At 59.8% G+C, this 57671-nt stretch carries 51 protein-coding genes and 2 tRNA genes (2 of these 53 cut by a window edge); 32 read left to right on the top strand and 21 right to left on the bottom strand.

Annotated elements, in window-relative coordinates; genetic code table 11:
• From nusA to MPN23_RS07470, 3 genes are all read right to left on the bottom strand, one after another.
• Window positions 1–550 carry the 5' portion of a transcription termination factor NusA gene (gene nusA / locus MPN23_RS07480; RefSeq protein ID WP_243547074.1) on the bottom strand. Its footprint begins 758 nt before the window's first position, so the window shows 550 of its 1308 coding nt (coding positions 1–550); the start codon lies at window positions 548–550; its stop codon lies beyond the left edge, outside the window.
• 59 nt (window positions 551–609) lie between these two features.
• Window positions 610–1071 (bottom strand): ribosome maturation factor RimP, encoded by a 462-nt coding sequence (locus tag MPN23_RS07475; RefSeq protein WP_243547073.1) that lies wholly within the window; start codon window positions 1069–1071, stop codon window positions 610–612.
• 102 nt (window positions 1072–1173) lie between these two features.
• Window positions 1174–1249, bottom strand: a tRNA-Gly gene (locus MPN23_RS07470).
• 142 nt (window positions 1250–1391) lie between these two features.
• Here MPN23_RS07470 and flgF point away from each other — a divergent pair.
• The 11 genes from flgF to fliW all read left to right on the top strand — a co-directional run bounded on the left by flgF (window position 1392) and on the right by fliW (window position 11753).
• A complete protein-coding gene (gene flgF / locus MPN23_RS07465) occupies window positions 1392–2168 on the top strand; it encodes a flagellar basal-body rod protein FlgF (protein ID WP_243547072.1) in 777 nt (258 codons plus the stop codon).
• Window positions 2169–2185: 17 nt separating this feature from the next.
• Window positions 2186–2968 carry a flagellar basal-body rod protein FlgG gene (flgG, locus tag MPN23_RS07460; RefSeq protein WP_243547071.1) on the top strand — a complete coding sequence of 261 codons (783 nt, stop codon included), beginning with the start codon at window positions 2186–2188 and terminating at the stop codon, window positions 2966–2968.
• Between the two features lie 39 nt (window positions 2969–3007).
• A complete protein-coding gene (gene flgA / locus MPN23_RS07455; RefSeq protein WP_243547070.1) occupies window positions 3008–3997 on the top strand; it encodes a flagellar basal body P-ring formation chaperone FlgA in 990 nt (329 codons plus the stop codon).
• Window positions 3998–4014: 17 nt separating this feature from the next.
• Window positions 4015–4707, top strand: a complete 693-nt coding sequence (locus MPN23_RS07450; RefSeq protein WP_243547069.1) for a flagellar basal body L-ring protein FlgH — start codon at window positions 4015–4017, stop codon at window positions 4705–4707.
• A 42-nt stretch (window positions 4708–4749) separates the two neighbouring features.
• Entirely contained in the window at window positions 4750–5886 is a 1137-nt protein-coding gene (locus MPN23_RS07445; RefSeq protein ID WP_243547068.1) for a flagellar basal body P-ring protein FlgI, read from the top strand.
• 1 nt (window position 5887) lies between these two features.
• Window positions 5888–6601 carry a rod-binding protein gene (locus tag MPN23_RS07440; RefSeq protein WP_243547067.1) on the top strand — a complete coding sequence of 238 codons (714 nt, stop codon included), beginning with the start codon at window positions 5888–5890 and terminating at the stop codon, window positions 6599–6601.
• Between the two features lie 76 nt (window positions 6602–6677).
• Window positions 6678–7157 carry a flagellar export chaperone FlgN gene (gene flgN / locus MPN23_RS07435; RefSeq protein WP_243547066.1) on the top strand — a complete coding sequence of 160 codons (480 nt, stop codon included), beginning with the start codon at window positions 6678–6680 and terminating at the stop codon, window positions 7155–7157.
• Window positions 7158–9302 (top strand): flagellar hook-associated protein FlgK, encoded by a 2145-nt coding sequence (flgK, locus tag MPN23_RS07430; protein WP_243547065.1) that lies wholly within the window; start codon window positions 7158–7160, stop codon window positions 9300–9302.
• A 15-nt stretch (window positions 9303–9317) separates the two neighbouring features.
• Complete coding sequence (gene flgL, locus MPN23_RS07425; RefSeq protein ID WP_243547064.1) at window positions 9318–10991, top strand: flagellar hook-associated protein FlgL; 1674 nt, start codon at window positions 9318–9320, stop codon at window positions 10989–10991.
• A gap of 100 nt (window positions 10992–11091) precedes the next feature.
• Complete coding sequence (gene csrA, locus MPN23_RS07420) at window positions 11092–11334, top strand: carbon storage regulator CsrA (RefSeq protein ID WP_243547063.1); 243 nt, start codon at window positions 11092–11094, stop codon at window positions 11332–11334.
• The gene (gene fliW / locus MPN23_RS07415) at window positions 11334–11753 is read left to right on the top strand and encodes a flagellar assembly protein FliW (protein ID WP_243547062.1); all 420 of its coding nucleotides are present in this window, start codon (window positions 11334–11336) and stop codon (window positions 11751–11753) included. Before csrA ends, fliW begins: the two co-directional genes overlap by 1 nt.
• Before the next feature lie 24 nt (window positions 11754–11777).
• Here fliW and flgM read toward each other — a convergent pair whose 3' ends face one another.
• Both flgM and MPN23_RS07405 read right to left on the bottom strand, forming a co-directional pair.
• A complete protein-coding gene (flgM, locus tag MPN23_RS07410) occupies window positions 11778–12098 on the bottom strand; it encodes a flagellar biosynthesis anti-sigma factor FlgM (RefSeq protein ID WP_243547061.1) in 321 nt (106 codons plus the stop codon).
• 29 nt (window positions 12099–12127) lie between these two features.
• Window positions 12128–12541 (bottom strand): DVU0524 family FlgM-associated protein, encoded by a 414-nt coding sequence (locus MPN23_RS07405; RefSeq protein ID WP_243547060.1) that lies wholly within the window; start codon window positions 12539–12541, stop codon window positions 12128–12130.
• Between the two features lie 162 nt (window positions 12542–12703).
• Here MPN23_RS07405 and MPN23_RS07400 point away from each other — a divergent pair, with 162 nt between their 5' ends.
• The 11 genes from MPN23_RS07400 (at window position 12704) to MPN23_RS07350 (ending at window position 24981) form a co-directional block, all read left to right on the top strand.
• On the top strand, window positions 12704–13555 hold the full coding sequence (locus tag MPN23_RS07400; RefSeq protein ID WP_243547059.1) for an NAD(+)/NADH kinase: 852 nt from the start codon (window positions 12704–12706) through the stop codon (window positions 13553–13555).
• A gap of 1 nt (window position 13556) precedes the next feature.
• The gene (locus MPN23_RS07395; RefSeq protein ID WP_243547058.1) at window positions 13557–15314 is read left to right on the top strand and encodes an ARMT1-like domain-containing protein; all 1758 of its coding nucleotides are present in this window, start codon (window positions 13557–13559) and stop codon (window positions 15312–15314) included.
• A 77-nt stretch (window positions 15315–15391) separates the two neighbouring features.
• Window positions 15392–16732: an MltA domain-containing protein gene (locus MPN23_RS07390; protein WP_243547057.1), complete on the top strand. Its 1341-nt coding sequence runs from the start codon at window positions 15392–15394 to the stop codon at window positions 16730–16732.
• A complete protein-coding gene (locus MPN23_RS07385; protein WP_243547056.1) occupies window positions 16725–17369 on the top strand; it encodes a DUF4254 domain-containing protein in 645 nt (214 codons plus the stop codon). Before MPN23_RS07390 ends, MPN23_RS07385 begins: the two co-directional genes overlap by 8 nt.
• A gap of 40 nt (window positions 17370–17409) precedes the next feature.
• Window positions 17410–18843, top strand: coding sequence for an Asp-tRNA(Asn)/Glu-tRNA(Gln) amidotransferase subunit GatB (gene gatB / locus MPN23_RS07380; RefSeq protein ID WP_243547055.1), 1434 nt, complete (start codon window positions 17410–17412; stop codon window positions 18841–18843).
• A gap of 164 nt (window positions 18844–19007) precedes the next feature.
• Window positions 19008–20051, top strand: a complete 1044-nt coding sequence (gene mtnA / locus MPN23_RS07375; protein WP_243547054.1) for an S-methyl-5-thioribose-1-phosphate isomerase — start codon at window positions 19008–19010, stop codon at window positions 20049–20051.
• Window positions 20052–20205: 154 nt separating this feature from the next.
• On the top strand, window positions 20206–21690 hold the full coding sequence (gene der / locus MPN23_RS07370) for a ribosome biogenesis GTPase Der (RefSeq protein ID WP_243547053.1): 1485 nt from the start codon (window positions 20206–20208) through the stop codon (window positions 21688–21690).
• An 82-nt stretch (window positions 21691–21772) separates the two neighbouring features.
• Window positions 21773–21866: transfer RNA gene (locus tag MPN23_RS07365), tRNA-Ser, on the top strand.
• Window positions 21867–22592: 726 nt separating this feature from the next.
• Entirely contained in the window at window positions 22593–23444 is an 852-nt protein-coding gene (locus tag MPN23_RS07360) for a DUF4198 domain-containing protein (protein ID WP_243547052.1), read from the top strand.
• Between the two features lie 111 nt (window positions 23445–23555).
• Window positions 23556–23996 carry a flavodoxin gene (locus tag MPN23_RS07355; protein WP_243547051.1) on the top strand — a complete coding sequence of 147 codons (441 nt, stop codon included), beginning with the start codon at window positions 23556–23558 and terminating at the stop codon, window positions 23994–23996.
• 253 nt (window positions 23997–24249) lie between these two features.
• Window positions 24250–24981 carry a sulfite exporter TauE/SafE family protein gene (locus MPN23_RS07350; RefSeq protein ID WP_243547050.1) on the top strand — a complete coding sequence of 244 codons (732 nt, stop codon included), beginning with the start codon at window positions 24250–24252 and terminating at the stop codon, window positions 24979–24981.
• Window positions 24982–25077: 96 nt separating this feature from the next.
• Here the strand turns inward: MPN23_RS07350 and MPN23_RS17200 are convergent, their stop codons facing one another.
• The 3 genes from MPN23_RS17200 to MPN23_RS07335 form a co-directional block, all read right to left on the bottom strand.
• A complete protein-coding gene (locus MPN23_RS17200) occupies window positions 25078–25245 on the bottom strand; it encodes a hypothetical protein (protein WP_243547049.1) in 168 nt (55 codons plus the stop codon).
• Between the two features lie 153 nt (window positions 25246–25398).
• The gene (locus tag MPN23_RS07340) at window positions 25399–26292 is read right to left on the bottom strand and encodes a glycyl-radical enzyme activating protein (RefSeq protein ID WP_243547048.1); all 894 of its coding nucleotides are present in this window, start codon (window positions 26290–26292) and stop codon (window positions 25399–25401) included.
• 106 nt (window positions 26293–26398) lie between these two features.
• On the bottom strand, window positions 26399–28837 hold the full coding sequence (locus tag MPN23_RS07335; RefSeq protein ID WP_243547047.1) for a glycyl radical protein: 2439 nt from the start codon (window positions 28835–28837) through the stop codon (window positions 26399–26401).
• Window positions 28838–29143: 306 nt separating this feature from the next.
• On the opposite strand from MPN23_RS07335, the gene MPN23_RS07330 reads away from it, so the two are divergent.
• Window positions 29144–30646 carry a sigma-54 interaction domain-containing protein gene (locus MPN23_RS07330; RefSeq protein WP_243547046.1) on the top strand — a complete coding sequence of 501 codons (1503 nt, stop codon included), beginning with the start codon at window positions 29144–29146 and terminating at the stop codon, window positions 30644–30646.
• A 43-nt stretch (window positions 30647–30689) separates the two neighbouring features.
• Here the strand turns inward: MPN23_RS07330 and MPN23_RS07325 are convergent, their stop codons facing one another.
• Together MPN23_RS07325 and MPN23_RS07320 are read right to left on the bottom strand one after the other, a co-directional pair.
• Window positions 30690–31424, bottom strand: a complete 735-nt coding sequence (locus MPN23_RS07325; protein ID WP_243547045.1) for a sulfite exporter TauE/SafE family protein — start codon at window positions 31422–31424, stop codon at window positions 30690–30692.
• A 25-nt stretch (window positions 31425–31449) separates the two neighbouring features.
• On the bottom strand, window positions 31450–32004 hold the full coding sequence (locus MPN23_RS07320) for a DUF4125 family protein (protein WP_243547044.1): 555 nt from the start codon (window positions 32002–32004) through the stop codon (window positions 31450–31452).
• An 845-nt stretch (window positions 32005–32849) separates the two neighbouring features.
• On the opposite strand from MPN23_RS07320, the gene MPN23_RS07315 reads away from it, so the two are divergent.
• From MPN23_RS07315 to MPN23_RS07275, 9 genes are all read left to right on the top strand, one after another.
• On the top strand, window positions 32850–34367 hold the full coding sequence (locus MPN23_RS07315) for an APC family permease (protein WP_243547043.1): 1518 nt from the start codon (window positions 32850–32852) through the stop codon (window positions 34365–34367).
• Window positions 34368–34705: 338 nt separating this feature from the next.
• A complete protein-coding gene (locus tag MPN23_RS07310) occupies window positions 34706–36379 on the top strand; it encodes an FmdE family protein (RefSeq protein WP_243547042.1) in 1674 nt (557 codons plus the stop codon).
• Window positions 36380–36399: 20 nt separating this feature from the next.
• Window positions 36400–38985: an ATP-binding protein gene (locus MPN23_RS07305; protein ID WP_243547041.1), complete on the top strand. Its 2586-nt coding sequence runs from the start codon at window positions 36400–36402 to the stop codon at window positions 38983–38985.
• A gap of 59 nt (window positions 38986–39044) precedes the next feature.
• Window positions 39045–40454, top strand: coding sequence for a sigma-54-dependent transcriptional regulator (locus tag MPN23_RS07300; protein WP_243547040.1), 1410 nt, complete (start codon window positions 39045–39047; stop codon window positions 40452–40454).
• Window positions 40455–40660: 206 nt separating this feature from the next.
• Complete coding sequence (locus MPN23_RS07295) at window positions 40661–43099, top strand: DMSO/selenate family reductase complex A subunit (RefSeq protein ID WP_243547039.1); 2439 nt, start codon at window positions 40661–40663, stop codon at window positions 43097–43099.
• A gap of 13 nt (window positions 43100–43112) precedes the next feature.
• Window positions 43113–43733 carry a DMSO/selenate family reductase complex B subunit gene (locus MPN23_RS07290; RefSeq protein WP_243547038.1) on the top strand — a complete coding sequence of 207 codons (621 nt, stop codon included), beginning with the start codon at window positions 43113–43115 and terminating at the stop codon, window positions 43731–43733.
• 2 nt (window positions 43734–43735) lie between these two features.
• Window positions 43736–44611, top strand: coding sequence for a dimethyl sulfoxide reductase anchor subunit family protein (locus MPN23_RS07285; protein ID WP_243547037.1), 876 nt, complete (start codon window positions 43736–43738; stop codon window positions 44609–44611).
• A gap of 53 nt (window positions 44612–44664) precedes the next feature.
• Window positions 44665–45303: a TorD/DmsD family molecular chaperone gene (locus MPN23_RS07280; RefSeq protein ID WP_243547036.1), complete on the top strand. Its 639-nt coding sequence runs from the start codon at window positions 44665–44667 to the stop codon at window positions 45301–45303.
• Window positions 45304–45315: 12 nt separating this feature from the next.
• Window positions 45316–46308, top strand: a complete 993-nt coding sequence (locus MPN23_RS07275; RefSeq protein ID WP_243547035.1) for a 4Fe-4S dicluster domain-containing protein — start codon at window positions 45316–45318, stop codon at window positions 46306–46308.
• An 89-nt stretch (window positions 46309–46397) separates the two neighbouring features.
• On the opposite strand, the gene MPN23_RS07270 is transcribed toward MPN23_RS07275, so the two are convergent.
• The 11 genes from MPN23_RS07270 to MPN23_RS07220 all read right to left on the bottom strand — a co-directional run.
• Complete coding sequence (locus MPN23_RS07270) at window positions 46398–46925, bottom strand: energy transducer TonB family protein (protein WP_243547034.1); 528 nt, start codon at window positions 46923–46925, stop codon at window positions 46398–46400.
• A complete protein-coding gene (locus tag MPN23_RS07265) occupies window positions 46922–47362 on the bottom strand; it encodes an ExbD/TolR family protein (protein ID WP_243547033.1) in 441 nt (146 codons plus the stop codon). The genes MPN23_RS07270 and MPN23_RS07265 overlap by 4 nt, the downstream gene beginning before the upstream one ends.
• Complete coding sequence (locus MPN23_RS07260; RefSeq protein WP_243547032.1) at window positions 47359–47967, bottom strand: MotA/TolQ/ExbB proton channel family protein; 609 nt, start codon at window positions 47965–47967, stop codon at window positions 47359–47361. Before MPN23_RS07260 ends, MPN23_RS07265 begins: the two co-directional genes overlap by 4 nt.
• The gene (locus MPN23_RS07255) at window positions 47964–49787 is read right to left on the bottom strand and encodes a CobW family GTP-binding protein (protein WP_243547031.1); all 1824 of its coding nucleotides are present in this window, start codon (window positions 49785–49787) and stop codon (window positions 47964–47966) included. Before MPN23_RS07255 ends, MPN23_RS07260 begins: the two co-directional genes overlap by 4 nt.
• Window positions 49788–49849: 62 nt before the next feature.
• Window positions 49850–51019 carry a twin-arginine translocation signal domain-containing protein gene (locus MPN23_RS07250; protein ID WP_243547030.1) on the bottom strand — a complete coding sequence of 390 codons (1170 nt, stop codon included), beginning with the start codon at window positions 51017–51019 and terminating at the stop codon, window positions 49850–49852.
• A gap of 24 nt (window positions 51020–51043) precedes the next feature.
• Window positions 51044–52447, bottom strand: a complete 1404-nt coding sequence (locus MPN23_RS07245; protein WP_243547029.1) for a hypothetical protein — start codon at window positions 52445–52447, stop codon at window positions 51044–51046.
• Between the two features lie 35 nt (window positions 52448–52482).
• Complete coding sequence (locus MPN23_RS07240) at window positions 52483–52731, bottom strand: hypothetical protein (protein ID WP_243547028.1); 249 nt, start codon at window positions 52729–52731, stop codon at window positions 52483–52485.
• A 23-nt stretch (window positions 52732–52754) separates the two neighbouring features.
• Window positions 52755–53432, bottom strand: a complete 678-nt coding sequence (locus MPN23_RS07235) for a FadR/GntR family transcriptional regulator (RefSeq protein ID WP_243547027.1) — start codon at window positions 53430–53432, stop codon at window positions 52755–52757.
• 308 nt (window positions 53433–53740) lie between these two features.
• A complete protein-coding gene (locus MPN23_RS07230) occupies window positions 53741–55018 on the bottom strand; it encodes a PAS domain-containing protein (RefSeq protein WP_243547026.1) in 1278 nt (425 codons plus the stop codon).
• A 475-nt stretch (window positions 55019–55493) separates the two neighbouring features.
• Window positions 55494–56519 (bottom strand): molybdopterin-binding protein, encoded by a 1026-nt coding sequence (locus tag MPN23_RS07225; RefSeq protein ID WP_243547025.1) that lies wholly within the window; start codon window positions 56517–56519, stop codon window positions 55494–55496.
• Between the two features lie 28 nt (window positions 56520–56547).
• Window positions 56548–57671, bottom strand: the 3' portion of a protein-coding gene (locus MPN23_RS07220) for a BCCT family transporter (RefSeq protein ID WP_243547024.1). The gene runs 460 nt beyond the window's last position; the window shows 1124 of its 1584 coding nt (coding positions 461–1584); the start codon falls outside the window, past its right edge; its stop codon occupies window positions 56548–56550.

Genomic DNA, 57671 nt, shown 5'->3' with positions numbered 1-57671 from the left:
CGTCGATGATGTATGCCTGGACCCGATCGCCGCGCTTGTAGCGCTCGCGGGGAATCTGCTCGTCCTTGGGCAGGATGGCTTCAGTGCGGCCCAGGTTGATGATCCAGCCGGTGCGGTCGCGGCGCTGAATGATGCCGCTCGCGATTTCCCCGACGCGATCCTTGTATTCCTCGTAAATGATTTCCTGCTCGGCATCCCGCATGCGCTGGATGATGACCTGCTTGGCGGATTGCGCGGCAATGCGGCCCAGATCCTCGACCTTGAGCTTGAAGCCCATTTCGTCGTCCAGCTGGACGTTGGGGTCATGGGTCTTGGCTTCCTCGAGAGGAATCTCGCTGACCGGGTCGTGGACTTCGTCGACGACGACCTTGAACTGATAGACCTCGATTTCCCCGAGGCCTTCGTTGAAGGTGACTTCGATGTCCATGGTGTCCCCGTATTTGCGGGCCACGGCGGAACGGACCGCCTCCTCAAGGGTGTCGATCAGGAGATCACGGTCGATGCCCCTGTCCTTGCTGATCTGGTCGATGGCTTTCTTCAGTTCAGACATGGTGTAACCTCCACTTACCCCCGGCGAGCGAACTCGGCCGTGAGGCGGGTAGAATTGCGCTAGAAATTGTGAACCAGTCGGGCTTCCTTGACGTCTTCCCATTCCAGGAACATTTCGTCCCCTTCGATGTCGAGCACCGGACCTTCCGGGTCGATGCGGACAAGGCCGCCCTTGAAGTTCCGCTGGCCGTCCCGGGGATCGTGCAGCTTGACCGTGACCTCTCGGCCCACATAGTCGGCCATCTGTTCCAGCGTGAAAAACCGTCTTTCGAATCCGGGTGAGGATACTTCAAGTGTATATGCGCCGGGGACGATGTCCTCGACTTCCAGGATAAGCCCCACATGGCGGCTGACCTTGGCGCATTGGTCAATGGTAACTCCGTCCGGATTGTCGATGTAGATCCGCACGATGCGCTTCTTGCCGGCGGAAGGGGCCGTGAGTCCCCAGAAAACGTGTCCCAGGGATTCGACCTCGGGCCGGATCAGGTCGGTAAGTTGCTGTTCAAAGGAATTCAGACGCATGGCGAACCTCAAAAATAAATAACAAAAAAGGTGAGCCCTCAAGGCTCACCCTATACGGTGCGAACCTGCAATACCACACTTAAGGATGGTTTTGCATGGGGTTGGAGCGGGTGACGGGGGTCGAACCCGCGACACCAAGCTTGGGAAGCTTGTACTCTACCAGCTGAGCTACACCCGCTCGGAAACGGGTCTATTTAGACATATTGGGTGTGGTTGTCAACAGCGGCCTGCCTTTTCCGCCCCGAAAGTTCGGCTTTCCGTCTGCCTCCGCATTTGGCTCGCAAGTTGCAATATCTTGTGCGAACAGGAGGACCACGCCTATGCAGGACAGTACGTTCAGCGCTTTATTCGGCGCTTTGTCCAATGAATCCAGGATGTCGACCATCGCCAATAATTTGGCGAACGTGAATACGACCGCCTACAAGAAGGACCGTTTGGCTTTTCACGACACCTTTGTCAGGTTCGCCCATGATTATGTCGTGGATAGCAAACCCTACCTTCGGGACAAGGACATGTTCCCCAAGGCCGACATCATGGCCAGGGCCAGGCTTTCCGATCAGCAGATCGATTTCTCGCAGGGGAGTTTGCAGAAGACCGGCAACAAGCTGGACTTCGCGCTTTCCGGGCAGGGATTCTTTTCCGTGCAGACGCCCGAAGGACCGCTCTACACACGCGCCGGGAATTTCGTGACCGACGCGGTGGGAACGCTCATGACCCCGAGGGGCGACACCGTGCTTGTGGACGGCGGTCCGCTGTCCATCCCGGCCGGGTCCAGGGTCACTGTTGATCCGGGCGGCATGATCAGCGTGAACGGCGATCCTGTCGGGCAATTCGATCTGGTCGCTTTCGACGATCCCCAACTGATGGAAAAGGTGGGCAGCACCTATTACCGGCCCAGAGACGGACAAGCCCCTGCCGAACCTCAGGACCTTGAGGTGCAGCAGGGATTTCTGGAACGCGGGAATGTCGAGGTGGTCACGGAAATGGTGTCCATGATCGAGACCCAGCGCGCATTTCAGACCTACAGCAAGATGATTCAGGGCACGGATGCCATTGACAAGAAGCTTATCAACCAAGTGGGCATGACCCGCGGCTAGCGAGGAGGATAAAGGATATGATGCGTTCACTGTGGACAGCGGCCACGGGCATGGTTGCCATGCAGACCCACATCGATACGCTCTCGAACAACCTGGCCAACGTCAATACGACCGGGTTCAAGAAGAGCCGAGCCGAGTTCGAGGACCTGATGTACCAGACCCTGCAGATTGCGGGTACGCAGAATCAGGCGGGCAACCGTCTGCCCACGGGCATGCAGATCGGCATGGGTGTCCGGCCCGTGACCGTGCACAAGTTCTTTTCGCAGGGCGACTTCAAGAACACGGGCAACCCGTTGGACATCGCCATTGAGGGCGAGGGCTTCTTTCAGGTCGATATGAACGGCGATCTGGTGTACTCGCGCGCCGGCAACTTCAAGATCGACAACGAGGGCCGGATGGTCACTCCGGGCGGGCACGCCTTGCAGCCCGAGTTCACGATTCCGCCGGAAACCGTATCCGTGGTCGTGACCGAGGACGGGCACATTTCGGCGCTGGACAAGGACGGTACGGCTCTGGCCGAGTCGGATTTGCAGCTCTACCGGTTCACCAACCCGGCCGGGCTGACTGCAGCAGGCCGCAACTTCTATCGCGAGAGTGAAGCCTCGGGCGCTGCGGTTGCCGGGACTCCGGGCGATGAAAATTATGGCACTCTGGCGCAGGGATTTCTGGAAGGATCGAATGTGGAAATGGTGGACGAAATGGTCGGTCTGATCGTGGGGCAGCGTGCCTTCGAGATCAATTCCAAGGCCATCACCACGTCGGACGCCATGTTGCAGACCGCCATCAACGTGAAGCGGTAACGGATCGGGCTTGCCCCGAGCCAAGGAAGGTTTCGGACAATGACTATGAGGATCGCACGAAAGGGAATCCGGGCAATGGTTTTCGGGCTGACCATGCTGGTTCTGCTCGCGCCGGGCGGCACGGTTTCGGATGCGGCGGACGGCTGGCGGCTTCAGGTGCGCAGCGCGGCTACCGTGGCCGGTCCCGTTGTCCTGCTCGGTGAAGTTGCCGAGCCCATGGGACGCATGGACGAGCGCACCTGGGATTCCCTGTCGCGGATCAAGCTCTGGAAGGCCTCGGACAGACCCGGTCGGGTTGTCGTGGTCTCTCGTGCCAAGCTCAGGGAGATTTTCCGGTTCTACATGGGGGATCAGGCCAAGCGGCTGATTCTGCCCAGTCAGATGGCGGTGCAGACCGGAGGCAAGGCCGTGAGCGGACCGGAACTGCGAAGCCGGGTGGTCGGATTTTTGACGGCCCGGGCCACTGCCATGAACGGAGAAGCGGAAATCAGGGACGTGCAGACCCCGATGCATTTTTTTCTGGCCAGCGATTCGGACAGGCTCGAACTGTCCATGGACGATCCGCTTGAGCCCGGGCGGGTCAAGGTCCAGTTGCGCGGCATCACGCCGGACGGCCGGGTGATGAAGCGCTCGGTCGCCACTGCGTTTCTGAACATCTGGAAGACCGTGCCCAGCGCGGCCATGCCTCTGAACCGTTTGGAACGGCTCTCACGGGACAAGGTTTCCTTCACCAGAGTCAATCTGGCCTACCATCCGGACGTGTGGGACGGCACGGGCGGTCCGTGGCGCATGAAGCGTTCCCTTGGCCGCGGTCAGCCCATCACCATGCAGCATATCGAGGCCTTGCCCGCCGTGGAGCGGGGCGAGACCGTGGACCTGATCTACAAGGGCAGGCGCATTCACCTGACCATCAAGGCCGAGGCTCTGGGCGAGGCCCGGATAGGGCAGCAGGTTGCGGTGCGCAACTTGCAAAGCAAGCGGACAGTCATGGGAACCGTGGTCGGCGACGATCAGGTCATGGTTCGGTGACATACGAGGAGTCAGTCATGAAGACGTATTTTTCGATCCTGATGTGTGCGGCCATCCTGGCGGGATGCGCGCCCAGGTATCAGGAGCAGCCCATGCCCATCCTCACGCCTCCGGTGATCGAGGAGCAGAATCCGGAATCCAACCCCGGCTCCCTGTTCGACGCCAACCGGTCCGAGTTCCTTTTCGAGGACAACCGGGCCAAGCGCGTGGGCGATATCGTGCTGGTCAATGTGGACGAGGTGTCCAGCACCCGGATCAAGGCCGAGACCAAGGCCAAGAAGGACAACAAGAATTCCATGGCCGTGACCGCGTATCCCAAGCACGGCCTGCTCGGAAATCTGCCCCTGGCCAAGGAGCTGGGAGCCGAGACCGGGATGAACATCGGCGCGACCACGCTCAACGACCTCAAGTCCAATGGCGAAACCAAGAACGAATCCGAATTCACGGCCACCGTGGCCACGCGCATCGTGCGCCGTCTGCCGGGCAACATCCTTCAGGTGGAGGGCGCGCGTCGCATCCGGGTCAATCACGAAACCCAGTTTCTGGTGGTGCGCGGTCTGATCCGTCAGCGTGACATCGGCTCGGACAATTCCATCAGCTCCTCGAATCTGGCCGAAGCCCAGATCGAGGTCTACGGACAGGGTGTGCTCACGGACAAGCAGCGGCCCGGTTGGCTGTCCCGGTTGCTGGACAACATCTATCCCTTCTAGGCGTTTGACATGAGTATGCGGAGAACATGCGGAGGAACGGCCATGAATGTTCGGCCTTTCAATGAAATCAAATGGCGTGCCGCGCAGGTCTGCCTGCTGGTCGCGATCCTGACGGTTTGCGGCCTGCTGGCTCCGGTTGATGCGGATGCGGCCCGGCTCAAGGACATTGCCTCGTTCAGCGGGGTGCGGACCAACGAACTGGTCGGGTACGGCCTGGTTGTCGGTCTGGCCGGAACCGGGGACGGCACTTCATCCAAGTTCACGCTTCAGTCCATGTCCAACATGCTGGAGAAGATGGGGGTGGAGGCCAATCCCGACACGCTCAAGCCCAAGAACGTGGCCTCGGTCATGGTCACGGCCAAGATGCCCGTATCGGTCAAGCCCGGGGCGCGTATCGACGTGACCGTGTCGTCCCTCGGCGATGCCAAGAGTCTGCTCGGCGGCGTTCTGCTGCTGACGCCGCTCAAGGGATTGGACGGTCGCGTGTATGCCGTGGCGCAGGGCTCCATGACCATCGGCGGATTCGCCACTGGTGGCGAGGCTGCCGCTGCCCAGAAGAACATTCCCACCGTGGGCCGGATTCCCAATGGCGCTACCGTGGAACGCGGCGTTCCCTTTGCCTTCAATCGTCAGGACAAGCTGGTCCTGAATCTGAGCATGCGCGATTTCGGCACCACAATGCAGGTGGTCAACAAGATCAACGCGTCCATGGGCGGGGATTATGCCCGCGCTCAGGATGTTTCCACCGTGGAACTGGAACTGCCCGAACGGTTTCGGGGCAACATGGTGCCGCTCATGGCTTCGCTGGAGAATCTGGACATTTCCCCGGACGGCAAGGCCCGTGTGGTGGTGGATGAAAAGACCGGCACCGTGGTGCTGGGGCAGGACGTGCGTCTGACCAAGTGCGCCGTGGCGCATGGCAATCTTCAGATCGTGGTGGCCGAGAGCGAGCAGGTGAGCCAGCCCGGTCCGTTTTCCGACGGCCAGACCGTGGTCACGCCCCAGACCGACCTTGCCGTGCAGGAACAGAACAACAGCCTGATGCTCATGGAAGGCGCGACGCTTCAGGAACTCGTGGACGGCCTCAACGCCATAGGCGCGGCCCCGCGCGACCTGATCTCCATCATTCGCACCCTCAAGGTGGCGGGTGCGCTGCATGCCGAGCTGGAGGTGATCTAGCATGAATACCCCGGGAATCGATCCGCAGATGTTGACCAGGTCGAATGAAGCCCAGGAAATGGTCCGCTTCAAGGTGAAGATGGACTCGCTCAAGCAGCGGCTTCAGGGGGGGAACCCCAAGGAAAAGCAGCTCAAGGAGGCCGCGCAGAACTTCGAGGCCGTGTTCATCAGCAAGATATGGCAGCAGATGAAGGCCACGGTTCCCAAGGAAGGGTACATGCACAACAATCAGGAGGACATGTATCTCTCCATGTTCGACCGGGCGTTTTCTGAAAAGATGGCCAAGGCCGGCGGAATCGGGCTTGCGGACATGATTTACGGCCAGCTCAGCGAAAAGCTCAAGGAGACCAGCCGGGACGCACTGACCGGCAAGGTGGACATCAAGCCGGTCAAGTCCCAACCCATTGCCCTGAACCGGGACGGCTCGCCCATTCCCCTGCAGGATCGCAGCCGGGGCATTGTTCTGGAGCAGTGGGGCGGTGATGTGGAGGAGCCGGGCAGGGACGCGGCACCCGCCGGAAAATCCGAAGATTCGGCCATGTCCCGGGATGACATCGTGTCCGGTCTGCTGGGACGGCGTGCTTCGGGGCGGAACGGGTTGTCGGATGCGGAAGTGCAGCGCAGAATTCAGGATTTGACCCGCCGTCTTGAGGCGGAGCGGGACGGAACCGACGCAACGGCTTCGGTTGGCCGGATTATTGCAAAAAAAGGGTGAGCCGCAAGGCTGAACAAGGAATGTGTTTAGGCGTAAAGGCATTGAATCCAGTTGGTTGTAAAAAAAGAGGAAGAGCATGATCCGTTTCGTGGTGGAAAATCTTGTCCGGCAGAACAAGGCCATGCTGCTGCTTTCCGCCCTGCTTGAGGAAGAATTTTCCCGTCTGCAGAAGGGCGAACCCAGAAGCGTTTCCCAGATCGAGCTTTCCATTCAGGAACTCATGCGCCAGATCGCGGTCGAGCGTGCTTCCCTGCGTCGGCTCGTGGGCCGGGTTCATGCCGGGGCGCAACGCGTGTCCGACCTGTATCCCGCCGTGGACGAGACGGTCCGGGGCGAATTGCAGGGCCTGCTGCAGATTCTGGACGATACCGAGCAGAGGTGCGCGGTGCAGGCCGGGAAGAACAAGGGGCTGGTCACGGCTCTGTATGATCAGAGCAGGAAACTGCTCGGATTCATGCATGAGGAAGTTCGTCCCAAGCCGAAGAACGCCTATTCCGCCAAGGGGCGTTTCGTGAACAGCTACACCGGTGCCCGCCTGATTCAGGGGAGGTTCTAGATGTCCTTCGGCGCCAATTCCATCCTCGACATGGGCCGCTGGGCGCTTTTCGCGTCCCAGGTGCAGCTTCAGGTCACGGGCGAGAACATTTCCAACATCAACACCGAGGGCTACAGCCGTCGGTCCGTTGTGCTGGAAGAGGCGCCGTACATCGACTATTCCCCGGGCCAGCTCGGCACGGGCGTCAAGGCCAAGGAAGTCGTCCGCCATTTCGACAAGATGGTGGAGGAGCTGTATCTGGGACAGTCCACCATGCGCGACAAGTGGGGCACCCTGTACGAACAGCTCAGGAGCGTGGAAAGCCTGCTCAACGAGTCCACGGGCACGGGCGTGAGTGATTCCCTTTCGCAGTTCTTCAATTCCTGGAACGAGGTGAGCCAGCGGCCGGACAACTACGGCGCGCGCCAGAGCGTGATCAATAACGCGGCTACTCTGGTTTCCACGCTCAAGCAGGTGGACACGGACCTTTCCCTGATGCAGCAGCGCATCAACGTGGCCGTGGATGCGCAGGTGAGCGAGGCCAACAAGCTGATGCAGGAGATCGCGGATCTGAACAACGAGATTCAGGTTCATGACATTCCCGGGCAGAACAATGCCAACAGCCTGTATGACGAACGTGCCCGAAAGGTTCGCGAGCTTTCCGAGCTTCTGGACGTCAAGACCATTGACAACGGAGGCGGCAATTTCACGGTCATGACCAAGGCCGGGCATACGCTGGTGGACGGGGAATCCCATTTCAGCCTTGAATTCAATGCCGCCCATTCCACCAAGGATTTGCGGTCCGGTTCCCAGTTTGACGGGGAAATCTATTTCGACGGCAACGACGACTTCGAATACACCGTGGAAATCGTTGATGCCGGGAGCCCGGGGGGAGTCCGTTCCGACGCGGGCGCGGCCATGTATCGCGTGTCGCTCGACGGCGGCGTGACCTGGGTGACGAACGAGGACGGTTCGGAAAAGCATTTCTCTGCCCGACCCTACGACAACCGGGTCAACGTGGAGGGTCTCCAGATATGGTTCGGCTCGGCCACGGATTCCAAGACCTCGCCCACCCAGAATTTCTCCGAGGGCGACCGTTTCGTGATCAGTCCGCATCAGGGGCTCTACTGGGTGGAGAACACCTCCCACAAGGAGGAGATCACTCCGCAACTGCATTTCAATGGCGAGGAGAATGATCGTCGGATCACGGGTGGCAGTCTGGGCGCGCTCATCACCTTCCGCGACAATTACGTGGGCAGGTACCGGGAGAAGATGGAAGCCCTGACCGAGACCGTTGTCTGGGAAACCAACCGCAGGCACAGTCAGGGCGCAGGGTTGCAGACTTTCGTGGTCGAGGATGGCACCTATGGCGTGGATTCCGCGAGTCGGGCGCTGGGCAGCGATTCCACGGGACTTGTCTTCGGCAACAGGCTTCAGTCCGGCAGCAGCAAGCTCTACATCTACAACGCCAATACCGGGCTGGTCATGTCCAATGCCAGCGGCATGCTGGATTTCAGCGGCATCGTGCCTCCGGGACTGACCAATTTCAATCCGGAGATTCACAGCCTGAACGATGTGCGGCAGGCCTATGAGGACACTTTCGGCACCTATGTCAATGCAACCATCGTCAACAACAAGCTGCGTCTCGAAGCCAGAGACGGATATTCCTTTGCGTTCGGCGACGACACGGCGGGCCTGAATGCGGCTCTGGGGCTGAATACGTTCTTTCGCGGTTCCAAGCCCACGGATCTGAACGTGAACGAGAAGGTGACCGGGGACTTGGATTATCTGGCCACCGGACACGTGAACGGTGCGGGCGAAATGAACTCCGACGACAATACGGTCGCCTTGGCCATGTATGCGCTCAGGGAGTTGAGCGTGAGTATTTCCACGGTGGTGGAAGGCACCACCTCGCAGTCCATACAGGACTACTACAACGGCATTGTGGGCAATGTGGGCACGGACACGAACCGGGTCAAGTTCAACCGGGATTTCTACGAGTCCCTGTCCAAGGACCTCAACGAGCGGCAGCAGCAGGTTTCGGGCATCAACCTCGACGAGGAGATGAGCAACCTGATTCGGTATCAGCATTCCTACACTGCGGCGGCGAAGCTCATCACCACTGCGGACCAGATGCTGCAAACCATTCTGTCCCTCAAGCCGTAAGCAGGGAGAACCGGCATGCGTGTCACCCAGATGATGCTTTTCGACAGGTACGTCAACAACCTCAACGGGTCGTTGACGGATCTCATGGACCTCAACATGAAGGCCCAGACCCAGAAGCGGATCAACCGTCCTTCGGACGATCCCACCGGCATGGTGCGCGTTCTGGACCATCGCGACACCTTGCGGTCCCTGAACCAGTACAAGGAAAACATTTCCACTGCCGAAGGGTGGCTCGGCCGGTCGGACGAAGCGTTGCGGCAGGTTTCCGTGCTGCTTACCCGGGCCAAGGAACTGGCCAGTCAGGCGGCCACGGGCACGGTGAGCGGAGACAACCGCGAACAGGTCAGCTATGAACTGCGCAGCCTGTTCGAACAGATGGTCGGACTGGCCAACTCGGACTTCGAAGGCAACAGCATCTACGCAGGGCACAAGGCCGACGGCAAGGCGTTCGAGGAAATCATGTGGATGACCACGAACGACACGGATTTCGCATCCACGGATTTCACCATCAACGGGTCGTCCAAGCAGACCGTGCTCGTGCAGTTTTACGACGGCGGCACGCCTCCTGCGGCTCCGGGCACCACGACCACGCTTTCCGATCCCGACCTTCGGGTTCGTTACAGCGTGGACGGCGGCGACTCCTGGCTGACGGACGGCTCCATCGGTTTTGCCGGGGGCGGGGCCAGCGTGACCCTGCCGCAGGGCGGGACATCCGTGGATTTTCATTCGGATGCGGACGTCAAGGTGAGCGATGCGACCGACCCGAGCCGAAGCGAGGGAACCTGGCTGTGGCTTCGGCCTTCGGCAAGATATCTCGGGGACACCAATGACGCGCCTCCGCTGGTGGACAAGGTCGGGCCGAACGTTTCGGACATCGCAGCCTCGGCTTCCGGGCATTTTCTGGAAAGCAACGTCACGGTGCGCATCGACAACACGAGTTCGGTGGGCATGGACGAGGACATCAACTATTCCTACAGCTTCGACGGCGGCATCAACTGGATTACCGGCAATGTGGCACAGGCGGACGGTTCGCCCAATCAGGCCGTGCTGAGCGTGGGCAACGGCGGCATCCTGACCCTGTCCAATGCCGCGACCGGCCAGCTTCAGCCCGGTCAGCAGTTCGTGATCCGGCCGAGGACCGCGGACATCAACATCGATATTTCAGCCAGTGAGCGGGTGCGTCTCAACGATGTGGGCCGGGACATCTTCGGTGGCGTGTACATGCGCGACGACGTGGTGCTTTCCGCAAACGGAGAGATTCTGACACTTGGCAGCTCGAACGCCGGAGTGGCGTTCCTGTCGGCTGCCGCGCCCAAGATGGGGCTGTTGCGCACCGGCGGTTCCGGGGCCAACGACCTCAGAAACATGTTCGAGGTCATGGGCAATCTGGTGGCCTTTGCCGAGACCAACAATCAGGCCGGAGTGCAGCAGTGTCTGGGCGATCTGGAAAAGGTGCACCAGCAGATCATGAACAGTCTGGCCACGGTGGGCGGGCGCGAGAACCGGCTCCAGGTGAGCGAGAACATCATCAACGGGCTGGATCTGAACGAAAAGGAACTGCTCAGCAGCATCGAGGATGCGGACGTGAGCGAGCTCATGACCGAACTGGCCCAGTCCCAGATCGTGTATGAGTCCGTGCTGCGGACCACGTCCATGATCATGCAGCTCAACCTGTCCAAGTTCATCTAAAGTGCGCAATGTGCTGGACTTCCGGCCCGTGGTGGGATAGTCGAGCTGAGAGGGTGGAAGTCCCGAACATTGGTTGCTATTTTTTGCGAATGGATTGTGTATGTTGATACTGACCCGGAGACCCGGAGAGAGCCTGTACCTGGGCGACCACATCAAGCTCAAGATTCTGAGCGTTCAAGGCAAGCAGATAAAGATCGGCCTTGACGTTCCGGATGATATGACCGTGTACCGGGAAGAGGTGTACCTCAAGATCAAGGAGCAGAACCGGCAGGCGCTTGAGAGCAGCCAGCAGGATCTGCTTGCAGCGGCGGCGTTATGGCAAAGTCTCGAACCCAAAAAATAATGACCCGCCTGGGCGAGCGTGAAATCAGCCCGGACACCATTATTTATTTTCCCCGGGGACTTGTGGGCCTGGAGGACAAGCGCGAATACGTGCTGCTTCCGGTCAAGGAGGAAAAGTCCCCCTTCTTGCTGCTCCAGTGCGTGACCGATCCCGGTTTGGGCCTGCTCGTGGCGGACCCGTACGCCTTTCTCGACGATTACGACGTGAAGCTGGAAAATCCGGAGCGCAAGACCCTCAAGATAACCAATGTCAGGCAGGTGGCTGTGCTGGTCACGGTGACCATACCGCAGAACAGACCCGAAAACACCACCTTGAATCTCCAGGGGCCGATCGTGATCAACACCGAGGAGCGGTTGGGTCTTCAGGTTCCGCAGACGGACGGGGAGTATCCCACTCACTTTCGTCCGATCGTGAGCTAGTCGTCGGAAACGTTTTTCCTTTTTCTACACAAGAAGATCCAGGTCGTCGCGAATCAGATTTGCGGCGGCCTTCTTGATATCCGGCTCATACGTGCCGTTGCGCACCCGTTCCTTGAGATCCCTGATCTTTTCACTGCGTACGTCAGGAGCGTCGTTGGCGCCCTTGAGTGCTGCGCCTCTGAGCCGCGCCTCGGGTGAAAGGACCACGCGGTCCGCAGTATCGGCAGACGCCCTGGACGCCTGCTGCGAAGTCTGCTGGGCCCGCTGCGCCTTTTGCGCGTCGGGGCTGTCGATCTTCTTCTTTGCGTAAGGGTGCATGTCCCCTACGATGTTCTTGATAACCATAATCTTCCCTCCCGAGATTTCGGGGTCCGTCACAGCATGGTTTCATCCACGCGTGACAGGGTGATCTCCCACAGTCGCCGCATGACCCTGTCGCGTTCCTGCCCGACAATTTCATGGGAACCGCGTTCGGTCTCCCTCAGTATCTGCACGTCACTGCCGTCCAGCGGATATTCGAAAATATGCCGCGCGCCCAACTCCTGTTCCAACTGGTCGAGGATGTCGGCCACAATGGGCGTCTGCTGGCTGTTGACGATCAGATTTTCAATGATCTCCCGTGCAATGCGTTCCACCAGACCGCGTCGTCTGACCTGTCTGGAAACGGATTGTTCCTCCTGCGTTCCATCCAGATTCAATGCCCGCCGAAAGCGCGCAAGGCGCTTTGCGTTCGTCAGCTGCCGACCATAGGTGCGCAGCATTATGCGAACATTCGCTGGGGCATTCACGGGTTTTCTCCTTTCCTTGAATGTAATGATCGGCGCTGCTCGAAAAAACTTTAGGGGTAAACCGGAAAAAAATCCATTCCCGGGAACGCCCCGAGGTGCTGAAAACCGTGTTTCGAGCTAAAAAGGTTGAATGTTTTCCCAAGAATAAATAGATTCCTGAATATGTCGCGCAAATTGAAAAAAGTTCTGATCGTGACCAAGCCGGATGATCATGACGCCACGGATTTCGGGGCGGGGCTGCGTGCGTTTCTGGAGCGTCGCGGTGTCGAGGTCCTGCTGTGCGAACATCGGCGCGGGACCTGCGTGTCCAAGGCCGAGGAACATGGCGGACTGAACCTGATTCTGGTCCTTGGTGGCGACGGTACCTACATTGGCGTGGCTCGGCGCATGAACCCGCTTGGCGTGCCCGTGGTGGGCGTGAACCTCGGCAACGTAGGATTTCTGGCCCAGCTGGGCCGGGAAGAGTGTCGTGCATGGCTGGAGCATGCGCTGGATCACGGATTCGACGTGTCCCCCCGCATCGTGCTGGAATACGACGTGGTGCGCCGGGGCCGGATCGTGCGTCAGGGCAGGGCCGTGAACGACGTGGTGGTCAGCCGGGGCGAGCTTGCCCGGCTCATCCGGCTGGACGTGGCGTGCGGCGGCAGTGTTGCCGCGTCCCTGCGTGCGGACGGACTGATCGTGTCCACGCCCAAGGGATCGTCCGCCTACGGCGTGTCCGCCGGCGGCCCTCTGGTGCATCCGGGATTGCGTGCCCTGTGCGTCACCCCGGTCTGTCCGTTCCTGAACAGCCTCAAACCGCTGGTCATGCCTGCGGACATGGAGTGCCGGATCACGATCCGGGAGACGGCTTCCCCGGTCAATCTCACCGAGGACGGACAGGAGGCGCATCGCCTTCAGCCCGGGGACGAGATCGTGGTGCGCGGCTGCGGCACGGACCTGCTGGTGGTGGACACCGGGCAGGACAGGTATTTCGACCGGCTTCTCGAAAAGGGTTTCATAACGGAGAAATAGTGTGGCTTACGTATCCAATTACGATTCGGTGCTGGATATATCCTACGGCAAGGACGCGCTTCTGGATGGCCTGCTGCTGCATTTCATGACCGAGAACGATCTGGAGAACAGCATCAATCCGGAAAAGAACGCCTCGCCGGAACAGATTCGTTTCATGGTGGCGCTTCGGGAGGGCGAATTCTACGCCCCGTGTTCGGACTGGATGTTCCTGATGCTGCTCAAGCAGGGATTGCCCCGGCCGCTTCTTCACGAATACACCGAACAGTGGAAGGTCTTTGTCAGGCTGGCAAAGGAGTATTGCAAGGACCGCTATCTGGCGCGGCGGTTCATTGCTCTGGCCCGCCACAAGTTCCGCATGACTCTGGCCTCGCCCATCGTGATTCCCTCCCGGTTGCTCAAGCGGCTCATGACCATCTTCATGAGTCAGAGTGGCGTGGACGACCCGTACCGCGAGCGGCGCATGGAGCTGAACAGGATTGCATCGGAACTGGTCAATTCCCCGGCCTTTGACAAGGTGGTCAATCGCTGTCCCGAAGAGGTCATGGCCTGCCGCCGCATTGATGATCTGCGTTTCCGCATGGACATGCTGGAAATCGAGCGGCTCATGCGGCTTTCCACGCTGACCGATCACTGGAAGGTCGAGCAGTTCACTCCGAAGTCCATAGAGAAGTGTGGGCTGGAGGCGGAAATCAAGGCGAGTCCCGGCCTGTTTTCCTCCGTGGCCGCAGCTCTGGGCCGTCATGGCGAAACGCCCAAGCGGGTGCTGTATCTGCCGAACCGCGCGGGGGGACTCATGTTCGATCTCGAAGTGGTCAAGACCCTGCTGCGTACCGGGCACCGCGTGGTCATGGCCTTCAAGGAAGGTTTCTATTTCGACGATCCGGTGTTCTGGGACCGGTATCATGATCCCGTGCTGGGCGAGGCGCTCAAGGATGCCTATTTCGTGAGCGACGACAATCTTTCCAAGAACCAGTTGCTGGACGTGATAAACCGGCATCCCTTCGTGGTCATTTCCGATGGTTCCCGGGAGCGTTTCAATCCGTACCGCATGTCCGTGACCTTTGCCCGGGCATGGAAGGAGTGCGATCTGGTGCTGGCCAAGGGCGCGGGCATCTACAACCGCGTGATTCAGGCCAGCCACGAGTTCACCCGGGACATCGTCTGCTTCTTCCGCGACCCCTACGGCCATTTTCACCTGCATTTCCGGGAGCGGGCGCGCTGGGTGCACAAGTTCAGTCAGGACTACATCGAGGGCAAGGCCGACGAGATCATCGGCGAGATGCGCGAGGCCAAGCGCAAGGGCCACACCGTCATGTTCTATTCCGGCATCATCGGCAGCGTGCCCGGACAGACCGACATGGCCATCCGCATCATGACCGCCTTTGTCACGCATCTGCGCGAACAGCTCGACGCCACCTACATCATCAACCCGGCCGAGCATTTCGAGGAAGGCATGGACGGCGACGACCTCATGTTCATGTGGGAAAAGGTCCAGCGCAGCGGGTACATCAACGTCTGGCGTTTTCAGTCTTATTTCGATATTGAGAAGAGCTTCGGGCTGCTCGGAAAAAAGGTGCCTCCGGTCTGGACCGGAAAGGACGCCACCTATTCCACGGGCTGCACCAAGGAAATGCACATTGCTCTGGACGTGCAGCGCCGCCATCCCGAATTGCAGATAATCGGTCCCAGCCCGGAAAAGTTCTTCCGCAGGCGGGAGTACGGCGTTGGCAAGTATTTTGACGCGGGAATCAGGGAATAGCTTTCGCTGACCTGCCATGCTGCCCCGGACATTTGGTCGGGGAGAAGCAGTATTCTTCAACCATCGAGACCTGATACGTGAGAACCGACCTGAGCCAGTTTGTCCGGCCCCTTGCCGCATGTCTGCTTTGCGCGGGCGTGCTGCTTTGCGGGTGCGTCCTTCCCGGCCGGAAAGCCGAGCCTGTTGCCGATCCGGCGTGCCCGCCTCTTGCCGTGCCGCAGGGTGATGTCGTGGCACAGGAAGCGCCCGCGCCTGTCCCGGAACCGGAAACCAAGGCCGTGCTGCCTGCGCTGGAACCGATTGCCGAGCCCGAGGATCTGCCCCAATGCGACATGTTCTTTCCGGTCCGGAAGGACGGCTTGCCCGGCTGTTTCCCGGACGTGCGCAGTCAGGGGCTTCATTCATGGAAGGACTTGGAAAGCCCGGTGCAGCGCAGTCTGGAGTATGCCCTGAACATGCCGGGGAACAAGCCTGCGCTGATTCGCCCCGGCATGGTGCTGACCTGGGCGCAGGTGGCATCCAGCCTGCAGGATTTTCTGGACCTGCTGCCGCATCTGGATGCCGATCCCGGTCTGCTGGCCAAGCGGTTCGTGTGGTTCGGCATGAGGAGCCGTCCGGTGATGACCGGGTATTTCACGCCGGAAATCGAGGCCAGTCTGGAACGTCGCCCCGGGTATGAATACCCTTTGTACGGCGTGCCTTCGGATCTCCGGCGGGGCAGGGTGCGCGGCAGGAACAGGTACTATCGTCTGGAAGGCGGTCGAGTGCTTCCCTATTTCGATCGACACGCTCTGGACGTGGACAAGGTGCTGGACGGCAAGGGGCTGGAAGTTGCCTGGGCGCGCGATCCCATCGACGTGTTCTATCTTCAGGTCGAAGGCTGCGGCAGGCTGCGACTGCCGGACGGCACCACGCGTAACGTGCTGTACGGCAGCAAGAACGGGTTGCCGTTCACCAGTCTGGGCCGCATTCTGCACAAAAAGGGGCTGTTGCCGCGCAGCCGCCTTGCCAAAGAGCATGTGCGGGAGTACTTCTCCAAGCATCCGGAGAGGATGTATGAACTCATGGCGGAAAATCGCAGCTACGTGTTCTTCCGTCTGGACAATGCGCCGCCCGAGGGCGCGATCGGAAAGCCGTTGACGCCGATGGTTTCGCTGGCTACAGACCGGGAACTGTTGCCGCTCGGCAGTCTTCTCGCATTCGAGGCCGAGATTCCCGAGGCCAGGAACGGCAAGCCGTCCGGCCGCCGCAAGGTTGCGGGCATCGGTTTGGCTCAGGACACCGGCACCGCCATCAAGGGGCCGAGACTGGATTACTACATCGGGGAAGGCGACGCGGTGGAACCCATTGCCAGCAACATCAAGACAAAGGCTACCGTGTTTCTCCTCATAAGCAAGAAAGCATTGATACATGGCTGACATCACCATTCAGAAGATACAGGAAACCGTTCGGGACGCCGTGGCGCATCAGGTGCGCTCGGTAACGGACTGGCATTTCGGAGAACCCGTGTACGACGAGGAACCTGCGGACGACCTCGGCGGTCTGTCCGGATTCCGCGAGCTCGTGGCCCGGCAGCATTGGGTCAATTTCCAGCTCTGGCATGTCGAGGATCGCGCCCGTCGTCAGGACGTGGACGCGAAGATCATTGCGGACTGCAAGCATCGGATCGACAGGTTCAATCAGAAGCGCAACGATCTGATCGAGCGCGTGGATGCCTGCCTCATCGGCATGGTGCAGCCCCTGCTGCCCGAGAACGGCGAGGAGCGCTACAATACCGAGACCATCGGCAGCGCGCTCGACCGCCTGTCCATTCTGGCGCTCAAGCGGTACCACATGGAAGAGCAGACCCGGCGCCGCGATGTGGATGAGGCGCACATTGCCTCCTGCAAGAGCAAGTGCGACGTCATGGTTCGCCAGCATGCGGACCTTGAGCGCGGCATCCTCGAACTGCTCGACGACTATGCCCGGGGCCTGAAAAAGCCCAAGGTCTACTACCAGTTCAAGATGTACAATGATCCGAGTCTGAATCCGGAATTGTACGCGACCGCCAAGTAGCCCCGAATTTTCCCGCAGATTGCCAAGGAGAGAAGCGCCCATGCCACGGTACGAGACCGTTATCGGTCTGGAAGTCCATGCCCAGCTCAAGACCGAGACCAAGATTTTCTGTTCCTGTTCCACCAAATTCGGCAACGATCCCAATGAAAACGTGTGTCCGGTGTGTTCGGGCATGCCTGGTGTGCTGCCCGTGCTCAACGAGCGCGCCGTGGAATATGCCGTGAAGATGGGACTGGCCACCAATTGCGAGATCAATCGCAAGTCCGTGTTCGCCCGAAAGAACTACTTCTATCCCGACCTTCCCAAGGGGTACCAGATTTCCCAGTTCGAGCTGCCCATCTGCGAGCACGGCCGTGTGGACATCGAGGTGAACGGCGCGGAAAAGGCCGTTGGCCTGACGCGCATCCACATGGAGGAGGACGCGGGCAAGAACATTCATTCCGCTGCGGACAACGCCAGTTTCGTGGACCTGAACCGTACAGGCGTTCCCCTGATCGAGATCGTGTCCGAACCGGACATCCGTTCCTCGGAAGAGGCCGTGGCCTATCTCAAGGAACTTCGCTCCATCCTTCTGTATCTGGGCATCTGCGACGGCAACATGGAAGAGGGCAGCTTCCGTTGCGACGCCAACGTGTCCGTTCGTCCGTTCGGACAGGAGGAGTTCGGTACCCGCACCGAGCTGAAGAACCTCAACTCCTTCAAGCACGTGCAAAAGGCCATCGAGTACGAGGTGGAACGCCAGATCGACGTGATCGAGGACGGCGACAAGGTGGTGCAGGAAACCCGGCTCTGGAACGAGTCCAAAAACGCCACCTTTTCCATGCGCGGCAAGGAAGAGGCGCACGATTACCGCTATTTCCCGGACCCGGACCTTGTGCCGCTGGTGCTGGAGGAGGCGTGGATCGAAAAGTGGCGCTCCGAACTGCCCGAACTGCCTGCGGCAAAACTGACCCGGTTCCGCGAGGAGTACGGCCTGTCCGACGATGATTCCGCGCTCATGGCCGGTGATCTCGGCGTTGCCGAATACTTCGAAAGTGCGGCAAAGGCTTATGCCGGGGACGCCAAGAAGGTGGCCAACTGGATGGCCGGGGAACTGCTGCCGTATTTGCACGAGACCGAGTGCGCGGCCTGCGAATGCAAGCTGGTTCCCGAAGGTCTGGCCAAGCTGGTCAGGCTGGTGGACGACGACGTGATCTCCAACAAGATCGGCAAGAAGGTGTTCCGCGACCTGTGCGAATCCGGGGATGACCCCGAGGCGCACGTCAAGGCCAAGGGCATGGTGCAGATGTCCGACACGTCTGCGCTGGAGGCCGTGGTTGACGAGGTGCTGGCCGAGAATCCCGACGAGGTCGAGGCATTCCGCGGCGGCAAGAAGAAGCTCATGAGTTTCTTCATGGGCCAGATCATGCGCAAGACGCGCGGTCAGGCCAACCCGGGCGTGGTCTCCCAGCTCATCAACAGGAAATTTTCGTAAGGAGCAGAGCAGGGGCTGTTTGAATACGGCCCCTGCTCTGCATATAATCCTGAAATTCAGGGTGTTGCGTTTTCGGGAATTGTTTGTCCCGGCAGAAGCAATGGTTTTCCTGAAATATTTTCAATATTCTCCAGAACACATTTCACAGCGCCGGAGGCCTTCCCATGACCGAACACATTCAGTATTCCCCGGACAAGGATGCCCTGATCCTGCTTGACCAGCGTTACCTGCCCAACCGCGAGGACTGGTTCGAGTGCCGGACCACGGACGACATCTGTTTTGCCCTTGTGGTCATGGTGGTGCGCGGTGCTCCCGCCATTGGCGTGACCGCTGCCTACGGCTGCTATCTTGCCGGACGCGAGGTGCAGGGCATGGGCGGCGACTGGAAGACCAATCTGGAGGCCAGGCTCGACCAGATCGAGAAGGCCCGGCCCACGGCAGTGAATCTGCGCTGGGCCGTGCGCGAGATGCGCCGCGTCTGGAAGGAAGCGGGCGACGTTTCCCTTGACGAACTGCTGACCACATGGCTGGAGCGCGCCAAGGCTGTTCACGCGGGCGACATCGCCATGTGCGAGGCCATTGGCCGGTTCGGCGGCGAGCTCATCGACGATGGCGATACGGTCATGACCCACTGCAATGCCGGAGCGCTCGCAACCGCAGGCTATGGCACGGCTCTGGGCGTGATCCGGGGAGCCATTGATCAGGGCAAGAAGGTGTCGGTCATTGCCAACGAGACCCGGCCCTTTCTGCAGGGCGCGCGTCTGACCGCCTACGAGCTGCACAAGGACGGCATTCCGGTCAAGGTGGCCTGCGACAATGCCTGCGCCCTGCTCATGAAGCGCGGGCTGGTGGACAAGGTCGTTGTGGGCGCTGACCGCATTGCTGCCAACGGTGATGCCGTGAACAAGATCGGCACGTTTGGCGTGGCCATCATTGCCAAGCGGTTCAACGTGCCGTTCTACGTGGCGGCTCCGGTCTATACCATCGATCCCGAAACGCCCACGGGCGACGATGTGCCCATCGAAGACCGCGACCCGCGCGAGGTGACCCACATCGGGGACCATCGCATTCCGCCCGAGGGCGTGGAGGTCTACAATCTGGCGTTCGATCCCACTCCCAACGAGCTGATAACGGGCATCGTCACGGAGAAGGGCGTGCTGTACCCGCCCTATGATCAGGCCATCAGAAAGCTGTTTGAAGAAGAATAGACTCGACAATCAAATGCGATTACGCTAATCACCGCGCTCCCTGTACAGGCGGGCGCGGTGCTTTCGTGTCGCGCGGCATGCGATTTCTCGCCGCCCGAAAACGTTCACGTCCGGCCCGGATTCTGTCCGGCACGCCGGCACGCTGGAGGCTTATATGCTCCCCATAGTTGCTTTGGTGGGACGGCCCAATGTGGGCAAGTCCACGTTATTCAACAGATTGCTGCGCAAGTCCGTGGCCATCACTCACGACATGGCCGGCGTCACGCGCGATCGTGTCTTCAGTGAATGCAACATGAAGGGCACGGTTTTCGGCCTTGTGGACACCGGCGGCATGGTCATGGAGTCCGAGGCCACTCCCGAACTGTCCAAGGATTTTGAGGACGAAATTTTCGAACAGGCGCGCGAGGCCATTGAAGAGGCCCATGCCATCGTGTTCGTGGTGGACGGCAAGGAAGGATTGAACCCTTTGGATCAGCAGGCCGCGGAATACGTGCGCCGGAGCGGCAAGCCCATGCTGCTGCTCGTGAACAAGGTCGACGGTACCGAGTTCGCCCATGAGGCGACAGCGGATTTTCATTCCTTCGGCCTGAACCTGATGCCGGTTTCCGCTGCGCACGGCTACAACCTCAACGAGGTGCGTGACGCCGTGCGCAAGCTCGTGCTCGATCTCGGCCTGCCCGAGGACGAGGAGGGAGAGCGCGATCAGGGGCTTCGTCTGGCCATGCTCGGACGGCCCAATGCGGGCAAGTCCTCGCTGGTGAACAGGATCACTGGCCAGAATCGGGTCATTGTCAGCGATGTGGCCGGTACCACCCGGGACACGATTGACGTGACCTTCGAGGCGCGTGGCAGACGGTTCACCTTCGTGGACACCGCAGGCATCCGCAAGCGCTCCAACATTCTGGAACAGCTCGAAAAGATCAGCGTGATTCGTGCGCTCAAGAATTCCCGTCGGTCCGACGTGACCCTGCTGGTCATCGACGCGGTTTTGGGCGTGGGGCGGCAGGATCTGCGGCTCATCGAGTTTCTGGCCCGCGAAAAGGTGCCGTTCATGGTTGCGGTCAACAAGATCGACCAGGTACCGCATGCCGAGACGCAGTACGTCATGGACGAGTTCCGCAGGGAATTGCGCATCGTGCCGCACGTGCCGGTTGTCATGACTTCCGCCACCAAGGGCGTGGGCGTGGGCAAGATTCTTCCCTTGGCCGAAACCATCCTTGAAGAGTGTCAGGTGCGTGTGGGCACGGGCGAACTCAACCGCACCTTCGAGCTCGCGCTTCAGCAGCATCAGCCTCCCGTGGTCAAGCGCAGGCGGCCCAAGTTCTACTATGTGACTCAGGCGGACGAGGAAATTCCCACCTTCGTGTTTTTCGTCAATGACCACACCATTGTTCGGGAATCCTACGTCCGGTATCTGGAGAACCAGATTCGCAAGATGTGTCACATTCAGTACGCGCCCATCAACGTGGTGCTTCGTTCCAGCCATGAGAAGAAGGAGCGCGAGGTTCGGCGCGGCATTTCCCGCATCGGCAAGCGTGGCCCGGGCCGCGACCGCAAGGGCGGTGCAAAGACCCGTCGCCATGAGCAGAAGTGGGAGCGCGATTCCAAGCGCAGGCGCAAGGAAAAGTCCGAGAAATAGCTGGAATACGCTTGACAGGGACAACCCGAAAGGGTAGTCCCTTTGCCTCGGCGACGTTGCCTGCGAACGTCCCGACCATACTGGAGAAGTGGCCGAGTTGGCTGAAGGCGCACGCCTGCTAAGCGTGTATGCGGTGTAGAGCCGTATCGAGGGTTCAAATCCCTCCTTCTCCGCCAGATTTCAAGGGGTTGCGTGGTTACCGCGTAACCCCTTTCTTTTGCGCTCGAAACAAGGAGTGTACCCCCAATGTGTCCCCCCCTGTTCGGGACGCCGTGCCGTTTTCCAGAAGCAGGAAGGCCCCGACAACATATGTTGTCGGGGCCTTCCTGCTTCTGGCTATTTGACTGCGTCCTTTTCCTTTTTCTCCGTGTTCAGGGGGGGGGATCGTTCCGGAATTTTCCTCATTTTCGGTCTTGTAGTTCGGGAACATGGAACGCAGGCCGCGTTGCAGGAAATCCTTGGATGCATACTTGCTGTTGATGCCGCGTCTGAGTGTCATTTCGGTCTCCAGTGCTTTTGGGTTTTTCGTGTTTGAGTGGCCTTGGGGTACAGTCGTTTTTTCAGTCCTTCATGGCTGTTTTCGCTTTTCGGCAACCGTGCGTTGCCCGGGGAAAAGCGATTTGTGGTTGACTGCGTTACCCTGAAGGCATATCAGTGATATCGAAATTCATTATCAATGACAAGCGCTGATTTTACCGTGTTGGAAAAAAGGTTTCCGGAGTCGTGGTGCCGAAGGCTGCATCGTCCGGTTTTCGTTGTCCCGAGATGGGATGGTGCTTCGTGTGCGTCAAGAGTGATTGCTTCCATTCGTGGATGGTCACCCTTGCATGGAAAAAACGGAAGAAACCGAACCATGCCGCCGGATGGACGCGGGCAGGATTGCGCGGAAAAAGGAGATGGGAATGAAATCGATCAGGTTGTTGCCGGTTGCCGTTGTGGCTTCCCTGTTTTTTCTCGTGGGTGCGGACCTGGCCCGGGCACATTCGCTTTTCATCCAGTCCGGGCGGCATCGTGTGTCCGAGGGCAAGAAAACGCCGCTGTTTTTTGCCTATGGGCATCATTTCCCTGTGGATGACGGGGTGCGCGCCAACAAGCTCGCCTTTGTCAAGGTGCATGATCCCGCCGGAAACGTGATGGAATTCCTGCCCCGCGAGGAAACCGGGCTGCAGTCGCAGATGGTGGAATATGATGCTCCGGGCGTATATGTGCTTACTGCGGAGACCAACCCCGGGCATTATACCAAATGGGTGGACAAGGCCGGAAGAAATCGCAATTCGATCAAGCCCATGAGCGCAGTCAGGGATCGGGCGTCCGAAATCGTCAAATCCCTGTACTCCAAGCAGTACGCCAAGTCCTATGTTCGTTGCGGCGAGCCGGACGGTCGGTTTGCGGGCCGTGTCGGCCTGCCGCTGGAATTGGTGCCCATGCAGGACCCCACAGCCCTGAAACCGGGGGACACGCTTGACCTGATGGTGTTCAAGGATGGCAAGGCCTTTGCCGGAAACGGGCATTGGGATGCCACGTATGGCGGGTATTCCACCGAATCCGAGGATTTGCATCATCCCGGCAGGGAAGTGGCCGGGGATTCCTTCAGGGTCCTGCTGGATCATCCCGGCAAATGGTTCATCCGGTACTATGTCAAGACGGATGCCGCGCCGGACAAGGTGGAGGAATACATGCAGCTCAAGCAGACCGCCACGCTGGTCGTGCTTGTTCCCAACGAGCGCAGGCAGCCGCGCCCGGAACATCATTGAGCCGGCAAGGAGAACAATGCGCATGATATCCGTTTGTCGCCGAAACTGTATTTGGGAGATCGTGGCCACAGCCGCGTGAACTGCAACTCTGAAACAGTGAGGCAAGAAAACATGAGCAAGGCATTGGTCGTTTACGGTTCCACAACCGGCAATACCGAGAGTGTCGCGGACAATATTGAAAACGTCCTGAAAAAGGGGGGCTGGAGCGTCGATGTCATGGATGCGGCCGACGTGTCGGTCGATGGCATGGCCGATGGCTACGATGTGGTTTTTCTCGGTTCTTCCACATGGGGTGATGACTCCATTGAGCTGCAGGATGATTTTGTCCCGATTTTTGACGATCTGGACAAGGCGGGACTCAAGGACAGGAAGGTCGCAGTGTTCGGTTGCGGCGATTCCTCGTACGAGTTCTTTTGTGGAGCCGTGGATGCCATCGAGGAAAAATCCGGGAAGCTGGGTGCGATTCTGCTGGGTGAGTCCCTGAAGATCGATGGCGATCCGGACATGGGTGACGTGACGACATGGACCGAAGCCGTCATGGCGCAGGCCTAGAAGTACGATATGCGTCCCGCAAAGACGGGGTATATGGCGGCACTCTCCGGAGTGCCGCTTTTTTTGGACGCAAGGCCTGCTGGACAATCGAACCGGGCATGTATAGGCTGACTGGGCCGCACGGAGCTACGGCATTGTTTGTTCAGTGTTCATGGTCTGTTGAGGCATGCTGCCACATCCTTTTTCGAGGTTCGCCGCACCTGCTTCCACTGCTGTTTTCCATCACTCTAATTTAGCTGGACTTCCTGGTTCCATGTCAGAATACATCCTGTTCTTTTTCGCCTGGTTCGTGGCAGCCGTCATCAACAACATTGCCGGATTCGGGGCGGCCCTGATGGCCATGCCGCTTGTTGCCTACGCCATTCCTCTGGATATCGCCGTGCCCAGTTCCACGCTGCTCGTGCTCGCATTGAGCTGCCAGATGGGCTGGAGCTACAGAAAGCACATTCAGAAGGCGGCATTGCAGTACATCTGCATCGGTGGCATTGCCGGAGTGGCCGTCGGAATCAGCGTGCTGCAGAGCGTGGGCAACGAGTCGCTCAAGCTTGCCATGGGGCTTCTGCTGATCGCCTACGCCCTGTTTTCCATCTGCTGGCCTGCCGGGCTTCGGAAGGCTCATGCCATCAATCCCCGCTGGGGAATCGTGGCCGGATTCGCGTCCACGGTTCTGGGCGCGCTGTTCGGATTCAACGGGCCGCCGCTGGCCGTGTTCGTCTCGCTGACCGGATGGCCCAAGGAAACAGTCAAGGGCGTTCTGGGCGTATGCTTTCTTCTGACCGGAACGCTCATTTTGACCGGCCAATTGATTGCAGGCATTCACTCCCTGCAAACCGTCACGTATTTTGCGGTCGGCTGTCCGGCTGTCCTGCTCGGCGGCGGGGTGGGGATTCTGCTTTCCCGTTTCATCGGGCAGGTCGCCTATCAGCGCATCCTGCTGATTCTGATTCTGGTGGCCGGGACCAGCGTTGCGTGGTCTGCCATATAGCGGACCGGCAAGTACGCTGTTGTCGTGAAACAAAAGAGTCCCCGACCACAAAGGCCGGGGACTCCTTCAGTATGGATTCCCTTTTGTCGGGGGGTGTTAGGCGTTCAGAGCGGTGAGTTCCACCTGTTCGTTCTCATTGAACTTCAGGGAATAGGCGGAACCGTATTTTTCAAGAAAATCCTCTTCGGCGATGAATGGTACGCCGTCCACTTCGATCTGCCTGTCTTCGTCTTCGTCAAATTCGTCCATGCCCAGACCGAGCACGATTTTCGCGTGTCAGCCGCCGCCGACGCTGTATTCGCGCAGGCGCACACAGGTTTCCTCGTCCTCGTCCTCCAGCATGGCGCGGAGCTTTTCCAGCATTTCGTCCGGAACGGTTACGGTGAACATATTGTTCCTCTCCATCATTTTTTGCAGTTAAACCATGACGGGCTTGAGCCCATGCCTGGCAAAGCGGTCCAGAACGACCTTCAGTTCCTCGGGAGTGTACTGGGACACGGCCGGAACCGGTTTGCCCAATGCGACGTACTTGTTTCGCCCGAAGGCGTGGCACGGCATGACTTCGATTTCCTCCCTGCCGAATTCGCCGAAGAACTCGGCCATGGCGGCAAGGTTTTCGTCGGAATCGTTCATGTCCGGCATCAGAGGCATGCGGATGCGCACCTGGGTGTCGGAACTCAAGGCGGCGCGCATGTTGCGCAGAACAAGGGTGTTGTCCATGCCGGTCAGCTTCTTGTGCTGTTCCGGGTCCATGTGCTTGCAGTCGAACAGGAACAGGTTGGCCAGTTCGATGGTCCTGTCGAAGCGGTCCGCCGGGCATACGCCGCAGGTGTCCACGGTCACGTGAAAGCCCTCGTCGTGCACGGCCTGCACCATGTCCAGAAAGAATTGGCCGCCAGCCGTGGGCTCGCCGCCGCCAAAGGTCACGCCGCCGCCGGAGTTCTCATAGAAGAGCGCGTCCTTGCGCACCACCTCCATGACTTCGTCCACGGTCATGATCTTTCCGGACATTTCCCGGGCCTTGTTCGGGCAGACCTCGGCGCATTTGCCGCAGTCCGTACATTTTTCCACATCGCGTCCGAACTTGCCGTCCAGAGCGATCACGGCCCCGTTGGGGCAGGCTTCCATGCACGCGCCGCAACCGGTGCACATGTTTTCGAAATACATCATCTGCGGCGTGCCCTTCTGGGATTCCGGATTGCTGCACCACAGGCATTGCAGGGGGCAGCCTTTCAAAAACACCGTGGTCCGCAATCCCGGGCCGTCATGAATCGACATTCGCTGAATATTGTAAACCATTCCCTGACTCATCGCCGTCTCCGCAGATATGTATTTTCGTGATTGCCGCTGCTTGCGGCTGGATTCGTGAAAGATTCGCTGCGGGCGGGAGAGGTCCCGCCCGCAGTCGGTGATGTCGCTAGTTTTCGTATTCGGTGCGCTTGATGATTTCGTTCTGCACGCCGCGATCCAGACGGGTGAAGTAGGCGCTGAACCCGGCCACGCGAACCACCAGATCGGTGTATTCCTGCGGGTTGGCCTGCGCGTCCTTCAGGGTGTCGGAGCTGACGCAGTTGAACTGGATGTGGGAGCCGCCGAAGTCGCAGTAGGTCTTGATCAGGGAGATCAGGGTACGTGCGCCCACAGGGCCTTCCAGTACCGAGGGATTCAGCTTCACGTTGAAGTGGTTCGCGCCGTAGCGGACCGTGTCGATGGCTTCCGCACCGGATTTGATCAGGGCGGTGATGCCTTCGTGGTCGGTGCCGGGCATGGCGGACACGCTGCCGTCGGTCAGGGCCACGCCAGCCTTGCGTCCGTTGGGCAGGGCGCCCATGAGCGAGCCGAAGTAGTTGTGGTAGGACAGGGAGTATGCGTCCAGCGGGGTGCGGTAGCCGAAGCAGTCCGGCCCCTGTGCATGGTGGATCGCGTCGACGTCCCTGTAGTACTGCTGGATGAAGCCTTCCACCTCGGGGTAGTCGTTGCCGTGCTTGGGAGCTTCGAAGCACATCTTGCGGATGTCCTCGTGTCCCTCGAAGTTGGTGCTGATGGCTTCCAGAAGCTGGTCCATGGTCAACTGCTTGGTGTCGAACACCAGATGCTTGATGGCATACAGGGAGTTGGCCGCGTCAATGCCTGCGGTCATGATCGGGTTGACCTGCGGATAGCGGGTGCCACCGGCTTCCTCGCACACGCCCTTTTCGATGCAGCCGTCGTACATGGCGGAGCGGAAGATGCTCGGAACCACCTGAAGGCGGGCCATCTGGCTCAGGTCCGAGTGCTTGCGGGAGATGTTGAAGAGGTGGTCGAGCTGCTTCTTGTAGGCCTCGTAGACTTCCTCGAAGCTCGTGAACTCGCGGGGATCGCCGGATTCCACGCCGACCTTCTTCTTGGTGACCGGGCACTTGCCGTTGTTGAGCATGACCTCGACGATCTTGGCGAGGCAGGGCTGGTCTTCCTGAGTGATGAAGCTGCCCTTGCCGCAGATGCCGGTGGACACGCAGCCGTAGTTGCCGCAGTTGCGTGCGTCTTCCAGCGTAATGCCGCCCTCGTACTGGCCGAAGCGGGCGAGGTTGCGCTGCACCACCACGTTGTTGTTCAGGATCTGGGGCTGGCCCGAGCCGCCGCGGATGCACTCCACGACCTTCTGGAGGTAGGAATCCTTCATCTTGGGATGATAGAGCAGGGTCAGCGTGGGCTGAATGTTCTTCATCTGGATCTGGGTTTCGAGGAGCAGCTCTTCCAGTTCGGTGCTGGCGTCGTTGCCGTCAGCGTCCACACCGCCGATGGTGATGGACTGGCCGGTGTGGCCGGACAGGGTCAGGGCGTAGGAGTTGCCCTGGTATTCGGCCAGTTCGAGGTGCTTGATCCACTGGAACTTGAGCAGGGTCAGGACCTGTTCGCGGGTGAGGTTGCCTTCCTCGATGTCCTTCCTGAAGAAGGGGTACATGTACTGGCCGTAACGGCCCGGAGACGTGGCGCAGGCCATCTGCTCGATCTCGATGGCAAGATGGATGAACCAGAAGGACTGAATCGCTTCACGGAAGTTGCGGGCCGGGTATTCGGGCACGCGGCGGCAGATTTCCGCAATTTCCAGCAGCTCGGCCTTGGCCTTGGGATCGGTCTCTTCGGCCGCAGTCTTTTCCGCAAGGTCGGCATAGCGATGGGAATGGGCGATGACCGCTTCCAGCGTGACCAGCATGGCGCGGTACAGATCGTGCTTTTCCTTGTTGGCCAGCGTGGTGGGGCAGTTCTCGAAACGGGACTTCACGTCGTTGATCATCCAGCGGAGGCCCTTGTTCAGAGCCAGAGGGTAGTCGGCAATGCCGGAGCCGCTGGCTACGCTGACGTTCTCGTAGTACATGCCCGCCTTGGCATAGGGCTTGGGATTGATGCCGTACTTTTCCTTGAACATCTTGTTGTTCTGGTCGATGCAGGTACGGCCCTTCCACAGCTTGTAGGTCTTTTCCAGCAGTTCCTGGGTTTCGGCGGGAATCTTCATTTCGCCCAGAGAGGCCATCTTGGCCATCTGCATCTCTTCCTTGATCCACGCGACGTTCCATTCGGGGTAGGCATACACGCCAGCGCGCACGCCGGTCAGGGTGCCCACGATGGGGTTGCCGTCGAGGAAGATGTTCTTCCTGGTCAGCACCCGTTCGAAGAGCTTGGCGCGGATGTAGAAGACGGATTCGCCCTGATATTTTTCATATACCTCGTTCAGAAACTGAAGGCGTTCCGGGTCCATGACCTGCGGGGCGGTCATGAGAAAGTCCTTGAGTTCCTTGACGCGGGATTCAGCGGTATCCCAATTGATGCCGTAGCCCTTGGGGGCGGCCTGGGTTTCGTTTTCCTTGTTCAACATTTCCATGCTCCTGTTCATGTAAGAATTTTTACCTGAAGCAGATATTGGCGGTGTTCGCTCGCTTGTTACTTTTGTCACTAGCACGGGGTGTGCCAGATGGATTCCGGGGGGCGGTATTTCGATTAACCAACTGGAATAGAACGATTTGCATCGTTCACGGAGAGATGGTGGCAAGGGTGGAAAAATTCATTTTTCGAAAAAATACTTTTCTTTTCGAAAAAAATCTTTCATTGAACCCCAAGCAAAAGCATGAGAGGAGCCTTGCAGTTCCCTTGATTCGAGCCAAATCAGCCGAGGTTGTGAAATTTGTATTTTGATAGAGAGAAATTTTCCAACGTCAACCGCAAGAGCGTGCTGACTCCGGAGATGAAAGCCATCTGGGATGACATGGGGCTTGGCGTCGCCGTGGTGAACGCGGACGGCATCTGCGAATACATGAATCCGATCCAGCAGCGCATCGACGGATTCAGCAGTCTGCCCGTGGTGGGGGAGCACATCACCAATCTGTATGTGCCCCATGAACTGGAGTGCATTCCCACGATGGAATGCCTCAGGAAGGGCGAGCCGCTGCTGAAGAAGTCCTATTTCTACAAGACCACGAAAAATTATCTGGCCGGGACGGTTTCGGATTTCTTTCCGCTTTTCGATCACGGAAGGCTGGATGGGGTCATCGCCTTCACCATCTGGACCGGGACCACTTCATTGGCGGAGCACAGGACCGGTTCAGCCAGAGCCTCGGGGGCAAAGGCCGCCAGGTTCGAGTATTACACGTTCGACAGTCTGGTTGGTGAGGACGAGGCCCTGCACGAGGTGATCGACGAGGCCAGAGCTGCTTCGCAGGCTTCCTCCCATGTCATGATCTGGGGCGAGAGCGGCACGGGCAAGGAACTGGTGGCACAGGCCATTCATGCGGCGAGCACCCGGAGTGAACATCCGCTGGTTCCGGTGAACTGCGCGGCCATTCCCGAGAATCTGCTGGAGGGCATCCTGTTCGGCACGGCCAAGGGCGCGTTTACCGATGCGTCGGACAAGCCCGGGCTTTTCGAGGAGGCGGACGGCGGAACCCTGCTGCTGGACGAACTCAATTCCATGCCCATGGGATTGCAGGCCAAGCTGCTTCGCGTGCTGCAGGAAAAGCGCGTTCGTCGGCTCGGCTCCAGAACCGAGGTACCGGTCGACATTCGCGTCATCAGCATTCTGAACGTGGACCCGCTCAATGCCGTGGAGCAGGAGCTGCTTCGGCGAGACCTCTTCTATCGGCTGGCCGTGGTGGGCATCGCCGTGCCACCGCTGCGCGACCGCAGGACCGACATTCCGCTTCTGGCCCGTACGTTCATCGACAGGTCCGAACATGTGCGCACGTCCGGCCCCATTGACATTGCCGACCATGTGCTGAAGGTGTTTTCCGAATACGCATGGCCCGGCAATATTCGCGAACTGCAACATGTCATCGAAGGCAGTCTCGCCCTGCTTGGCGAAGGCAACCTGATCGAGGAGCGTTGTCTGCCCCGGCATTTTCGCGAGGCGTGTGCCGCATCTCCGGCTCTGCAGCCCGCGTCGTCGATTTCCCTGCATCGCAAGGCTGCCGAACCAGTCGTGTCCGCAGCAAACTATTTCGACTATCAGGGAGTCAGGAAGAGCAGCGTGATTCCGCTCAAGAATTGCGTTCAGGAGTATGAAGCCCAGTGCATCCGCAACGTGCTGCGCGTCACCGGAGGAAATGTGGCCAAGGCGGCCCGCATTCTGGAAATCACCGGAGCCGGGCTGCGCTACAAGATCAGGCAGTTGGGAATCGAGGACGAGGATTGATTGCCCCCTGTGCGCAGCCCGGGCTGATTGCCGGCGTTCGGAATCAGAAGAGAGAGCGTCCCAGACAGACCAGTCCCGCAAGGGCGATCACGACCGTGAGCACGCGGCGGAATGTCTCGACATTGATGCGCTTGACCACGGGGAAGGCGCAGAGTGTACCCAGCATGGTGGCGGGCACGCCGTACATGGCGTAATCCAGCAGGGCCGGAGTGTACATGCCTGCCGAGGCCTGAAGCACGCAGGTCATGGTTCCCCGAAGCACGAAAAACACGCCAAGGGTTCCCAGAAACACGCGCGGAGACCAGCCTACATACAGTCCGTATGCGCCGATGGGCGGGCCGTCGAACGAGATGGCCGTTCCCAGCAGGCCTGCGCCGAATCCGGCGGCTCCGCCTCTGGTCCATGATTCCGGATGGGTTTGCTTCACCTTGAAGGTGCTCTGCCAATAGACGTAATAGAGCAGCAGCGCGCCGACGCCCCCCTGCAGTATGGAGCCTGACACGATCTGGAGGATGAACAGTCCGGCGAACGCACCGGGCAGGGAGCCCACCAGCATGGGCCACAGCGCGGACACGCGGCAGTGGCGGAAATGCATGCAGGCTATGCAGCCGTCCATGACCACGTTCAGCAGACAGCTGAGCGGGATGACCTCATGCATGGGGATGAACATGGCCGCGACCGGCACGGCCACCAGCGCCCCGCCGATGCCGCTGACTCCGGAGACGAACCCGCCCGCGAACCAGGCACAGAAGACAAGCAGGGAAAGGAAATCCGGCATTGGATGTTGCCTCCGTGGCCCGTTGCTAGCGCACCACCCGGCTGGCTTCGCATTCCTTGAGCGAGCCGTAGCCGAGTTTGCGCATCAGCAGTTCATACCGTTCCCGTACCGGATTGCGGTTTTCCGCATGCGCCGCATCCACGAATCGGGTGTATTCGGCAAGGGTGGCCGGGGAATAGGTCTGGAGCTCGCATCCCAGATACAGACGAAATCCTTCGCGGCCTTCCGGTTGCACTGTCTTGGGAAATTCCGCAGCCACCTCGGCCCGCCACGCGGATTCCGCATCCACGATCGCGTCAATGCACGGGTCCGTGTTCAGGGGAGGGATCAGGGATTCCATGAGTGCGTATTTTTCACTCATGAAGTTGCGAGCATCCTGCACGCCCTGCTTCAGATCGTTCAAATACGATTCGAGGAAGGAAAGCGGGAGCACGGCATGCGTGATTTCCCGCATCAGGCGGAAGGAATCCGGATGCTCCTGACACAGGGACGTTCCTCCGCGATTCTTCACGGCCAGAAACATGGCCAGTTCCAGATCAATGATTTCCCGTACCAAGGTTTCGCATGATTTTTCAGACATGTTTTTTCTCCCGGATCGTTGTGGCTTGCACGGTCGTCCTTGTGCGTTTTTTCCCGATCTGCATTGACTCACTTTGTGTCGCAAGGGGGCGCCCGAGCGTTGCCGGCCAAGAGAGGTTTGCCTCAATTGCCAGTATTTTCAAGCGCTTTTTAATGGCTCCCATTTTGGTTCGATTTCCGGAGTGACTCATTGCGGATACCGCATTGGGAAAATGCTCATTTCGTACGATCGTGAAAAAGAAAAAAGGAACGAATGCGCTGTTTGCAAAGCCGGTGCCGCTTGTCCATTTTGCTCCAAACAACATGCCTCAAAAGTTGTTTGTCTCGTAATATATTGTTTTTATTGGTTTAAAAATAATGGTTTTCTTTGCTCTCCCATTTTTCTATCAATGTCGCTTTGCGGAATGTAACGAGAAGAAATTTTCGAAAAAGGAAAGAAAACTTTCGAAAAAGATATTTTTTTTATTCTTCCATTGACCAACTTTTTTACTGATTTCAAAAAGCATAGTTTTTTTAGATAGTTGAAAAGATGGTGAAGAATTTCACGTATTGGCATCGTCTTTGCTCTCTTCGGATCAGCATTTCGCGAATTTGCATTCACCTGAAGAGAGTGTGGAGGAATCGTTCGCTCCTCTGCGGTCATGAGAAGGCCATGCGCCCACGAACTGTGGAATCGACTGCATGGCAGCCAGTTATCGGACGCTTCCGGCGGTTGCGTCCGCGGCAGAAACCGGTCGGCATACGCTTGGGCCGACCGACCCGTACCCGGAAGCTTGTTGGTACGGGCCTGCCGAAAACGACACGGGCTACATTGTTTTGAACTCTTTAAGATTGAAGAGAGCTACCATGGCACAAGACGAACAGTTGAAATTGGAAAAATCGCTTTCCCCGGCACAGGTCTGGGCGTTGGCGCTCGGTTCGATAGTCGGTTGGGGATGCTTTGTTCTTCCCGGCGACATGTTTCTTCCCCAGGCCGGTCCCCTTGGCACCCTGATCGGATTCGCGGTCGGCGCGTTCCTGCTCTGCTTCGTGGCGGTCTGCTACAGCTACATGATCAAGTACGCTCCGGTTGCCGGAGGTGCGTTTGCCTATGCCTATGTGGGATACGGCCCTACTGCGGCATTCATCTGCGGTTGGGCGCTCGTGCTCGGCTACATCGCCATCATCGGCATCGACATTGCCGCACTCGCCCTGATTTTCCGTTTTCTTTTTCCCGGCGTTTTCGAGTTCGGGCCGCTCTATTCCATAGCAGGGTGGGAAGTCTACATGGGCGAAACCATGCTCATGACCGGCGCGACCCTGCTCTTCGGCTGGCTCAACTATCGGGGCGTCAGCTTTGCCGGAAAACTGCAGGTTGTTCTTGCCTTTCTGCTGACCGTGGGCATTGTTTCCCTGTTTGGCGGTACCGCTTCACTTGAAACCGCGCATTTCAGCAATCTCATGCCCTTGTTTGCCGAGCATCGCACCATGCTTTCCTGCGTGCTGCTCATCTTTGCCATCTCTCCCTTCCTTTTCGTGGGATTCGATACGGTTCCTCAGGCTGCCGAGGAATTCTCCTTTGATCCGGCCCGGGCACGCAACATCATGATCATTGCCATTCTGTGCGGCGTTGTGCTGTACAGCCTTGTCACGCTGGCCGTGGCCATTGCGATTCCGTATCCGGACATGCTGGCCAAAATGGACGCTCTGCGCGAGGCTGGCGGAACTGCCTGGGCCACGGGCGAAGTCGCCAAGCTGGCCTTTGGCAAGTTCGGCGCCATCGTGCTGGCCTGTGCGGTCATGGGCGCTGTGTGCACCGGCATCAACGGCTTTTACATTGCCACGTCCCGCCTGCTGCTCAGCATGGCTCGCGGCGGCATTCTTCCTTCCTGGTTCGGTGATATCCATCCCAAGTACCGTTCGCCCTACAAGGCCATTCTGTTCACCATCGCCATCGTGCTGCTGACCCCGTTCGCAGGCCGTTCGGTCGTGGTCTGGATCGTGGACATGAGTTCCGTGGGCACCGGCATCGGCTACCTGTTCTCCTGCCTTGCCGCACGTCGGGTCCTGCTCGGCAGCACGGATGTCACGAACAGGGCCACCCGGCTGTTCTGCTGCACCGTGGGCATTCTGACCTCCGTCATGTGCATTGTGCTGCTGCTGGTTCCGGGGTCCCCGGCCTACATCGGCGTGGCCTCCCGCTGGTGTCTGGTGGCCTGGGTCGCCATGGGCTTCTTCTTCTACTATTCCAACAGGTCCGAATGGGCCAAGCTGCCGGAATCCATTCTGCGTTCCCGCATTCTGGGCCGCAGCGACATTCCGGTCTTCTTCAAGAGCCGCGATCCCCGGGTCGGTGCCGAACAGCATCAGGGCGCAGGCGATTGATCAATGGCAACAATCCGGCACAACCATCCGTGTCGGACCCCTCTCCCGCCCCTGTCTGCGCAAGCAGGCAGGGGCTTGTTTTTTTGGGGAGGGGGAAAGGGAGCCTGAAGAAACTGGTCGCTCTGTTTTTTGATGATTGTCCGTTGCTTTCTTCCGGAAAAAGTGGAAAGGCTGTCCTGTCGTCAGGATATATCTTTCCGCTTTTGCCGGAAAATGCGTACGGCATGGAATCTGTTTGTTTTTTATCTGCTTGAAAAAGAAGGAAAAAACAGAAGCTTGTGCTGGTATGCTCTTTGTAACAGTCCGGCTTTATACTTTTTTATTCGGAGAATGCCAGCATGAAAGACTATGATGCTACCGCGGCTGCGGAATACCGCATGGTGGGCCGCAATACGTTTGAGGAATTCATCGAGATGGCCAGCCTGTTTCACAACTATCCGGCTCCCGGGCTGCTCATCGGCGGATACATGGTTGCCGAGGCCATGCAGCGCATGCCCGAGGGGGTGTTGTACGAGGCCATTTCCGAGACCTCCTGGTGTCTGCCGGACGCCATTCAGATGCTGACGCCCTGCACTGTGGGCAACGGCTGGATGCGCGTGCTTAATTTCGGTCGCTATGCCATGAGCCTGTACGACAAGTTCACGGGCGAGGGCGTGCGGGTCTGGCTGGATCTGGACAAGATTCCCGAGGATTCCGAGATCAGGCCGTGGTTCCTGAAGACCAAGGCCAAGAAGGATCAGGATTCCGATCTGCTTCGGCATCAGATCGGCATGGCCGGAGCCGATATTCTTTCCATCCAGCCCATTACCGTGGACGCGTCCATGCTGGTCAAGCGCAGCAAGGGCGAGATCGCCGTCTGCCCCATGTGCGGCGAGGCATACCCCTCCGTGCACGGCGCGGTCTGCCGTTCCTGCGGCGGAGAGTCCCCCTACACCGAGCAGGCCGTGGCCGATTCCGGCGTGATCTATTCCCTGCCCAAGCAGGTGCGCACCATTCGATCCGAGGATGCGGCGGGCAAACGTGCTGCCCATGACATGACCCAGATCGTGCCGGGCGTGGACAAGGGCGCGGCATTCCGCAATGGCCAGACCTTTGCCGTGGGCGACCTGTGCCGCTTGCAGCAGATGGGCAAGAACAACGTGTACGTGCAGGAGGGCGAGGTCGATCCCCAGTGGGTGCACGAGGACGACTGCGCCAAGGCGTTTGCCTCGCGTCTGGCGGGCAAGGGCATTTCCGCCAAGGGCGAACCGCACGAAGGCAAGGTCACGCTTCAGGCCGATTGCGACGGCCTGCTGCGCGTGGATCGCCGCAGACTCAAGAGTTTCAATCTCTGCCACGGCGTGATGGCGGCCAGTCGCAAGGGATGGACCATGGTGCGCAAGGGCGCGGAAATCGCGGGCACCAGAGCCATTCCACTGTATCTGGAAAAGCCGGATTTCGACCATGCGCTGGAAGTGCTGGGCGATCGTCCGGCATTCGATGTGCTTCCCCTGAAAAAGACGACAGTGGGCATTCTGATCACGGGCAACGAAGTGTTCAACGGCATCATCGAGGATCGTTTCGAGGACATCATTCGTACCAAGCTGGCCGCGTTCGACTGCTGCACCGTGTTCAAGACGGTGTTTGCGCCGGATGACCGCGAGGCCATTCGTGATGGAGCCCGGGAGCTGCTGGACGGCGGCTGCGATCTGATCATCACCACGGCCGGACTGTCCGTTGATCCGGATGATCTCACCCGTCACGGCCTTGTGGATGCGGGAGCGCATTCCCTGGTCTACGGTGCGCCCATCCTGCCCGGGGCCATGACCCTGATCGGAAGAATCGGGAAGGCCCGCCTGCTGGGTGTGCCCGCCTGCGCCCTGTTCTTCCGGAGAACCAGTCTGGACCTGCTTCTGCCGCGTCTGCTGGCGGATGTGGACATCACCCGCGACGATCTGGCCGAGATGGGGAATGGCGGCATGTGTCTGGGATGCAGCAACTGCACCTTTCCCAAGTGCTCCTTCGGCAAGTAGGTTGTCCCGGAAAAATCGACATGCAACGATTCGTTCAAGTCCTTCTGGCCGTCCTTGTTCTCATGACGGCCGCGTCCTGCTCGACCTTTGACGAGCGCACCCCCCTGACCGTGGAGGAACGGGAGTGGATTTCGCGAAACAAGGAGGTCAGGCTCGGCGTGTCCCTGCATTATCCTCCCTATGAGGAATACGGACTCAAGGGCGGCTATGAGGGCTTGAGCGCGGATTATGTCCGGCTGATCAATGAAAAGACCGGACTGCGCTTCGTCCCGGTGCGTTTCCGCAACCGGGACGAGGTGCTGCGCGAGGTGAAGCAGGGGAATGTGGATGTGGTTGCGGCGCTGGAAATGACGGAAGGTCGCCGCGAGTATCTGGACTTTACCCAGCCCTACGTGACCGTGCCCGCCGCCATCATCACCAGAAAGGAGTTCCAGGAGGAGCTCACGCTGGAAAAGCTGGACGGCATGCGCATCGGCGTGACCGTGTCCCCGGAATTCACCCGGTATCTGAAAAAGCATTATCCCGGCGAATACACCATCGTGCCCATGGCCGGGGGATACATCGGCGGCCTTCGCTCCCTTGCCGTGGGCGACGTGGACGCGCTGATCTGCGACATGGCACTGGCCTCGCGCTACATTGCCAACGCGCGCATCAGCAACCTGCGCATTGCAGGCATCACCAACTACACCATTGATCTGCGCATTGCCTCGCTCAAGGCCAGTCCCATTCTCGGCAGCATTCTGCGCAAGGGGTTGGCCATGATTCTGCCTCATGAGCGCAAGGTGATCGAGGAACGGTGGCTGACCCTGCACTACCGCCCCATCTGGGCGAGCTGGAAATTCTGGATCGGTCTGTTTTCCGTGTGCGGGGCCATTCTCGGGGGCGTGGTACTGGTGCTGGTCTGGAACCGCAGCCTCAAGCGACAGGTGGCCCAGCGCACCATGGCGCTCAGCTCCATCAACAAGGTGCTGCTTGGTTCGCTGGAGTGCCATACCGAGCACGAGGTCATGCTTCGCTGTCTCGAGGAGGCCGAGAACATGTCCTCGAGCGAGCGCGCGTTTCTCGGCGAGGTTGCCGGGAACGGGGTGCTCAAGGTCTTTCTTGCCACGGAATGCGGGGAACGGGCCGTTTGCGAGCCGCTGGACATTGGCGGGGCACAGCTTTCCTTCGAGCAGATGGAGGCGCTGGGCAACTGTCAGGTGGTACAGGCCACGTTGCGTGGTTCGGATGGTCTGGACGTGCATGTGATCATGGTGCCGCTGCACATTCTGGCCGGGGCCGATCTGCGGATCATCGCCGTGGGCAGGCGGCAGGCCCGGTACGTGTCGAGCGAGGTTTCCCTGCTGGCCGAGGTCCTGTTCGCGTTCGAGGAGGCGTTGCAGCGCAAGCGAACCGAGATTTCCCTGCACGAGAAGGAACGCCAGCTTCAGCGCGTGCAGCGCATGGAGGCGCTGGGTACTCTGGCCGGGGGCATTGCCCATGATTTCAACAACATTCTCGGCGTGATCATCGCCAACGGCGAAATGGTCGAAATGTTTCATCTGGACGGGAACGAACCGCTGGCCGCCAAGGTGCAGGCCATGCTTGCCGCCGCGTACCGAGGCAGGGATCTGGTCAGCCAGATACTGACCTTCACGCGCAAGAGCAGCGAGGAGGCAATTCCCCTGAATCTTGGGCCCATCGTCAAGGAAACCATCAAGTTTCTTGAAGCGTCGCTTCCCGCATCCATTACCATGGACTACGAGATCGCGTCGCCGGAACGAACCGTGCTGGCCGATCCCACGCAGGTGCATCAGGTGCTCATGAATCTGTGCACCAATGCGGCGCACGCCATGGAGAATTCCGGGGGAACCATGTCCATTTCCGTGCATGGGGAGAGCGTGGGCAGCGATCGGCCGGAAACCTCTGTGCTCAAGCCCGGGCCGCATGTGGTCCTGTCCGTGCGGGACATGGGCGGTGGCATTCCGCCCGAGGTGGTGGACCGGATTTTCGATCCGTTCTTTACCACCAAGATGCCGGGAAAGGGCACCGGACTCGGGCTGGCCATGGTGCAGGGCATCGTCAAATCCTGGGGAGGCGAGATTCTGGTTCGCAACGAGCCGGGGCGGGGCGCGGAGTTCCGGGTCTACATTCCGGCCATGGTCAAAAGCGGCGAGCTTGCCGTGGAAACGCGTGGGGACACCGAGATATGTTCAGGGTGCGGGTGCATCCTGCTGGTGGATGACGAGGATGAACTGGTAAGTTCCTGCTCGGAATTCCTGACGAATCTTGGATACAAGGTGCATGGCGAGACCGACAGCCTTGCCGCTGCCGAGCTGTTCTGCAATGCGCCCGGGGATTTCGATCTGGTGATCACGGACTACAACATGCCCGGACTGCGGGGGGACAAATTTGCCCGCAAGGTGCTCGAAGCCCGGCCCGGGGTGCCGGTCATTCTGTGCAGCGGCTACAGCCATCGTTTCGACGAAAGCGCGGCGGCCTCACTGGGAATTCGGGAATACCTCAAGAAACCCATCAGCCTGAAGGCGCTGGCAATGGCCGTGCGCAAATACCTCAAGCCCGATTTTTCCTCTCGGGACGAGGATTTCGATCGCGAGGAAAACTGAGTTTCGAAAAACAGGCGGAGCCGTCGCACGGCGGCGGAACCGTCGGGAAGGGGGCATATATGGCCAAGGTGCTTGTCATAGACGATGATCGCATGACCTGCGAGGCGCTCATGGAACTGGTGCGCAACATCGGTCATGACGCCGACTGTGCGCTTACCGTGCGCGAAGGGCTGGCAAAGAACCGCGAGATCGAGTTCGATGTGGTGTTTCTGGACATCCGCCTGCCGGACGGCAACGGTCTGGACATCCTTCCCCGACTGCGCGAGCAGGAACTGCCGCCCGAGGTCATCATCCTGACCGGACTGGGCGATCCGGACGGCGCGGAACTGGCCATCCGCAACGGTGCCTGGGATTATCTCCAGAAACCGCTATCCCCCAAGAAGATTCTGCTTCCGCTCAAGCGCGTGCTCAAGTACCGGGACAATCTGCGTCAGGCGGACAAGGGAGCCATGCCCGTGGAACGGTGCGGCATCGTGGGCAGCGGGCCGGCCATCACGCAGGCTCTGGAACGCCTCGGCATAGCGGCGCGCAGCAATGCCAGCCTGCTCATTTCCGGGGAAACCGGAACCGGCAAGGAACTGTTCGCCCGGGCCCTGCACGAGAACAGCCAGCGCAGTCGAGGGCCATTCGTGGTCGTGGACTGCGCGTCCATTCCCGCAACTCTGCTGGAAAGCACGCTTTTCGGCCACGTGAAGGGCGCATTCACTGGCGCGGACCATGCCAGTGGCGGCCTGATCATGGAGGCGGACCGGGGGACCCTGTTTCTGGACGAAATCGGCGAAATGCCCCTTGCCCTTCAGAAGAAACTGCTTCGCGTGCTTCAGGAACGCAAGTACAGACGGGTGGGCAGCAGTCAGGAAGTTTCCAGTGATTTTCGTCTGGTCTCCGCAACTCATCGTGATCTCAATGAAATGGTTCAGAATGGTACGTTTCGGGAAGACCTGTTGTATCGCCTCGGAGCCATGTCCATCACGCTGCCACCCTTGCGCGAGCGCAAGGAGGACCTGCCCGAACTTGTCCATTTCATGGCAAGGCGCATCAGCGAAAAGAACATGATCCCGCAAAAGGGGATTTCCCCGGATTTCATGGAAGCGCTTCAGGAATATCACTGGCCCGGCAACATCCGCGAGCTGTCCAACGTGGTGGAAACCTCGCTGGTCAGTGCCTATGCCCATACCGAACTGTACCCCATGCATTTGCCGGAACGGGTGCGCATCACCATGATCAGGCAGTCCCTGTCCGGACAGGATTCCGCAGGCGCCGGACCGGAGCCGGAGCCCGAGGATGCCGCGGAACTGCCCGTGTACAAGGAATATCGCGCCCGGGTTCTGGAGCAGGCGGACAAATGGTATTTTTCCCGGCTCATGGAGGCGGCCCGCTGGGATGTGGAACGCGCCTGCGAAATGTCGGGACTGGGCAAGAGTCGGGTCTATGATCAGCTCAAGCAGCATTCCATCGAGAAGGAGTGAGTCTTTCCATTAATTTCGGAAAAAATGCATGACATCCCTTTCTCCGCTTTCCGATTTTTTCGGACCTGCGGAGGGAGGGTTTTGTTTTTATCCTTTTATTTCAGATTGATGAGGTCAAATCGGAGCTTGGCACGCTTATTGTTTCATGCGTTCCATGGATTGAGACCGGTCGCTGCAGCAAGGCGGCCAAAACAATGAGGGCTTTTATGGATAGGAAAAATTCGGAACGGAAACCGGCAGGCTCGAGCCTGAAGCGGCGCAGCTTCCTGAAGTGGAGCGCGGCTCTGGGCGGTATGACCGCTCTGTCCGGTGCCGGGGTTTTCTGTGGCCTCCGGTCCGTGGAAAGTGCGGAAACGTTCGCGGACAAGGTTGTCTGGACATCCTGCAACGTGAACTGCGGCAGCCGATGTGCCTTGCGCGCTCACGTCAAGGACGGCGTGGTCGTGCGTGTGGATACCGATGATACGGGCAAGGACGTGTATGGCGATCATCAGGTGCGCGCCTGCTTGCGCGGCCGTTCCATGCGGCATCGCATCTATGCTCCGGATCGGCTCAAGTACCCCATGAAGCGGGTCGGCAAGCGTGGCGAAGGCAAGTTCGAGCGCATCTCCTGGGATGAGGCTCTGGACGGCATTGCCAAGAGCCTTGGCGAGACCATCGAGAAGTACGGCAACGAGTCCGTCTACCTGAATTACGGGACGGGCAACCTCGGCGCAGTGCTGTCCAAGTCCTGGCCCACCGGCTCCACGCCCGTGGCCCGGCTCATGAACAGCCTCGGCGGCTACCTGAACCAGTACGGCACCTACAGCGACGCCATGATCGACATGGCCCTGCCCTATACCTTCGGCAAGGGATGGGTCAAAGGCAACCTGCTGTCCGACATCGTGAACAGCAAGCTGGTGGTGTTTTTCGGCAACAACCCGGCGGCCACGCGCATGAGCGGCGGCGGTCTGGTGCATGACGTGATCGAGGCCCGCAAGAAGGGGTATGCCCGCATCATCGTGGTGGACCCGAGATACACGGACACCGCCACCACGCTGGCCGACGAATGGATTCCCATTCGCCCCGGCACGGACGCGGCACTTGTCTGCGGCATTGCGCATGTGCTGATCTCCGAGGATCTGGTGGATCATGATTTTCTGCGCCGCTGCACTGCCGGGTATGACGAGGATTCCATGCCCGAGGGCGTGCCTGCCGGGCTTTCCTACAAGTCCTACATTCTGGGCAAGGGCCCGGATGGTCAGGCCAAGACTCCGGAATGGGCTTCGGAAATCACGGGAATTCCGGCCCGCCGCATCATTCAGCTTGCCCGCGAGATCGGGCAGGCCGATCCCTGCTACATCTCGCAGGGCTGGTCCGTGCAGCGTCAGGCCAATGGCGAGAACAACTGTCGCGCCATCAGCATGCTGCCCATCCTGACCGGCAACGTGGGCGTGCAGGGCGGCAATACCGGTGCGCGAGAAAGCGGCTACGGCATCCCGTTCGCCAGCTTTCCGGTGCTGGAAAATCCGGTCAAGACGTCCATTTCCTGCTTCACCTGGACCGATGCCATCGAGCGTGGCACCGAGATGACCGCCAAGCGCGACGGTGTGCAGGGCCGCGACAAGCTGGTCGCCCCGATCAAGTTCATCTGGAACTTTGCGGGCAACTGTCTGGTCAACCAGCATTCGGACAGCAATCGCACGTCCGAAATTCTGGGCGACGACTCCAAGTGCGAAACCGTGGTGGTCGTGGACAACTTCATGACCCCGAGTGCCAAGTTCGCGGATTATCTGCTGCCCGCCACCTCCAATCTGGAGGAGGATGACTTTGCGCCTCAGGGATTCGCCTCGGAAATGGGGTATGTGATCTTTGCGGAAAAGGTGATCGAACCGCTTTTCGAGAGCCGCACCATCTACGACATCTGTGCCGGAGTGGCCGAGCGCCTTGGCGCGGGCGAGAAGTTCACCGAGGGTCGTACCCGTGCCCAGTGGGTGGAATACGTCTACCAGAAGTCGCGCGAAATGCTGCCCGAACTGCCGGAAAAGCTGTCCGACGCATTTGCCATGGGCATCTTTAAGCGCGAGAAGCCGGGCCTGCCGCCGGTCCCGTACAAGGAATTCCGCGAGGACCCGGAAGGGCATCCCGTGAAGACTCCTTCGGGCAAGCTGGAGATTTTCTCCAAGCAGCTCTGGGACATCAACAGGGAATGGGAATTGCCCGAAGGTGACGTGATCACGGCTCTGCCCGAGTACACGCCCACTTGGGAAGGCGTTTCCGATCCGCTGCGCAAGACCTATCCGCTTCAGCTCATCGGGCATCACTACAAGCAGCGGACCCACTCCACCTACGGCAACGTGGACTGGCTCAAGAAGGTCGCGCCGCAGGAACTCTGGATCAACCCGGTGGACGCGGAAATCCGTGGCATTGCCCACGGCGACAAGGTCAAGGTCTTCAATGCCCGCGGCGTTGTTCATACCGTGGCCAAGGTCACCCCGCGCATCATGCCCGGCGTGCTCAGCCTGCCCGAGGGTGCCTGGTTCACCCCGGACGGCAAGGGCAACGATCTGGGAGGCTGCGTCAACGTGCTGACGTCGCTCAAGCCGTCTCCGCTGGCCAAGGGCAACCCCCAGCATACCAACCTCGTTCAGGTCGAAAAGGCGTAGGGGAGAATAGCGAATGTTGAAAAGACCTGCATTTTACATAGACATGGAAGCATGCACGGGCTGCAAGACGTGCATGATCGCCTGCATCGACAAGAATGATCTGCCGGACGGCGTGCTGTTCCGGCGCGTGACCGAATACGCGGGCGGCAACTGGAGCAGAAATGCGAACGGCTCCTACGAGCAGAACGTGTTCGCCTACTATCTGTCCATTTCCTGCAACCACTGCGAAAATCCCATCTGCGTGCGCTCCTGCCCGACAACGGCCATGCACAAGGACGAGAACGGCATCGTGACCGTGGACCACGACAAGTGCGTGGGCTGCCGCTACTGTGAATGGGGCTGCCCCTATTCCGCGCCCCAGTTCAATGCGGAAAAGGGCAAGATGGAAAAATGCGACTTCTGTCGCGATTATCTGGAGCAGGGCAAGCCTCCGGCGTGCGTGGCGGCCTGTCCGACCCGCGCTCTGAAGTTCGGGGAATACGAGGAACTGGCTGCGAAATATGGTGCGGACAACGTTGTCGCGCCGCTGCCGGACCCGTCCATCACCGGGCCGAACCTGATTGTTTCGCCCAACCGCAACGCCCGGCCCGAAGGCTCGCGTTCCGGTAAAATCCAGAACCCCGAGGAGGTGTAATCATGGTCTTCAATGAATGGAGCCTCGTGCTCTTCACCGTCCTCGCTCAGACCGCCGTCGGCATGCTGCTGGTGTCCGAGATCGCGCGCAAGACCGCTTCCGGCCCCGTGGGAGCCGTGTTGTCCCGGCAACTTCCGGCTGTGGGCGTGCTGACTGCCGCAGCTCTGCTGCTGTCCCTGTCCCATCTGGGAACACCGCTGCACAGCGTGTTCACCATTCTCAATGCCGGATCGTCCTGGCTCAGCCGGGAGATTCTCGCCATGGGCGGCTTTTTCGCTGCCGTTGTGGCGCTGGCCGTGGTGCGCCGCAGGAATCCCGAGGCCGAGGCCACGGGATTGGCCGTGCTGACCATGCTGCTCGGCCTTGTGGCCGTGTACGTGATGTCTCGGGTCTACATGCTCGTGACCGTGCCGGTGTGGGATTCCGTATCCACCATGCTGGGCTTCTATGGCACTGCGCTGGTGGCCGGTTCCATTGCTGGCGGTCTGCTGTTCGGCATCCAGAGCAACCGGGACGCGTCCCTTGCCGGAGAGACCAGAAGCCGCATTGCCGGGGTTTTCATTCTGGCCGCGCTGCTTGGTCTGGGGCTGAAGTTCGTGGGCGTGCCTCTGGAAATGATCGCTCTGGACTCCATGAATGGTCTGGACGTGTCCGGATTGGCCATGCTGGCTTCGGACGGCACCGTGCTGCTTGTGGCGCGCATGGTCCTGACCTTCCTCGGCACGGCCGTGTTTGCGTGGGCCGCGTTTCGCGTGGTGGTCTCCCATGAGAACGGAGTCATGATCAATGCCGGGCTGTGCGCCTTTGGTCTGGTCCTGGCCGGAGAGATCATGGGCAGACTCATCTTCTACGGAACCTATCTGCGCATCGGAATGTAACGAACGAACCGGGGCCGGGGAGCTTCGGCTTTCCGGCCCCTTCTGGAAAATATATGCAATCGTCGGAAAATCTTTTGGGCGCATCCGTGGCCTGCGCCTTTCTGGGCCGCGTGCTGCGCGAAGCCCCGGACGCAGACCTGCTGGAGGAGATCCGGCGGGAAGACCTGCTTGCGGATTGGCCGCTGCCCGTGACCGGAGAACTGCGGCACAGTCTCGGTTCCCTGAAGAACTGGCTGGAGTCTCTGGATGAAGTGGCGCTGGAACAGGTGCGCGTGGATCATGCCGACCTGTTTGTCGCACCGAACCGGGCCGTGCCCATGTGGGAATCCGTATGGACCACCCGGGAGCGGCTGCTCTTCGGCGACCCTACCTTCGAGGTGCGCGATGCCTATGCGCGCCACGGGCTGACTGCGCCCCTTCTGAACAACGAGCCGGACGACCATCTTGGTCTGGAGCTGGCGTTCATGGCGCATCTTCTGGTTGGTGCGGCGCAGGCTCAGGTGAATGACGATCCGGATACAGCCGAGGCCATGCTCGCGGATGCCCGGGCCTTTCTGTCCGATCATCTCGGGCGCTGGGCCGGAGTGTGTCTCGAGGAGATCGAGGCCAGAGCTGGAACCGACTATTACCGTGCCGTGGCCGAACTGTGTCGGGCCACCGTGGATTCCCTGCCCGCCCTGCTGGCGGCATAGACGGAGAGCCGCATGTCTGTCAGGCCGGAATTCGTGCAGTCGCATTGCATCGCCTTTCGGGGCGGGGAGTGCGGTCTGTGCGTTGACGCATGTCCGGCTGGTGCGTTGTCTCTGGCGGATGGTCCGGTTCTCGATCCGGCCATCTGTACGGGATGCGGCCTCTGCGCCGCGGTCTGCGCTTCGGGGGCGTTGCGTCACGACGCTGGGCGCGACTTTGCCCGCAAGGCCTTTGCCCGCGGGGAAAATCCCATGGTTGTCGGATGCTTCGGATTGCCTGCACGGTCCGGGGATCAGATGGAACTCGGCGCGTGCCTGTCGGCATTGAACCCGGAATTCCTGTTTGCAACGGCACTGGCCGGAACCGGGAAGGTCTCGTTTGTGCGTGGGCAATGCTCGGAGTGTGCCAGAGGCGATCATTGTCGCGGTTTTCTCAAGGCCTTGGGCGAGGTGCGTCGGATTTTTCCGCAGCTTGCGGATCGGATTGCCTGCATGCGGGAAAAAGGCGCGCGAACGGTTTCCGTGAATGCGGTTTCCCGGCGGTCCCTGTTCGGGATGCTGCGAGGAGGCAGGGGCAGGGCGACCATGGATCAGGATGTGACTGCCGCTGTCCCGGACTGGTGGCGCGAGGTTGTGGCTCTTGCCCCGGAGAATGTGGCCGGAGCCATGCTGGAATTGCTGCCGAGTGCTGAAATTCGCATTGATCCCGGCTGTTCCGGGTGTGGCGCGTGCGTACGTGCCTGCCCCACGGACGCACTGGAGTTCGTGGCTGGCGAGAGCTGTTTCAGTCTGCGTTTCACGGTCTGGAAGTGCGTGGATTGCGGACTGTGCGAGCGGGCCTGTCGCACGGACAGTGTTGTCCGTCTGCCGTTTGGCAAGGAGAATTTCTGTCGCGAACCGCAACCATTGCATTCCGCTTCCTTTGGCCAATGCCGACGGTGTCGGGCGAAAAGCGCCAATCTGGTGAACGGGTATTGTGAAATTTGCGCCCGCAAGCTGGGCATGTAGCGCGACAGGGTATGCAGGTGGAAACCGCTCCGGGGCCGATGGCCCCGGGGCGGTTTTCTCATGGGGTGTTGTTCGAGGGGGCCTGAGCCCTAGAGGGAATACTGATACTTGACGGTTACCGTGATGTGCAGGGGGGCGCTGCCGATGATTTTCGGACGTTCCACCATGCCGCTGGCCGCGCGGATGGCGAGCAGGGCGGTCCTGTCCAGCCGGGGTGTGCCCGAGGTGCGTGTCAGTCTGATGTTGGAAAACGCACTGTCCGGCCCGATGGTGAAGGCGTAGCTCGCCTTGCCGATCAGGTCTTCCAGACCGTGGCGGTCGGGCTGGAATTTGCGTTGCTCGATGGCCTTGCGCACGTTGGTCACGTACTGCCTGAGCGCCTGTCTTCGCCTGTTCGCCTGCGCCTTTTCCCCGTTTTCCGAATTCGAGCCCGGCTGTGCTGCCTGTCCCAGACTCAGGGAATCTCCGGCCGGAAGCGAGGCCACATCGAAGTCCGCAGGCACGAGAATCTGTTCTCCGCCCTGTGTCGGAGTCGAGGTCCATTTCGCATGGACAAGCAGGAAGTGGGCGCACAGGGAAAACACGATGCACGCGGTCAGCACCGGGCTGCGCGTCATTGCGCGTCTCCGTCCAGACTGGTGGGCGGTGCATTGGTGCGCGTGGCGATGACCAGATTGGAAAAGCCGTGCTTGCGCACCATGTCCACCACGCGCACGAACGGTTCCACCCGGGCCTCGGGCGCGGCCTTGAGCAGGATGCGTTGTGGCTGGCTCGCCAGAGGCAGGGCCGCCGTATGATCCAGAATGAAGGACAGGTCGCGCATGGTTGCCGGGGCATTGTCGCAGGACAGGGTGCCGTCCGGTTTCAGTTCGATTTCCAGCGATTTGCCGGAAACCGGGTGCGAGGTCTCGGCGTCCGGCAGTTCCATGTCCATGCCCCGGGCCGTGAACACCGCGGAAACCACGAAGAAGATCAGCAGAATGAACACCACGTCCAGAAGCGGCGTGATGTCCGGAGAGGCTGGTTGTGGGGTGCGGTGCCTGAACGAGATCACGGTTTGGGCCCCGGTCCCGGCATGGTGTTGTCCAGAAGCAGGGCCGCAGTCCGCTGCATGGCGAATGCGGTCTTTTCATGCTGGCGGCGGAACCAGCGGTGGGCCAGAAGCGAGGGGATGGCGATGCCCAGTCCGGCCGCCGTGGTCAGCAGGGCCTGCCAGATGCCCCCGGCCAGCATGGTGATGTCCACATTGCCGGAACTCGCGAGTCTGGAGAACGCGGAGATCATGCCCATGACCGTGCCGAGCAACCCCATGAGCGGGGCTGCGGTGGCTGCCGTGGCCAGAAAGTCCAGACGGCGGCTCAGGCCGAACAGGGCTTCCTCACCAGCAAGCTGGGCATGTTCCTCGCATTGGCGAGCGGAACCGTCGGCCAGCAGGGCCGAGAAGAATTCCGTGAAAAAGGGCGCGGTTTCCTCCACCCTGGAGAGCGCCTCGCCCTTTCTGCCCTGTCGGGCCATGTCCAGAACCGACGCGAGCGTGTCACCCTTGGGAAAGCTGGTGGTGGTGAAGACCACGAAACGTTCGGCCATGACCGCGAGAGAGGCCACGGATACGGCGAGGAGCGGCCACATCATGGGACCACCCTGCTGAAACAGGGTCATGCGCGTGCCTCCTGAAGGACTTCGAGCGGGGTGAGGTCCATGTCCCTGCCAATGGCGACCAGAAAGGGCTGATCATGGAATTCGCTGCCAAGGCTGGAGAATTCGTAGCGACCGGCAACGTACTGCACGACCTGGGCATGATCGTGGCCGATCAGGGACACGATTCCCTTGAGCCGGAAAACTTCCGTGGGGAGGAGGCGTTCCAAGGCTCTGACCAGGGCTTCCCGGCTCAAGGGCGCGTCAAAGGCAAAACGTCTTGAAGTGAATCCTTCCATTGCGTGGTCATGATGGGGGGTGTTCAAAGGTGCGGGAAGGAGACCCGAAACGTTCTGCTCGAAGGGATCGGAGTCGTACAGGGTTGCGGGGTTGATGGTCCCGTGCTCGGTTTCGGCCATGAGTGCACGGGAGTTCAGGGCGCGGATGCGCCGGGAAAGTTCGGAGCGTTCCCGGTCGGTTACCAGGTCGCATTTGTTGAGCAGGATGATGTCCGCAGCCTTGATCTGGCAAACCGCGATGTCGCTGGTTTCCAGCAGGGCCGGGGCATTGGCTGCGTCCACCAGCGTGGTCACGGAATCCAGCCGGACCAGTGGGCGGAGTGCGTCGAGTTCTTCCAGAATGTTGAAGGGATTGGCCAGTCCCGTGCTTTCCAGCACGATGACCTTGGGGCTGAACCGGGCCTTGAGCTGTTCGATGCCCTTGGACAGATTGCCCGCCAGCGTGCAGCACACGCATCCCTCGTCCAGTTCGACAATGGAATCGTCGCCTTCCAGCAGTTTGCCGTCAACTCCGGTCTGGCCCACCTCGTTCTGGATGATGGCCACGAGTTCGTCGCGGGAGGCATGGTATTCCAGCAACTGGTTCAGGAACGTGGTCTTGCCTGCGCCGAGAAAACCGCTCAGCACGATGAACCGGGGGCGGGTGTCAAAGGCGTAGGCATACTCCATGTTCGTGCCCAGCAGGCTGAGGTCGTGCGTCTTCCAGAACAGGGCCGAGGCGATTTCCGGCGGCATGCCGTCGGTCCGGTCCGGGGTGAGCGTCTCTTCCCGGAGGAGGGGGGAGACAAGAGTGCACGCAGTTTCGTCATCCCCCCAGGCAAGGGTATCGGTTATGATGGAAGTGCTTCTGTCAAAGGATATTCGTTCGCCTTGCCGGGTGTATCCCGGAACCATGTCGGCCTGCTGTTCCCGGCCGTAACGGCTTGGCGGCGTTTCCAGACTGTTGGATACGGCCGCAGCCAGAATCAGGAAGAAATCCATGGCCAGTTCATGGGCCGCGAAGTCCTCTTCCGGGGTGCCCGGGGCGATGATCCAGTCTCCGGAGTCCGTGGCGATGCCGTCCCGGGCAATGCAGATTTTTCGTTCCAGCGCCTGGCATTGGATGGCCAGAGCTGTCTCGTCATTGTCCAGAAATATGCGAATCCTGCCGATGCGAAACGGCGCGGCCCAGTCCGGAGCCACGGAAAAATGCCGGACCTGTTCCAGATAGTCGAGGTGCGCGGCGGCCAGATTCGCGGCCAGAGACATGCGTTCGAGCAGGGGCTCTTCGTCCGCAGGAAAATAGTAGAGGCCCAGATCGGCGTGGTGCCTGGCGTCGCTCTGCCCGGAGGTCTCGGCGCACAGGCCGTATATGCCGGGGCGGGAGCGGAGCTTCATGGTCCAGGCAAGATCGCCTCTGGGGCAGACTGCCATGCCTTTCCAGCCGACCAGCCGCTTGAATTCATTGTGGCGGCAGGCTGCGAGCAGGCTGTTCATGAGCAGGCCCGGCATGTCCACGGGCTGGCCTTTGGGACGCAGAGGAGGAAGGATGGCGGAAAGGTTCATTTCTGAAGACTCTTGATGTGCGCCCGGCCCCGAAGGACCGGGCGCATGTATGGGTGACGGCTTTAGCAGCCGAAGGTTATCTTGTCGCCGTTGCCGAGGTAGTCCTTGGAGGCCGAACGGAACCGCGCGGTGCCGCGCACCACGGGGTAGCCCGCCTCGATGAACTTCTTGGCCGTGAGATGGCCAGTGCAGTGGTTGCAGCCTATGCGTTCGAAGCCCCACTGTCCAAGGGAGATGACAAGGTCGTCGTACTTGGGGTCCCAGTCCTCGAACGGGGAGATGTGGAGACCACCGTAGATGCCGTAGAACCTGTCGTTGTCGTATTTCAGGTTGGCGTAGGCAAAGTCCGCGAACTTCAGGATGCCCTGATGGCAGCAGCCGGAGATCAGCACCAGCCCCTTGTCCTTGATGTTGAAGGCAAGGGAGGTTTCGCCGAACACGCGGTTGATGATGGGTACGTCGAACTTGAGCAGGGCCACGCCCGGAGCGATCTGGGTCACGGGCTTGTCCGCAATGGTCAGTTCGCCCTTGTAGCCGCTGTCCTCGATGTACTGGAGGCCTTCCTTGTAGAAGCCGTCGTGCACGTAGAGGGGGATGCGGTTGTCGTACTTCATGGTGACGGGCAGGCCCCAGAAGTGGTCCCAGTGTTCATGGGAGATGAACAGGGCCTCGATTTCCTGATCGCGCAGCATCTGGTCGATGCCCTCGCGCTTGAAGCAGTTGTCCATCCATTCGTAGGACCAGCCCGTGTCCAGCAGGTACTTGTGCACCGTGCCGTCCAGAGCCTCCACTTCGAGCAGGCAGGAGTAGCCGCCCGGATTGTCCGGGTGCAGGGACAGCTTCTTCTGGATTTCCCATGCCTTTTCCAGATCGTGAGGCAGCAGATCCTTGATGGTGCTCATGCCCTCGTCATAGGAGCCTTTGGCCGAGCCCTTGCCGTTGCCGAACGGGGCCCAGTTCAGGGTGTACTGGTTCACGAGCAGGCCGCCGGCCTCGTGGATGTCGCCGATGAGGTGCGCGTTGTTGAACCAGCTCGTTTCCGAGATGTTGGTCACGCGTACGCTGCGGCATGCGCCGAAGTCCTGCTGCTTGCGGTTGGTCTTGGGAAGGCGGCTGTAGGCCCACGGGCTGTAGGAGTACATGCCCATGCCCGCAAATGCGCCCGCGACCAGACCGGTGGCCGCGCCCTTCACGAAGTCGCGTCTGCTTATGTTCTTCTTGTCGTTGCTCATTGTTTCTACTCCTCTTTCCCGCACTTACTTGATGATGGTGATGTTCTCACCGATCCAGGGCAGGACATTGATGATCGCGAAATAGAGCAGCGCGCCCACGGCAAGGCCGATGGCAAGGCCCTTGGCAATGCCCGGGGTCCATTTCACGTCGCTGGCCACAACCTCTTCCCTGACCTCTTCGAGTTCGGCCTCGGTCCTGGGCACGGCCTTCCAGCCCGGCCAGCCGTCCATGAACCAGACGTTGATCAGGAAGATGTTGATCAGCCAGATCATCGGGATCATGGGGAACTGCTGGGGATGGGAAAAGCCCTTCTGGGTGCCGAGGAACAGGTGGGATGTCTTGTAGTAGACCACGTATACCAGCACGGCCATGGCAGCGGTCAGCAGGGTGCGGATGCACACGTTGACCGGACGGCTGAATTTGGTGGGCCAGTTGTTGCAGTAGAAGCTCAGGAACAGGGTGGGCACAAGCCAGAAAATGGCCATCTCGCCCACATGCAGCCAGCGCCAGTCCGGAGCCATCAGGCGGCGGGTGCCGCGAATGGTCTCGCCCCAGACCAGATCCTGGGCGTAGAACAGGAAGAAGCACAGGGCCACGGCAATGCCGATGATGCCGAAGAAGGACGCGGTGCGACGCAGTCCGTCATGCTTGATCAGGTTGAAGGGATAGCGTTCCCAGATGGTTTCGTACAGCCAGACCACCACGGTGCAGCACATGATCCACGCGATGTGGAAGTTGCCGGAAACCGTGTTGGCAAAGTCCTCCCAGTAGGGCGGGCAGATGGCCGTGAACTTCTGCCAGGGGTAGAAGAGGATGGCCATGTGGGAATGCATGGTCAGGAAGTACACGATCATGCTGAAGAAGAAGGTCACCAGCACGATGGTGATGCCGCGCGCGGGCTGGCCGAGTTTCTGCCATGGTGCGTTTTCGCAGGCCACGACCCAGCTCGGGGAGAGCCACGACGCGATGGCAGCGAACATCATGATGGCTTCCGCTGCATACTCGATGGAGTAGAAGTCCGTGATGCCCATGGCCATGAGCCGGTCCGGGTCGAAGTACGCGATGCCGAAATTACCCAGGATTTCCACGAAGAAACCCTTGATCAGGATGATCATGGCCGCCACACTCACGAGTGTGAGCACCGAGCCTTTTATCAATGGGTGTGTCTTGTTGAGCCAGCTCCTCTTGAAGGGCCAGAAGTCGAAGATGTACGCCACCCAGATGAACAGGATGAGGAGCCAGCGGCAGACCATGTAGCCCACGTACGGGGTGTACATGCGCATCAGGCCGCGCGGGTCCTGGAAAATCCACCACGTGGCGTAGAAGAACGCCAGTATGAGGACGCTATTGACCAGGGCCGGGATCGGGCCGTTCCAGCGTTTGACCAGCTTCCGGCTTTCAAGGTAGCTCACGCTACTGTTGTCCATGTTGCAACTCCTTCGCGAGTTCGCAGGGAGGGTGATCAATCCTCGCTGTCCAACTGCTCTCTCTTCGGTCGTGTTGATTGCGGTTCCGGGTCCGGAACCAGTTCTTCCAATTGCCCGGGCGTTACCGTTGCCGGATCGATTCCCATGGCCATGGCGCGGAGAAAACGTTCCTTTTCGGTTAGGCGCACCCGTTCGGGCTGTTCCACCTGTTCCGACGTTTTCGCAGCATCCACCGTCTGGCCCAAGCCGGGAACGAAACGGCTGAAAAATTCTCTTCGTTTCATTGTGCTGACAGGAGTGCGTTCGACTATTCGCCGGGAAGCACGATGGCGGCAAAGGTGCGCATGCACTGGGCAGCCAGTTTCTCGGCCTCGTCGGCCCTGCCGCTTTTCAGGGCGTTGAACAGCTCCACGTGGTACGCGAACAGGGAATCGGTCTGCACTTCGGCAAGTCCGGTTCCGGCGTGCTCCAGATTGGGAACCGCAGCCTGAAGTTCCTTCATCAGCAGGATCAGGTAGTCGTTGGCCGAGGACTCGGCCAACGACAGAAAAAAGGAGATGTACACCCGGCTGAACGCGGCGATGTCGAAATTGACGATGGCCTCGCCGAGTCTTGCCGTGGCGGTTTCCAGTGCAGCCACACCGGAAGGTGACAGGCGGGTTGCCTGTTCGCGGGCCAGCCCGGGCACCACCATGTACAGGGTGTCCAGAAGCTGCCGCGTGGCGGACTGGGACTTGCGTCTGCGGAGCTGCTCCCAGCTGATGCGGCCTTCCTTGCTCCTGAGGTAGCAGCCGCTCTTCTGGCGGATTTCCACGTAACCCATGGTTTCAAGGTTGCAGAGCACTTCGCGGATGGTGTTTCGACTGGTGTCGAACATTTCCGCAAGGCGGCGTTCGCCGGGCAGGCGATCCCCCACGGAAAAGGAGGAGCCCTTGAGCATGTCCGCGACTTTTTGGCAAAGAATGGGGCGTTGTGCTGATGCCATATCTGGTCCAACCAGTTTGGGGTTGTTTTTCCGTGTCCTCACGCTTTCACCCTCATTTATGGGCAAAGCAAGGATGCGGGCAAGAGTTTGGCGGAAATTTCACATTAAACTGGTTGGGCCACTTGAAGGCCGTAAGGGTGGTCTTTCGTATTGAATTTTTCTAACCATCCGGAATTGAAGGGATACCGTTTTTCAAATTTGTCGCGGACCGTACATATGAAGAAACGCACCCGAAATGCTTCGGGTGCGTTTCTTCCGCCTGAAGTGGATTGTGGTTGGACCAGTGTGCCAGCTTTTTCCCGGGCGCGTTACCTGGTTCGCTTGAGGCAGCGTTCCAGATTCGTCAGGAATTCGGCATAGAGTTCATGGAGCGGTGCGGGCGCGTCCGGGTCGTAGTTTCCGGCCTGTCGCGAGCAGAAGATCAGCACCTTGGTCAGCACGCCGTCATCGAAGAAGGGCTGGGCATAATAGGAGCGGATGCCGCGCGGGATGAACAGGGCCCAGTCGATGGGCTTGATGCTCTTGGAGGTTTCCATGACCACATGATGCGGCAGGTTGAAGCGGACGATGTTTTCCGCAATGGACCCCTCGTAGGGATGCGTGCGGTTTTCCGGCACGGTTTCGAAGGGATCGCCCGCGCCCGTGACCTGCACCTTGTTTTCGGTGATGAAGATGCGCGAAAGCATGATCGCGTCCGTGGGCGAATCCGGGGGCAGGGCGTTGAGCATGGTTTCCAGCAATCCCTTGACCGTCGTGCATTTCCGCATGGCCTGAATGATTTCCTGCGATGCCACGGATTCATTGCCGCGCACAGGCACGCCCTTGCACGCCATGCAGCTGTTCAGATGCGTCAGGGTGACCCAGAGCAGGTTTTCCTCGTCCCGGGCAATGGCCTGAATGCGGGTCATGCACTGGTGATGCCGCCCGGTGCTGTCCGTTACGCTGAGTTCGCCGTTCCAATAGTCGGAAAAGATCAGGCCTTCATACATCTGAAAGAGTTTTTTGGCCGAATTCTTTTGGAAAAGTCTGTCCAGATCAAGGGCGGCCATGTCTTCCGCAGAATACTGGAGCATCCGGCGAGCGGCATGGTTGGCCATGAATACCGAACGGTCGGAAAAGCGGATGAGCAGAATCGGCTCGTCCAGCAGGTCGATCTTGTCGCTCAGGCCCGGTCGGCCTTCCGTGGACAGGATGGTGTTCACGTGCGGGGTGATGTCCATGAGCAGTCCGACCGAACAGTTCGGCAGTTCCGGGTCGGGCATGGCCATGATCTTGAACCAGCCCGTGGTGCCGTCCGAAAGGCGCATGCGGAACGTGCAGGCCGAGGACTGGCGGTTGCGTATCTGGTCGTAGCAGTGACGGAACCGTTCGCGATCCTGACTGAGTATCATCTGTCGAGCAAGCCCGGGATTCTGCAGCACGGCCTTGGCCTGTTCCCCGAGTGAGGCAATGGTATGTGCATTCAGGAAGGTTATTTCATTGCCCACGATGTCAATGCGCCAGACAAGGGCCGGGAGCATGGCCAGATAGGCGGACATGCATTGGTCGACGCTGTGGGTTCCCGTATTTTCAAGTGGTTCGGACATTCGAAATTCCTTGTTCGCTTTTATCCGCGATTGCGGATCAAGGCACGATACCCTTGTCTCGCCCTTGTTGGCAAATTCTCCGTGGCATTGGTCCCACCAGCTTGCATGCCTTCGGCGACCCTCCCGGGGGGCCGGGCTCTGCCCGGACCCGCCAAGGAGCAAGGCCCCTTGGATCCCCATTCCGTTTCGGGAATTGAAAAAGGTCCGGTGAATGCCCTGACGGGACATTCTCCGGACCTTTTTCAATTCCCGAAACGAGTGGTCCAGAAAACGGGATGATTTTGGGGGTTCGTTTTCACCTGAAATCCCTTTTTTTCGACAGGGCAGGGACAGAGGGCGTGCGACCAACTACGCCGCCGTACGGGCCGAACACGTTTCCTTTGCTCTTTCTGGCGGCGTAGAACCAGAAAGTTCTGGAGGATTCTCAAGGAACCTCTTTCAAGAGGTTCCTTGAGCCGCCGGAGGCCTCTTCTTTCTACGCGCCCTTGCCGAACCCGCAGGCCGGGTATTTGCACTGGGCGCAGTTTTCGCAGTAGCCGCCGTGTCCGAGGGCGATGATGTCGTCGCGGGTCACGTTCACGCCTGCGAGGAGGCGCGGCACGATGAGGTCGAAGATGCTGGCCTTGTAGTACATGACGCAGCCGGGCAGGCCGACCACGGGCACGTCGCCGATGTGGGCGAGCATGAACATGGCGCCCGGGAATGTGGGTGCGCCGTAGGTCACGACTTCGGCTCCGGCCGCGCGGATCGAGGCCGGGGTCTGGTCGTCCGGGTCCACGGACATGCCGCCCGTGACCACGATGAAGTCCGCGTCCTGATCCAGAAAATCGCGGATGGCATTGACCGTCATTTCCTGACTGTCCGAGACCAGCGTCTGTCCCACGATGGTGCTGCCGTAGCCCGTGAATTTTTCACGGATGACCGGCCCGAACTTGTCCTTGATGCGGCCCTTGTAGATTTCGCTGCCCGTGGTCACGATGCCCACGCGGCAGGGCTTGAGCGGCAGGACCTGAATGAGCGGCGGGTGTTCGGCCAGTACGCGTTCGGCCTCGGCAACGCTTTCCTCCCGGGCAACAAGGGGGATGACCCGGGTTCCGGCCAGCCCGCGTCCCTTGCGGGCGAGCTGGTTGGTGTGGATGGTGCCGAAGATCACGTCCGGCACGGAATTGAGCCGGAACAGTGCTTCGGTGTCGATCTGCACGAGCCCGTCGATGGCTGCGCGCAGGGTGATCTTGCCTTCCACGGGCGTGGTCATCTCGATGCCCGGACCGGCCGCTGCCGTGGCAATGCGCCGGGCAGCGTCGTCCTCGTGCACGTAGCCGTCACGCGGGTCGTAGACATAGAGGTGCTCCTTGCCGATATCCAGCAGGGCCGGGATGTCCGCTTCGGTGACGACATGGCCGCGGCGGAAGGCCGGGCCCTTGCACTCTCCGGGAATGATGCGGGTGATGTCCTGACACAGGACCGTGCCCACGGCGTGTTCAACGTGTATGGTCTTCATGGGTTTTCTCGTCAAATTATGATGATTATCAGGCGGATTCCGTGCTTTCGGACCGGGCTTCCACCCACCCGGTGCGGCGGTATTCGCGGAAGAACGAGGCCACGCCGATCCAGACGACCGCGAGCACGGGCAGTCCGACCACGATGGATGCGGTCTGGAGCACGGAAAGCGGACCGTTGATCAGCAGAATGCCCGTGGGAACGAGGCCGAGTGCCAGCGCCCAGAACAGGCGGTTCCAGCGGGCGGGTTCGTCGTCGGGCGAGAGCTTGCGCGTGGTGGTGGCGGCAAGGGCGAACGAGACCGCGTCGAATGTGGTGGCCATGGAAATGGCGGTGACAGTGGCGAACACCAGCTTGTAGAGCGAGGAAAAGGGCAGGAAGTCGGCCACGGCCATGATCGCGGTGGCACCCTTGGCGCTCTTGATCATGTTCACCACGTCGAGCTGGCCCGTGAGCTGGAGATGCAGGGCAAAGTTGCCGTTGATCAGATAGAACGAGGCACAGCCCATGGAAGCCAGAAATACCGGGCCGAGAACCATCTGTCGCACTGTGCGTCCGCGGGATATCTTGGCGATGAACAGGCTCATGAACGGAGCATAGGCCACGAACCATGCGTAGTAGAATATGGTCCACGCCTGCGTGAAGCCGCCGTTGCCAACCGGGTCCATCCAGGTGGACATGCGTACGAATTCCGAGGCCAGCAGGCCGGTGGAGGCCAGCGCCATTTCAATGAGGAAGCGCGTGGGACCGGCCAGAAACACGAACAGAAGCAGGCCGAGGGCGATGTAGACGTTGAAGTCGGAAAGCTTGCTCAGTCCTTTTTTCAGGCCCAGATAGGACGTGACCGAAAAGATCATGGTCACGAAGACGAGGATGGCGAACTCCAGACCGAAGGAGTGTTCCAGGCCGGTCACGGACACCACGCTGGCGGCCACGATGGGAATGCCGAGGCCCAGAGCCGTGGCGGAACCGGCCACCAGTCCGGTCATGAACAGGATGTCGATGACCTTGCCGGGCCAGCCGTGAACCTTGTCGCCGAGCAGCCCCTTGCAGGCCTGCGAGATGTTCAGGATGGGCACGCGCTTGACATAGTAGCTGTAGCCGATGGGCACGGCGAGGGTTGCGTAGATGGCCCAGCAGACCGGGCCCCAGT

Origin of the sequence: Pseudodesulfovibrio tunisiensis, from assembly GCF_022809775.1 — a bacterium.
Lineage (GTDB): Bacteria > Desulfobacterota > Desulfovibrionia > Desulfovibrionales > Desulfovibrionaceae > Pseudodesulfovibrio > Pseudodesulfovibrio tunisiensis.
Note: the sequence above shows the minus strand (reverse complement) of the source record. Positions and strands in the feature narration are given on the sequence as shown.

Coding starts and splice junctions, on each gene's coding strand:
- MPN23_RS07230 (WP_243547026.1), bottom strand. CDS start 55,018: ATGTCCGAACCACTTGAAAATACGGGAACCCACAGCGTCGACCAATGC.
- fliW (WP_243547062.1), top strand. CDS start 11,334: ATGACCCGCCTGGGCGAGCGTGAAATCAGCCCGGACACCATTATTTAT.
- MPN23_RS07450 (WP_243547069.1), top strand. CDS start 4,015: ATGAAGACGTATTTTTCGATCCTGATGTGTGCGGCCATCCTGGCGGGA.
- MPN23_RS07245 (WP_243547029.1), bottom strand. CDS start 52,447: ATGGACAACAGTAGCGTGAGCTACCTTGAAAGCCGGAAGCTGGTCAAA.
- flgG (WP_243547071.1), top strand. CDS start 2,186: ATGATGCGTTCACTGTGGACAGCGGCCACGGGCATGGTTGCCATGCAG.
- flgL (WP_243547064.1), top strand. CDS start 9,318: ATGCGTGTCACCCAGATGATGCTTTTCGACAGGTACGTCAACAACCTC.
- MPN23_RS07285 (WP_243547037.1), top strand. CDS start 43,736: ATGGTCTTCAATGAATGGAGCCTCGTGCTCTTCACCGTCCTCGCTCAG.
- MPN23_RS07445 (WP_243547068.1), top strand. CDS start 4,750: ATGAATGTTCGGCCTTTCAATGAAATCAAATGGCGTGCCGCGCAGGTC.
- MPN23_RS07270 (WP_243547034.1), bottom strand. CDS start 46,925: ATGACGCGCAGCCCGGTGCTGACCGCGTGCATCGTGTTTTCCCTGTGC.
- MPN23_RS07310 (WP_243547042.1), top strand. CDS start 34,706: ATGAAAGACTATGATGCTACCGCGGCTGCGGAATACCGCATGGTGGGC.
- MPN23_RS07290 (WP_243547038.1), top strand. CDS start 43,113: ATGTTGAAAAGACCTGCATTTTACATAGACATGGAAGCATGCACGGGC.
- MPN23_RS07305 (WP_243547041.1), top strand. CDS start 36,400: ATGCAACGATTCGTTCAAGTCCTTCTGGCCGTCCTTGTTCTCATGACG.
- flgN (WP_243547066.1), top strand. CDS start 6,678: ATGATCCGTTTCGTGGTGGAAAATCTTGTCCGGCAGAACAAGGCCATG.
- flgK (WP_243547065.1), top strand. CDS start 7,158: ATGTCCTTCGGCGCCAATTCCATCCTCGACATGGGCCGCTGGGCGCTT.
- MPN23_RS07360 (WP_243547052.1), top strand. CDS start 22,593: ATGAAATCGATCAGGTTGTTGCCGGTTGCCGTTGTGGCTTCCCTGTTT.
- MPN23_RS07440 (WP_243547067.1), top strand. CDS start 5,888: ATGAATACCCCGGGAATCGATCCGCAGATGTTGACCAGGTCGAATGAA.
- csrA (WP_243547063.1), top strand. CDS start 11,092: ATGTTGATACTGACCCGGAGACCCGGAGAGAGCCTGTACCTGGGCGAC.
- MPN23_RS07315 (WP_243547043.1), top strand. CDS start 32,850: ATGGCACAAGACGAACAGTTGAAATTGGAAAAATCGCTTTCCCCGGCA.
- MPN23_RS07255 (WP_243547031.1), bottom strand. CDS start 49,787: ATGAACCTTTCCGCCATCCTTCCTCCTCTGCGTCCCAAAGGCCAGCCC.
- MPN23_RS07475 (WP_243547073.1), bottom strand. CDS start 1,071: ATGCGTCTGAATTCCTTTGAACAGCAACTTACCGACCTGATCCGGCCC.
- MPN23_RS07225 (WP_243547025.1), bottom strand. CDS start 56,519: ATGAAGACCATACACGTTGAACACGCCGTGGGCACGGTCCTGTGTCAG.
- MPN23_RS07340 (WP_243547048.1), bottom strand. CDS start 26,292: ATGAGTCAGGGAATGGTTTACAATATTCAGCGAATGTCGATTCATGAC.
- MPN23_RS07400 (WP_243547059.1), top strand. CDS start 12,704: ATGTCGCGCAAATTGAAAAAAGTTCTGATCGTGACCAAGCCGGATGAT.
- flgF (WP_243547072.1), top strand. CDS start 1,392: ATGCAGGACAGTACGTTCAGCGCTTTATTCGGCGCTTTGTCCAATGAA.
- MPN23_RS07350 (WP_243547050.1), top strand. CDS start 24,250: ATGTCAGAATACATCCTGTTCTTTTTCGCCTGGTTCGTGGCAGCCGTC.
- MPN23_RS07325 (WP_243547045.1), bottom strand. CDS start 31,424: ATGCCGGATTTCCTTTCCCTGCTTGTCTTCTGTGCCTGGTTCGCGGGC.
- flgM (WP_243547061.1), bottom strand. CDS start 12,098: ATGGTTATCAAGAACATCGTAGGGGACATGCACCCTTACGCAAAGAAG.
- der (WP_243547053.1), top strand. CDS start 20,206: ATGCTCCCCATAGTTGCTTTGGTGGGACGGCCCAATGTGGGCAAGTCC.
- mtnA (WP_243547054.1), top strand. CDS start 19,008: ATGACCGAACACATTCAGTATTCCCCGGACAAGGATGCCCTGATCCTG.
- MPN23_RS07385 (WP_243547056.1), top strand. CDS start 16,725: ATGGCTGACATCACCATTCAGAAGATACAGGAAACCGTTCGGGACGCC.
- MPN23_RS07275 (WP_243547035.1), top strand. CDS start 45,316: ATGTCTGTCAGGCCGGAATTCGTGCAGTCGCATTGCATCGCCTTTCGG.
- MPN23_RS07320 (WP_243547044.1), bottom strand. CDS start 32,004: ATGTCTGAAAAATCATGCGAAACCTTGGTACGGGAAATCATTGATCTG.
- MPN23_RS07250 (WP_243547030.1), bottom strand. CDS start 51,019: ATGAGCAACGACAAGAAGAACATAAGCAGACGCGACTTCGTGAAGGGC.
- MPN23_RS07355 (WP_243547051.1), top strand. CDS start 23,556: ATGAGCAAGGCATTGGTCGTTTACGGTTCCACAACCGGCAATACCGAG.
- gatB (WP_243547055.1), top strand. CDS start 17,410: ATGCCACGGTACGAGACCGTTATCGGTCTGGAAGTCCATGCCCAGCTC.
- MPN23_RS07280 (WP_243547036.1), top strand. CDS start 44,665: ATGCAATCGTCGGAAAATCTTTTGGGCGCATCCGTGGCCTGCGCCTTT.
- MPN23_RS07240 (WP_243547028.1), bottom strand. CDS start 52,731: ATGAAACGAAGAGAATTTTTCAGCCGTTTCGTTCCCGGCTTGGGCCAG.
- MPN23_RS07235 (WP_243547027.1), bottom strand. CDS start 53,432: ATGGCATCAGCACAACGCCCCATTCTTTGCCAAAAAGTCGCGGACATG.
- MPN23_RS07300 (WP_243547040.1), top strand. CDS start 39,045: ATGGCCAAGGTGCTTGTCATAGACGATGATCGCATGACCTGCGAGGCG.
- MPN23_RS07335 (WP_243547047.1), bottom strand. CDS start 28,837: ATGTTGAACAAGGAAAACGAAACCCAGGCCGCCCCCAAGGGCTACGGC.
- MPN23_RS07260 (WP_243547032.1), bottom strand. CDS start 47,967: ATGACCCTGTTTCAGCAGGGTGGTCCCATGATGTGGCCGCTCCTCGCC.
- flgA (WP_243547070.1), top strand. CDS start 3,008: ATGACTATGAGGATCGCACGAAAGGGAATCCGGGCAATGGTTTTCGGG.
- MPN23_RS07295 (WP_243547039.1), top strand. CDS start 40,661: ATGGATAGGAAAAATTCGGAACGGAAACCGGCAGGCTCGAGCCTGAAG.